The organism is Pseudomonas sp. GW821-FHT02A08, assembly GCF_059422045.1.
Window position 1 is genome coordinate 1 of sequence record NZ_JBWKWD010000031.1, and the last position, 54,513, is coordinate 54,513.

Consider the following 54,513-nt stretch of genomic DNA (forward strand, 5'->3'; position numbering starts at 1 on the left):
CGTCAGCTGGACTCACGACTGCTTCGCAGCCGAACGCAGCCTCGCGGGCTCGGCAGCTGCTACAAAGGGTGTCGCGGCTGAAATTGCTTGACGGACTGGCATTAGGCGGGTGAGGCCGGGTTTTCATTGAGCTCTACGGTAAAGCATTGCATTCAGACAGCGCGGCTTTCGATCAGACGGTCGGAACCGCCTTCGGCAACACGCTTTTCCAGCAGGCGATCCGAACCACCTTCAGCCACGCGATTCTCGATCAGGCGATCGGAACCACCCTCGGCCACACGGCTTTCAATCAGACGATCCGAGCCGCCTTCAGCGACCACGGGTTGAGCGGAGTTTGCGGCGAAAGCGTTAACTGCGAAAACCGAGAAAGCGATGCTGAGGAGGGTTTGGCGTTTCATGATGGTGTGCTCCGGGGTGCTTATGGGTTGGTATGGAGCAGATGTTACGCCGGGGATTTTTTAAGAGAACTTCATTGAGGTGATGGTGAACATCGACGGCAATGATAGGACCGACGCCACTCCCCCTGTGAGCGTGATGGTGCGATCGTCGGATGGCCGCTGTGTGGCGGGCGGCGGCTTCTACACTGGATAGCTGGCGCGCTCCTCTGCCGCGACGGTTGATGTGGCCCGGCAGAGGTCGCGGTATGCAAGGAGATGTTTATGTACCAGCTCTACGGCCATCAGAACTCCGGCGCAGCGGCCATCGAGGCTGCCCTTGAACTCTGTGATGTTCCTTATCGCTTCATCGATGTCGAGACGTCTGCGGAGGCGGCCCGGGCGCTGGAAAAGCTAAACCCGCTCAAACAGATTCCGACCTTGCAGCTACCCGATGGCAGTGTCCTGACCGAGAGCGCAGCGATCCTGATCCATCTCGGGTTGACCTTTCCCGTATCGGGGTTGTTGCCGCAGGATCCGGCCGAGCGAGGCCAGGCCATTCGCGGCATGGCTTACATCGTCAGCAATTGCTATGCGGCCATCGGCATCATCGATTACCCCGAACGCTGGCTGGCCGAGGCGGATGAGTCGTCCAGGCAAAACCTCATGGAAGGCGCCCGCCGGCGCCTGCACTGGAGTTGGGAGGTGTTTGCCGATCAGTTTTCGGGCGAGTTGTACCTGGGCAGCGAAAAGCCAGGGGCCCTGGATGTGCTGGCGGCGGTGATCTCGCGATGGGCGGGCAGCCGGGAGCATTTGCGCATAGCCCGGCCGGGTTTTTTCGCCTGGCTGGAACGCATCGACCGTCACTCGGCACTGGCACCGGTGTTCGCCCGGCATTGGCCGGCCTGAACACCAAAAAACCAATGTGGGAGCGGGCTTGCTCGCGAATGCGGTGGGTCAGGCAGCATTAATGTTGACTGACCCACCGCATTCGCGAGCAAGCCCGCTCCCACAAGGGACTTTCGGCCTGTCGATTTACTCCCCGCGAATGTACTGTTCCAACTGCTTGATCAGTTCAGCCTGTTCGGCAATGGCTTCCTTGACCAGGTCACCGATCGACAGCAGGCCGATCAATTTTCCGCCTTCGACCACCGGCAAGTGACGCAGGCGTTTATCGGACATGATGCCCAGGCAGGTGTCCACGGTTTGATGGGTGTCGACGGTAATCACCGGTGACACCATGATGTCGCGCACCGGCGTGCCCACCGAAGAGCGGCCGTGCAGCACCAGTTTGCGCGCATAGTCCCGTTCGCTGATGATGCCCAGCACTTCATCATTCTCCACCACCAGCAAGGCGCCGACGTTTTTCTCGGCCATCTTCATCAGTGCTTCGAGCACCATGTGGTCGGGTTTGATCTGGTGCACTTCCTGATTCTTCTGATCTTTGAGCTTGAGCAGTTGGGCGACGGTTTTCATGGTGGTTACTCGGGTGTTGTCGTTGTTCTTGAAGAATCGTAGACGCGAGCGTTCTGGGCAAGGGCGAATGCGGCAGATAACACGCAAAAAACGTCATTCGGCGGTTTTTCTTTGGTAAACCCCTCAATTCCGGCCAGCAGTTGACCTGTGTGAGCGGGCTTGCTCGCGAAGAGGCCAGCACATCCAACATCCTTGTTGGCTGCCAGACCGCTTTCGCGAGCAAGCCCGCTCCCACAGGTTCGGTGTCTGCCTGACAGGCCTGCGGCAAACGGGCTATCGCTGTCGATGACGGGTAGAATTCTCTTCTGAATCAACGTTGAGGTTTGCAGTGGTGGATCTACAGCAGGGCTTCGTCCTGACCCGGCATTGGCGCGACACCCCGGCCGGTACGGAAGTCGAATTCTGGCTGGCGACCGACAGCGGTCCCCGGCGTATCCGCCTGCCTCATCAACCATCGGTGGCGTTCATCCCCGCTGCGCAGCGTCAGGCGGCCGAAAGCGTTTTGCATGACGAGAAGAACGTCGAGCTCAGGCCCCTGGCCCTGCAGGACTTCGAACATCGCCCGGTCCTCGGACTTTACTGCCAGCAACATGGCCAGTTGATGCGCCTGGAAACCGCGCTGCGTCGGGCCGGTGTCGAGGTGTTCGAAGCCGACGTACGCCCGCCGGAACGCTACATGATGGAACGCTTCATCACCGCGCCGGTGCGTTTCAGTGGCACGCCGAATGTCGAAGGCCTGCTGCTCGACGCGCAGATGAAACCCGACCCCGATTACCGACCGAGCCTGAAACTGGTGTCCCTGGACATCGAGACCACCGCCCAGGGCGAGTTGTATTCCATCGCCCTGGAAGGTTGCGGCGAGCGTCAGGTGTACATGCTCGGTCCGCCCAATGGCGACGCCGGCCAGGTGGATTTCCAGCTCGAATACTGCGACTCGCGAACCCTGTTGCTGAAAAAGCTCAACGACTGGTTTGCCCGTTTCGACCCTGACGCGATCATCGGCTGGAACGTCGTGCAGTTTGACTTGCGGGTGCTCCACGAACACGCCCGGCGCCTGGCGGTGCCGTTGAAACTGGGGCGTGGCGGCGAGGAAATGCAGTGGCGTGAACACGGCAGCGGCAACCACTACTTCGCTTCAGCCGCTGGCCGCTTGATCATCGACGGTATCGAGGCCCTGCGTTCGGCGACCTGGAGTTTCCCCTCGTTCAGCCTGGAAAACGTCGCGCAAACCTTGCTCGGCGAGGGCAAGTCTATCGACAACCCGTACCAGCGCATGGACGAAATCAACCGCATGTTCGCCGAGGACAAACCGGCGCTGGCCAAGTACAACCTCAAGGACTGCGAGCTGGTCACGCGGATTTTCGCCAGGACCGAGCTACTCACTTTCCTGCTGGAGCGGGCCAGCGTCACCGGTTTGCCGGCCGATCGCATGGGCGGTTCGGTGGCGGCGTTCACGCACCTGTACATGCCGCTGATGCACCGTCAGGGTTTCGTGGCGCCGAACCTCGGTGGCAAGCCACCCGAAGCCAGCCCCGGCGGTTTTGTCATGGATTCGCAGCCGGGGCTGTACGAATCGGTGCTGGTGCTTGACTACAAAAGCCTCTACCCGTCGATCATCCGCACCTTCCTGATTGACCCCGTGGGGCTGATCGAAGGGCTCAAGCACCCGGACGACAGCGAGTCGGTGCCGGGTTTTCGTGGCGCGCGCTTTTCCCGCACCCGGCATTGCCTGCCGTCCATCGTCGCCCGGGTGGCCGAAGGTCGGGAAACCGCCAAGCGCGAACACAACGCACCGCTGTCCCAGGCGCTGAAAATCATCATGAACGCGTTCTACGGTGTGCTCGGCTCCAGCGGTTGTCGCTTCTTCGACACGCGCCTGGCATCGTCCATCACCTTGCGCGGGCACGAGATCATGCTGCGCACCCGCCAGTTGATCGAAGCCCAGGGGCATGCGGTGATTTACGGCGACACCGACTCGACGTTCGTCTGGCTGCGTCGCGCCCATGGTCAGCAGGAGGCGGCACAGATCGGCCATGCGCTGGTGGCGCACGTCAATCAGTGGTGGCGCGAGCACGTGCAGCAGGAATACGGCCTGCAGAGCGTTCTCGAATTGCAGTTCGAAACCCACTACAAGCGTTTTTTGATGCCGACCATTCGCGGTGCCGAAGAAGGCAGCAAGAAGCGCTACGCCGGGCTGGTCACCCGGGAGGACGGCAGCGACGAAATGGTCTACAAAGGCCTGGAAACCGTGCGCACCGACTGGTCGCTGCTGGCCCGGCAATTCCAGCAGGAGCTGTATTCGCGGATCTTCCTGCGCAAGCCCTATCAGGATTATGTGCGTGACTACGTGCGCAAGACCCTGGCCGGTGAATTCGATGACCGGCTGATCTACCGCAAACGCCTGCGCCGCACCCTCGATGACTATCAGCGCAACGTGCCGCCCCATGTGCGTGCGGCGCGCCTGGCCGACGAGTACAACGACCGGCAGGGTCGCCCGCGCCAGTACCAGAACGGCGGCTGGATCAGTTACGTGATCACCGTCGCCGGCCCTGAGCCGCTGGAAGTGCGCAGCGCGCCCATCGATTACGACCACTACATCACCCGGCAGCTGCAACCGGTGGCGGACGCGATACTGCCGTTTGTCGACGACGACTTCTCAACCCTGGTGGGTGGGCAACTGGGCCTGTTTTGAGTCCATCAGCGACAGGGTCCAGTCGTCCAGGATGCCGTGGAAGTATTGGTTCAAGGCTTGCTGGAAAAGGCTGTCGGCGTCGGCGACCTGGGCAAAGAGGGTCATCGAGGAATGAAACTTCAGGTCGTCGGGATGACCGAAAATCCCCGCTACCGAGCGCTCCCGGATGTTCAGTACTTCCTGGGTGCAGGTGCGTAAGCGGGCACCCAGCAACGGATGCTCAAGGTAGGCCTGGGCTTCCTCTCGCGAGCGGATGGCAAAGCGGCGCGACATCTCGCTGCCGCCGAGCCCGGCAAACTGCGGAAAAATGAACCACATCCAGTGACTGCGCTTGTGTCCGTTGTTCAGCTCGTTTTGAACCCGGTCGAATACCGGGTCCTGAGCCTGGAGAAAGCGTTGCAGATTGAACGGGTCCAGGTGGTCGGTGCTTCTCATGGCGAAGCTCTCTGACTGCGGTGGTTCAGACCATGGCCAGCCGCTGTTTACGTTGTGGCGCGTGAAACGCTTGGTCCAGCGCCTCCAGATCCCCCGGCTCAAGCTGCAACGTGGCGGCCTGGGCGTTGAGGCGTACATGTTCGAGTCGGACCGCCTTGGGGATGGCGATCACGCCTTCCTGACGCAGTATCCAGGCCAGTGCCACCTGTGCTGTTGTGGTGCTGTGCCGGGCGGCCACCTGCTTGAGCGTGGCGTCGAAGAGCATTTTACCGCCCTGGCCAATCGGGCAGTAAGCCATGACCGGCAACCGTCGCTGCTGGCTCCAGGGCAGTAAATCAAATTCTATGCCCCGTTGTTCCAGGTTGTAGAGCACCTGATTGGTGGCACAGGCCGGGGCGTCCAGTTCCAGCAGGTCGTCGAGGTCGAAGTTGGACACGCCCCAACGGCCGATCTTGCCGGCTTCGCGCAGGCGCTCGAAGGCGTCGACGGTTTCGTCCAGGGGATACTGGCCGCGCCAATGCAGCAGATACAGATCGATGTAATCGGTGCCAAGCCTGCGCAGGCTACGCTCGCAAGCCTGGGGAATGCCTTGGCGACCGGCGTTGTGCGGGTACACCTTGCTCACCAGAAAGACGCTGTCGCGCTGGCCGGCGATGGCATCGCGGACCACTTCCTCGGCGCCGCCTTCGGCGTACATTTCCGCGGTGTCGATCAGGGTCATACCCAGTTCGATACCCAGGCGCAATGCCGCGACTTCTTCAGTGTGCCGTGAACGGTCTTCGCCCATCTGCCAGGTCCCCTGGCCGATGACCGGGACCCTGGTGCCGGCCAGTTCAAGCGTGCGCATGCAAAACCTCCTGTGTGTATTCGGTGAAAAGTGTAGGAGTGTGTACCGTCCTCAGGATTTTCTGATCCGTTTTTTCTTTGAACATTCCCCTGCCAGTGATCGATTGGTGGCGCCCGATACTGCACTTTTTCGAAATGTCCGGCTCTATCCATGGCAGCCTGCGGCGATCCCCACCGCCGGCCCATGCCCAAGTCCAAGAACCCATGGCTCGAGTTTCACCCACGATCATCACGAAAATCCGCCGTCATTGCCTGCTGCTGGCAGGTCTGTCGATGTTCTTCGTCACCGGTTGCAGCCAGCAGCAGGGCGGCGACATCATCGACCAGATGCGCGAAGGCAAACCCCAGGAGTTCCTGCAGACCAGCGTCGACCGCATGGCCACCCTGACCATGCGTGACAACCTCGACAGCCTTTACCTGCTGATGAGCAAGCTCTACCTGCGTAACCCCGATGAGCTGAAAAAATCCGGTTTCCTCGATGCCCGCACCGCCGGCAAGCAAGTGCGCATGGCCATCGAGTTGCAGCAGCCATTACCGACCCTGGGTGGCAAAAAGGACCTCGCGGCCCTGCGTTTTGCCATGAACCCGGAATTTCTCGGTGACCGGGTCGGGGCGTTCATCTATGCCATCGGCAGCATGCTGGTAACCGCCCATGGCAATCGCCTCGAGTTCTACATGACCGATACGATCAACCCGGTATTCGTCAGCAATGCCGCGCGCAACATCGAGATCGCCACCTGGATTCTCAGCCAAAGACAGAACAAAGAGGGCCAGCCCCTACTGTTCTCCAATGAAATCTCGGAGGAGGGCAGCAACCTGAGCTTTGCCGTCGAGTTCGGCAAGATCGTTGCCCGGCTGGACCTGCTGACCCGGATGCTCGACGAACGCTACCGGCGCATCGGCCTGAACTATGCCCAGAGCCTTTTGTTCCTGAATTTCCTGCCGGTGCAGTGAGCACGACACATATTTCCTGTGGGAGCGGGCTTGCTCCGGGCGGCGTTCCGACGAAAGCGGTGGGTCAGTCAATATTAATGCTGCCTGACACTACGCCTTCGCGAGCAAGCCCGCTCCCACAGGGGAATTGAGTTCAGGGTATAAAGATAGATCGCTTCGATATAGCTGGTTATAAGAAATGCCGCTATGCTGCGGGCCGGATTTCCCCTGCGATCGTTGTGGACGTATTCATGGATTTACTGAACATCGGGTTGGTCGTTGCCGGGCTGGTCGTCGGCTTCATCGTCGGCATGACTGGCGTAGGTGGCGGGTCGCTCATGACCCCGATCCTGCTGTGGTTCGGCATCAACCCGGCGACGGCGGTCGGTACCGACCTGTTGTACGCCGCCATCACCAAGTCCAGCGGCGTACTGGTTCACCGCAAGAACAACAACATCGACTGGGCCATTACCGGCTGGCTGACCTTGGGCAGCGTGCCCGCGGTGGCGTTGACGCTGTGGTTCCTCAGTACCCTGCACAGCGCCCCCGAGGCGATGAACGCGATCATCAAGCAATCCCTCGGGTTTGTGCTGTTCGCCACGGCACTGGCGATCCTGTTCAAGAAGCGCCTGCTCGACTTCGCCCACAACCGTGCGGGCGGCAACTACAACCCCAGCGGACTGCGTTTGAACGTGATGACGGTCATCACCGGGCTGGTCCTTGGCGCCGTGGTCGCGCTGACGTCCATCGGCGCCGGTGCACTGGGCACCGTGGCACTGTTCATTCTCTATCCGATGCTGCCGACCCGCCGCCTGGTGGGGACTGAAATCGCCCACGCCGTGCCGCTGACCCTGGTCGCGGGCCTGGGCCATGCCAGCATGGGCAACATGGATTGGCATGTCCTGGGTTACTTGCTGGTGGGCTCGTTGCCGGGGATTTACCTGGGTAGCCACCTGACCGGGCGTATCTCCGACGAAGTACTGCGCCCTTGCCTGGCAACCATGCTGTTGATGATCGGCTACAAACTGGCGTTCTGATTCAAGCGCGCCACGAAAGCTTCATTCGCGGGTGAATATTTCCAGCAGATGCCCGTCCGGGTCATCGAAATACACCCGCCGTCCTCCCGCGTAATCATTGATCTCCCTCAGTCGCTGCTTGCCAGGGTCGGCCCACCATGGCTGACCGTTGGCTTGCAGGCGTGCGAAGGCCGCATCGAAACCCTGGTCGTCCATCAAGAATGCGTAATGCTGGGATGCTATCGGCGGGTCGTTATTGTAGAAATCCAGTGACACGCCGTTATCCAGTTTGACGATCAGCATGGGCCCGAAGGGTTGCGGGGCGGGCAGGCCAAGGAGGCTTGCCAGGAAGTTCGCCGAAACCTGCTTGTCCCGGCACCAGACGATGGTGTGGTTCAACTGAGTGCTCATGGGCCAGTCCTCGCGACGGATCAGGCGGGTTGTCATGAGTCTTCAGATTAGCCCAGCCTGTTGCGCAATGACCGCGCTGACCTAAGCTTGGGACAAGGCGAAAAATATTTGCGGTACGTCACCCGGAACGATCGCCGCGATGCGCAATCATTAGAGCGTGGATATCAAAAGGAGATGCGCATGCTCATCAGGTCACTGACCCTGGCTACCTTGCTGGCGATTGCCGGCACCTCGTTCGCCGCCGATGGCGACTCACCGCTGGACATGGACAAGGGCAGGGCTCGGCCACTGATCGTCATCGCTCCAAGCACCGTTGATCCGGCCTGGGTCAACCTGAAAAAGTCCCTGGATGAGCCGGCCAACCGCAAGGGTTTCACCGACCGCAACATGGTGCTCTACACCGTACTCAACCTGATGGGCCAGCGCGACGGCAAGGACCTGGGGCCACAGGACACGGCGGCGCTGATCCGCTCGCTCAAGCTGGGTGCCGGCGCCAAGACCAAGGTAATTCTGGTCGGCAAGGACGGCGAAAAGAAACTCGAGCAATCGGACACCTTCAAGCTGGACGAGATTTTCAGCGCTGTCGATCAGTTGCCGGCGGCCGAGAAAGAATTTACCGCGACCGTGGCCGCTCCCGTCGCTGAAGCGGAACCGGCGGTCAAAGGCGCCAAGCCCGGGAAAAACAGCAAACCGGCCAAGCCCGCCAAGCCGCCAGAAATGCCGGATGATTGAACCTCATTCTTGTGGCGATGGAGGGTTTTTCTGTGGGAGCGAACTCACTCCCACAGATGGACCAGCCACTATCGGGAAAGGGCACTCAAAATCCGATGAGCAATCCTGACCCGCTCCGCATTGGGATAATTCTTGTTGGCCAGCATCACAATGCCGATGTCCTTCGATGGCACGTACGCCACATAAGCCCCAAAACCACCGGTTGAACCTGTCTTGTTGATCAGCACGTTCTCTGGCTGTGCTTGTGGCGGGTTCAGCCACCGGACTTCATGGGCTTGCATGGCCATTGGCGTGGAGTTGCCGTCCAGCAAGCGATCCAGTGTGATCGGGTAGCGATACATCTCCCAGCCCAGGCCCTGAGTCATATCGCCAACGGTGTAGTAACCGCTATGGGTCAGGGCGATGGCTTGCTGCAACGGCTTTTCCAGAGACGCCGGTTTCATGTTTGCGCCGACGTAGGCCAGCAAGTCAGAGGCGCTGGTCTTCACCCCGTACGCCTCGGAATCCAGCGCACCCGGAGTGACCCGTATCGGTTTGTCGTCCTTGTTGTAGCCCTGGGCGTACAGCGCCATCTGATCCTGCGGCACATGCACATAGGTGTGCTTGAGGCCCAGTTTCGGCAACAGGGTTTTCTCCATTAGGTCGTCAAATGGCTGGCCCATGCCTTGGGCGGCGAGGTAGCCGAACAGGCCGAGGCTGGGGTTTGAATACAGTCGGTGACTGCCGGGGGCGTAGAGCGGTTTCCATTGTTTGTAGTAGCCGAGCATCTTGTCGGCCGAATCATATTCAGCGGGGAATTGCAGCGGCAGGCCGCCAGCGCTGTAGGTGCCCAGTTGCAGCACGCTGATGTGGTCGAACGCACTGCCGCGCAAGGCCGGCAGGATCTGGCTGGCCTTGTCCGACAGCGACAGCTTGCCCGTGGCCTGGGCGTAGGCGGCGAGGGTGGCGGTGAAGGTTTTGCTGACGGAGCCGATCTCGAACAGGGTGTCTTGGGTGACGGGGGTGCCGGTTTCTTTCGAGGCGACACCATAGTTGAAGTAATGCGCCTGGCCGTTGACGGTGACTGCCACGGCCATCCCGTGGATACCCTCGGCTTGCATCACCGGTTGTACAGCGGCGTTCACCACTGCCTCGATCTGATCCTGTGCCACGCACTGGCCCGCGGCGAATATCGCCATGCAAGCGGCGATGGTTTTCAGCCTGTCCATGTTGGTTTCATCCGTCGTTGATTCAGTTGCGCGTCATTTTAGGGCGTGAAGCGCCGTGCTCCGAGCGCTTTTTTAAAATGGGCGGCCAACAGGCGGCCACGCGCAACCGTTGATTCAACGCACTTGCCGATTCAACGCACCAGGCACGGACGCTTGTTATCGAACTTCCAGCCCGGAATCAAAAACTGCATCGCCACGCTGTCATCCCGAGCCCCCAGGCCCATGCCTTTGTACAGTTCGTGAGCTTTGGCGACCTGATCCATGTCCAGCTCCACCCCTAGCCCCGGTTTCTGCGGTACCTGCACGCAGCCATCGACGATTTGCAGTGGGGCCTTGGTCAGGCGCTGGCCGTCCTGCCAGATCCAGTGGGTGTCGATGGCGGTGATCTCGCCCGGCGCGGCTGCCGCGACATGGGTGAACATCGCCAGGGAGATGTCGAAGTGGTTGTTGGAGTGCGAACCCCAGGTCAGGCCCCATTCGTGGCACATCTGCGCCACGCGCACCGAGCCCTGCATGGTCCAGAAGTGCGGGTCGGCCAGGGGAATGTCGACCGACTGCAACTGGATCGCGTGGCCCATCTCCCGCCAGTCGGTGGCGATCATGTTGGTCGCGGTCTTCAGGCCCGTGGCGCGACGGAATTCGGCCATGACTTCGCGTCCCGAGTAACCGTTTTGCGCCCCGCACGGGTCTTCGGCATAGGCCAGCACGTGGTGCTGATCGCGGCACAGGCGGATGGCTTCTTTCAGTGACCAGGCGCCATTCGGGTCGAGGGTGATGCGCGCATCGGGGAAACGTTCGGCCAGGGCCGTGACCGCTTCGATTTCGGCGTCGCCGCTGAGCACGCCGCCCTTGAGCTTGAAGTCCTTGAAGCCATAACGCGCGTGGGCCGCCTCGGCCAGGCGCACCACCGAATCGGCGGTCATGGCTTTCTCGTGTCGCACGCGGAACCAGTCGTTGTCGGCGTCCGGTTCGCTGCGGTAGGCGAGGTCGGTTTCGTTGCGATCACCGACATAAAACAGATAACCGAGCATCTTCACTTCATCGCGCTGCTGGCCTTCGCCGAGCAGGGCGGCCACCGGCACGTCCAGGTGCTGGCCGAGCAAGTCGAGCAATGCGGCTTCCAGGCCGGTGACGGCGTGAATGGTGATGCGCAGGTCGAAGGTCTGCAAACCGCGACCACCGGCGTCGCGGTCGGCGAAGGTCTGGCGCACTTGATTGAGTATTTTCTGCCAAGTGCCGATCGGGCTACCAACCACCAGGCTGCGTGCGTCCTCGAGGGTCTGGCGAATGCGCTCGCCCCCCGGCACTTCGCCGACGCCGGTGTGACCGGCGTTGTCCTTGAGGATCACGATGTTGCGGGTGAAAAACGGGCCGTGGGCGCCGCTCAGGTTGAGCAGCATGCCATCATGACCGGCGACCGGAACCACTTGCATGCTGGTGATGACCGGGGCTTTTGCGGTGTCTTGTGCAGTCATTTTTTTATCCTTTCAGGCGTGACGTGGCGCAGCTTTGGCCGATTCGACGGCAGGCGCGGATTTGGGTTTGTTGCGGGCGGCAAACACGATGATGGCGGCAATGATCGAGGTCGCGGCCAGGCCGTACAGCCCGCCCTGAATGGAGCCGGTGCGTTCTTCCAGCAGGCCGAATGTGGTCGGCGCAACGAAGCCGCCGAGGTTGCCCACCGAGTTGATCAGCGCGATGACACCCGCAGCGATGCGCGCATCCAGGTAGGCCTGGGGAATTGGCCAGAACAGCGACGAGGCCGATTTGAAGCCCAGTGCTGCAAAGCAGATGGCGACAAAGGCGAACACCGGCCCGCCGGTGGTGGACATGAACATCCCGGCCGCGGCGATCAGCAGGGCGGCGGCGACCCAGGCTTGCTGGTGTTTCCATTTCGCCGACAGGGAAGCGAAGGCGTACATGCCGACAATCGACAGTAACCACGGAATCGAATTGAACAGCCCGACCTGGACATCGCTCAGGTCGCCCATCTTCTTGATGATGCTCGGCAGCCAGAAGGTCGCGGCATAGATGGTCAGCTGGATGAAGAAGTAGATCAGGCAGAACAGGATGATCTGGCGGTCCTTGAGCAATTTGCCCAGCGACGGCTTGATGGGCGTGGCGGCTTCCCGGGCCAGTTGTTCGTCGTCGATGGCCTTGACCAGCGCGTCCTGCTCCTCGCGGCTCAGCCATTTGGCGTCGTGGGGTCTGGAGTCCAGCCAGAACCAGACGAACACGCACAACCCCACCGAAAACATGCCCTCGATGAAGTACATCCACTGCCAGCCGTGCATGCCCAGGCCGCTGATTTGCAGGAGCAGTCCGGACAGTGGGCCGGAAATCAGCGAGGCAATCGCCGAGCCGCTGAGGAAAATCGCAATCGCCTTGCCGCGCTCCACACCCGGCAACCAGCGGGTGAAGTAGTAGATCACCCCAGGAAAGAACCCGGCTTCGGCCACCCCCAGCAGGAATCGAAGGATGTAGAAGTGGGTTTCGTTCTGGATGAACGCCATGCCCGCGGCGACCAGGCCCCAGGTCAGCATGATCCGCGTCAGCCAGATACGCGCGCCGACTTTCTGCAGAAGGATGTTGGAAGGCACTTCGAACAGCGCATAACCGATGAAAAACAGGCCGGCACCGAGGCCATAGGCGGCAGCGCCAATGCCCAGGTCGTGTTCCATGTGGGCGCGGACGAAGCCGATGTTCACGCGATCAATGTAATTGACGATGAACATGATGACGAACAGCGGCAAGACGTGACGTTTGACTTTGGCGATGGCGGACTTCAGCGCTGTATTGGCGTCGTCGTGCATCCCGGAGATGGATGTATTCACTGCGTTTTCTCCCACTCGTTATTTTTATGCGGGGTGAAGCCGGGCGTTGCGTTGTTGATAGACATCATACAACTAGATTTTTTGATCTTGCAACCATGTTTATCCAATAAAATGGCACTTTGTCAGAGGCTTGTTATTCTCTGGGTGGTGACGGATGGCCCTTTAAACGAACCAATATGGGCTGATTGTTGAGTGTTGTCATACAAGTTGAGCGAGATTTTTCAGGATTCCCGTCCGGCGCGGTGCTACGATTCGATTGCCCTGATTTCGGACACGCCCATGCAAGAAGACCTCGAAGTACCCGCCCGCAAGCGCAGCCACAACCTGGCCCATGACCTGGTGGAGAAACTGACCCAGCGCATCCTGCTCGGCCAGATGTTGCCCGGTGACAAGCTACCGTCGGAAAACACCATCGTTCAGGAACACGGGGTCAGTCGCACGGTGGTGCGTGAGGCAATCTCGAAGCTGCAGGCCTCGGGGCTGGTGGAAACCCGGCATGGCATCGGCACGTTCGTGATCGAGCGCGCGCCGGAGCAGGGGCTGCGGCTGAATGTCGATACCGCGTTGGGGGTGCGCAGCATTCTGGAGTTGCGCATGGGCCTGGAAACCCAGGCAGCGGCGCTGGCGGCAACGCGCCGCACCGATCTGCAACTGGCGCGGATGCGTGAAGCGCTGGATGACTATCAAAGCCTGCTGGCCAACAACGACAGCTGTGTCGAAGCGGACCGGCGTTTTCACCTGCTGATCGCCGAAGCCACCGGCAACCTGTGCTTCACCGAAATCATGCAGCACCTGGGCAGTGCCATGATCCCGCGCACCCGGGTCAATGCGGCCGAGCGTGGCGCAGCGGACTTGAGCAAGCTCGGCGAGTTGGCCAACCTCGAGCATGAGGCGATTCTCAACGCCATCAAACGCCAGGACCCGGACGCGGCGCGGGCGGCGATGTGGCTGCATCTGACTAACAGCCGTGACCGGTTTTCGCCCAGCTGATAGTCAGTGACACCGCGTCATCGTTCTTCGCGAGCAAGCCCGCTCCCACAGGATTTTATTTTTGCCGCAGCACTCGAGCACGACTCAAAACCTGTGGGAGCGGGCTTGCCCGCGAAGGCGCCAGTCAAGACAGCAAAAAACATGGATCAGGCCCGGGCAACCTGAACAACGACAGCCCGCCGCTCCAGATTCAACGCCAGCACACTCGCCAACACCACCAGCCCGCCGACCACGATCATCAACGTCGGTCGCTCGCCGAACGCATAAGACGCAATGACCATCGCCGTGGGCGGCGTCAAATACAGCGTCATCGTCGCCCGGCTCAAATCGACATGCGCCAGCACATAGGCCCAGGCCAGGTACGCCAGGGCACTGGGGAATATCCCCAAGGCAATCACCGCCCACTGCACGCGCATCGGCGCCAGGGCGACTTGATCCACAAGGCCGGGCAGAAAAATCAACAGCAGCACCGTACCGGACCACACCGTGTAGCACACCAGCGTCAACCCGTCGTAACGCCCGGTGTGGTGCTTTTGCAGGGCAAAGTAGAGGCTCCAGGACACCGCCGCCAGCAGGATCAGCAAGCCGTGGGCATCAATGCTGCCAAGGCCATGATCGCCCGCCACCACGATCACCACGCCAAACAATCCGAGCAGCACACACCCCCAGCGCCACAGGCTCACCTGGTCCTTGAACACGAAGCGCGCGATCAGCGTGCTGAACAGGGGCGTGGTCTGGGCCAGGACGCTCGAAGCGCCGGCGCTGACGCCTTGCTGCCCGAAGTTGATCGCCACGTGGTGCAGGCTCACGGCAAAGAAGCCCAGGCCGAACATCAGCGGCAAGTCTCGAAGGCTTGGCAGGCGAATGCCTTTGAATATCGCGACCACGGCCATGAACACGGAAGCCAGCAGGAAGCGCAGGAGCGCCAGGTGCACCGGGTCATAGGCCAGCAAGCCGATATGGATGCCGGTCGGGGAATAGCCCCAGCACGCCACGACAAACGTCATGGCCAGGATGATTTTCCAGGGTGAAACGGGGGAGGGTGTGAGCGGCGTCATGGTCGTGCACCTGTGGGCTGATGCACGGAGTATCAGAAAGCTTATCGTTCGCCACAACTGACTTATACTGCGCTAACCGTTCACTATGGGTGATGTATGGAGCTGGCACAGATTCGCATGTTCAAGACCGTCGCCGACGTCGGCAGCATCGCCCGCGCAGCCGAGCTGTTGCATTGCGTGCCGTCGAACATCACGGCACGGATCAAGGCCCTGGAGACCGAACTGGGTGTCGCGCTGTTTCTGCGCGAAGGCCGAGGGCTGCGCATCAGCCCGTCGGGGCAAACCTTCCTGGCCTACGCCTCGAAAATTCTCGCCCTGACCGCCGAGGCCAAGCGCGCGGTCGACCCTTCTGCCGAACCCTCGGGGCCATTGCGTATCGGGGCCATCGAGTCGTCGGCCACCGGGCGATTGCCGCGCCTGCTGGCGAAGTTTCACAAGCGTTTCCCGCAGGTGGCGCTGGAGCTGAGCACCGGCTCCTGGGGGCAGTTGCTCGATGACACGCTCAGTCACAAGCTCGACGGCGCCATCGTCGCGGTGGACGTCGAGCGTGCGCACCTCAAGCGCACGCCGATGTACCGCGAAGAGCTGCTGCTGATCGCCTCGACCTCCCTGGGGCCGCTGCGGGACGTCAGTGATTTGCAGGACCAGACCGTGTTCATGTGGCCCCAGGGCTGTCCGTATCGGGCGGCGCTGGAGCATTGGCTGTTGCGACAGGGGCAGGCGCTGCCGATTGTCAGCCTGGCCAGTTATGGTGCGATTGTCGGTTGTGTCAGCGCCGGTGCCGGCGTGGCGCTGGTGCCCAAAGGCGTGTTCGATCAATACGCCAAAGGCGCGGGGTGCGCGGGGTTTGAGTTCCCCGAACTGACCGCCGTCGACAACCTGTTTTACTGGCACGAAAACGCCGGGGTGCACCCGGCGCGTGAGGCGTTCGTGGCGATGTTGCGCGAGGAGTTTGCCTGACGCCGCTCCCACAGGGGTTACGGCATGTTGATATCCCGCATCAGCAAACCAAACTCCAGATCCACCGCATCCGGTATCGGCAAATACACCGTATGCCCATCCCCCGGTGCAACTTCGATCGCTTCACCCTTGGCGTTTTGCAATTGATGCAGATCGAAGTGGAAGTTGCCCTTGGGCGTCATCAGCTCCATGTGATCGCCCAGGCCGAAGCGGTTCTTCACCTTGACCTCGGCCAGGCGATCGCGGCGCAGGCCGGTCAACTCACCGACAAACTGCTGGCGCTCCGATACCGAGCTGCCGTTCTGGTAGTTCTGGTATTCGTCATGCACATGCCGGCGCAGAAAACCTTCGGTGTAGCCGCGCTGGGCGAGGGACTCCAGGTCGGTCATCAGGTCACGGTCGAAGGCCCGGCCCGCCACCGCGTCGTCGATGGCCTGGCGATAAACCTGGGTGGTGCGCGCGCAGTAAAAATGGGATTTGGTGCGGCCTTCGATTTTCAGCGAGTGCATGCCCATGTGCGTCAGGCGTTCGACGTGCTGCACGGCGCGCAGGTCCTTGGCGTTCATGATGTAGGTGCCGTGTTCGTCTTCGAAGGCCGGCATCTGTTCGCCGGGACGATTGGCTTCCTGCAACAGGAACACCTGTTCGGCAGGCGCGCCGATGCCCAGGGTGGGTTCCGGTTGATACTGTTGCACGATCTCGCCGAGCTGGTTTTCCGTGGCCGGTTGCGCTGAATATTTCCAGCGACAGGCATTGGTGCAACTGCCCTGATTGGCGTCACGCCTGTTCATGTAGCCCGACAGCAGGCAGCGCCCGGAATAGGCCATGCACAACGCGCCGTGCACGAACACCTCCAGTTCCATGGCCGGCACTTGCTCGCGGATCTCGGCGATTTCTTCCAGGGATAACTCCCGGGACAGGATGATCCGGCTCAAGCCTTGCTGCTGCCAGAACTCGACGCTCGCCCAGTTCACCGTATTGGCCTGCACCGAAAGGTGAATCGGCATCTGCGGGTAGTGCCGGCGCACCAGCATGATCAGGCCGGGGTCGGACATGATCAGTGCATCCGGGGCCATGGCGATCACCGGTTCAAGGTCCTTGAGGAAGGTCTTGAGCTTGGCGTTGTGCGGCGCGATGTTCACCACCACGTAAAAGCGCTTGCCCTGAGCCTGGGCCTCGCGAATGCCAAGGGCCAGGTTAGCGTGGTCGAATTCGTTGTTTCGCACCCGCAGGCTGTAGCGCGGCTGGCCGGCGTACACCGCATCGGCGCCGTAGGCGAAGGCGTAACGCATGTTTTTCAGGGTGCCGGCGGGGGCAAGCAGTTCGGGAGCAATCAGGTTCATGGCGGGTCGATCGCAAAAGCCGCGCAGGGTAAACGACTTGGCCCGAGGGTTTGTTGATCTGGATCTATGCTTTGTTCACGAACGAAGGGCACTCGCGCTGGCCGTGGCGACCTAAGCATCAGGACGTACCTTTGCGTCCGGGCAGACTGGCATGGATCCTACATGAACGACGAAACCCTGAAAGACAGATCGCTGACCGTCCTGCTGGCCCTGGTGAGCATCGCTTTCGTCTGGATTCTGCTGCCGTTCTACGGCGCCGTGTTCTGGGCGGTGATCCTCGGGATCCTCTTTGCTCCCCTGCAACGGCGACTGCAACTGAAGTTCGGCTGGGAGCGCAACCTCACGTCGCTGCTCACATTGAGCATCTGCCTGTTGAGCGCGATCCTGCCTGTGATAGTCCTCGGCGTCTTCCTGGTCCAGGAGGGAACCGCGCTCTACAAGAACATCGAAAGCGGCGAACTGGACATCGCCGGGTATGTGGCGCAGTTCAAGCACAGCCTGCCGTCATATTTCCAGCATTTGCTCGACCGCTTCGGCATCGGGGAGCTCAATGGGCTGAGGGAGAAAATCATCAAGAGCGCGATGACCGGCAACGAGTTCTTCGCCACTCAGGTCTTCAGTTTCGGCCAGGGCACGTTCGAGTTCATCGTCAGCTTTTTCATCATGCTGTACCTGCTGTTTTTCTTCCTGCGCGACGGTGCGGAACTGGCGCGCAAGGTGCGCCTGGCGGTGCCATTGCAGGAACAGCAGAAACGCCGTTTGCAGCTCAAGTTCAATCGTGTGGTGCGGGCCACGGTGAAGGGCAACCTGCTGGTGGCGATCACGCAAGGCGCGCTGGGCGGTCTGGTCTTCTGGTTTCTGGACATTCCCAGCGTATTGCTCTGGGCGGTGTTGATGGCGTTTCTGTCGCTGCTGCCGGCGGTGGGGGCGGGAATCGTCTGGGTGCCGGTGGCGGTGTTTTTCCTGCTCACCGGGGCGATCTGGCAGGGCGTGGTGCTGGGATTGTTCGGGGTCTTCGTGATCGGGCTGGTGGACAACCTGCTACGGCCGTTACTGGTGGGCAAGGACACCAAAATGCCGGACTACATGATCCTGATCTCGACCCTCGGCGGCCTGGCGATTTTCGGACTGAACGGCTTTGTCATCGGCCCGTTGATCGCGGCCCTGTTCATGTCGAGCTGGGCCATTTTCGTTGAAACCAAACCGCGGGTGCAGCTGCCTTAGGCGCTGAGCCTGCCGGACTGGCCAGTGCCGATGCGTTGCGACAGTTCCTGGGCGGCGGGTAGCGAAGTGAGCGGGCCGCTGATCTGTACCCCGTCCTGCACCAGATACCAGCAGGCGAGCATGCCCAGTTCCCTGAGCTGTGCGGGGACGGCGCTGCCGATAACGGACATGATCTGAACCTTGGACATGACAAGTACCTCCATCAATCTGTGGAGCTACTTTAAGGTCCGGGTGTCTTGAGGAGTAATCAACGCTTTCGATAGTGGTCATTGATGCCAGAGGGGGTAAACGACCGTTGGCGGGTCAGCTGACCACCTGATCGAGCATATGAACCACTTCCTGCTCGTTGAGCAGGCCCTTGCGCACCAGGCTTTGCGTCAACAGCGAGAGAAACTTGGCGCTGCGATGACCTTCCAGGTGCTTGAGTTCGGTCAGTGCGTTGTACACCTTGCTGGAGGTGCACAGACCGACGATGCGGTGCGGGTTTTGCGTTGGCATGTGGTCGTCCTTGTTGTTATCAATCTGTTTTAGACGGACAGCCCCGAGCTTGAGGAACTGTCATGACAAAAATATGACCGTTTTTTGCCGCGCGGCAGAAATCGGCTCGAGTCCATCTTGCCCGTTTCTGCCACGGGCACTGTCCCGATAGCGACCTTGGCGAGATTTTTCCAGACCTGCACCGACAATCGGGCACAAAAAAGCCCCGCTGTTTCAGCGGGGCTGGATGAGTTCGTTACCAGTGACCTCGGCCGTAGTAGCCCCGTGGCGGGCCGTAATAACCACGGGCCGGGCCGTAGTAACCACGGGGTGGGCCGTAGTAAACCGGGGCCGGGCGGTAGTAGATCGGTTGTTGCACGTAGACCGGGGCCGGCTGGTAGTAAACCGGAGGCGGTGGTGCGTAATAAACCGGCGCGGGCTGGTAGTAGACCGGTTGCGGTGCGACATAAACCGGGCGGTTGGCGTTGATCAGAGCCGAGCCGACGATGGCAGTACCGACGATCGCTCCGAATACCGCCGCGTCATTACCACCACCATGGGCTTGCGCCTGTCCTGCGATAGCGAGGGCGCCGATCAGCAAGGCTACTGTGGGGACTTTACGGATCATGATAGTTCCTCGGTTCTTCGCCCCGGCGCTTGTGTCTGCAATAGACCCAAGGATTGTCGCGGGGATACTTCTAAGACAGCGTTTTTCTGAAAAACAGCACGGCCGCGAGGTAAATTTTGTGTAAGGTCTGTACCGACTTTCCTACCGACCCGTGTAAGGCCGCGTTAACACACTTACATGATCGATCAGAACCCGATGGAGGGCTAATCCCGTCCATCCGAAAAGTGCATTTGAAGGAGCTTTCCCATGCAGATGAACCCCAACAAAGACACCCAGCTGTGCATGTCCCTTTCAGGACGCCCCGGGAACTTTGGTCTGCGTTTTCACAATCATCTGTATGAACAGCTGGGCCTGAATTTCTACTACAAGGCCTTTGCCAGCCAGGACCTGCCGGGTTCCGTTGCCGGCATTCGCGCCCTGCGGATTCGTGGCTGCGGCGTGTCGATGCCGTTCAAGGAAGCCTGCATTGCCCTGGTGGATGAACTCGACGCGTCTGCAGCAGCCATTCAATCGATCAACACCATCGTCAACACCGACGGTCATCTCAAGGCCTACAACACTGACTACATCGCCGTTGCCCAGTTGCTGGAAAAACACCAGGTGCCCAAGGACTCGACCTTTGCCTTGCGCGGCAGCGGCGGCATGGCCAAGGCCGTGGCGAGCGCCTTGCGTGATGGCGGCTATGAAAACGGCCTGATCGTGGCCCGCAACGAGCGTGCCGGGCAGACGCTGGCGCAGTCGTTGGGGTATGAGTGGCAGGCCGAGTTGGGGAATCGTCGCCCGCAAATGCTGGTCAACGTCACCCCGATCGGCATGACGGGAGGACCGGAGGCCGAGCAACTGGCCTTTGAGCCTGAGGTGATCGAAAAAGCGGACACTGTCTTCGATGTGGTGGCGATTCCCTCGGAAACCCCGCTGATCGTGCGTGCTCGTGCCGAAGGCAAGCGGGTCATCACCGGGCTGGAAGTGATCGCGATCCAGGCGCTGGAGCAATTCGTGCTCTATACCGGCGTACGTCCCACGGATGAGCAATTCCAGAAGGCCGTGGCGTTTGCCCGCAGTTAGGAGGTGTCCATGCATCCCCCCATTCTCAACCTGAATTCAGTCGAACTTGAACCGCTGCCCGAAGCGTTTGCGCCGAGCGGTGAAACCGCCGGTCGCTATCAACAGCGCCTGGCCCGTGTTGGTCAGCAACTGGGGGCGCAAAAGCTGGGTTATCGCCTGTATGTGCTGGAGCCAGGCATGCGCGGCAGCCCGTTTCACAGTCATCGGGTCAATGAGGAAATGTTCTACGTCGTGGCCGGGGAAGGGGAGGTCCGCCTGGGGACCGAACGTTTTCCGATCCGCGCCGGTGATGTGATTGCCTGTCCATCGGGTGGGCCTGAAAAGGCGCATCAGATCATCAATACCAGCAACGGCGAATTGCGGTACCTGGCCGTCAGCACCCAGCAATCACCGGAGATCTGTGAATACCCGGATTCCGGCAAATACGCCGTGATGGATGACTTCAAGGTGGATGCCGAGGGTAATGCTTCGGGTTTTGTCGCGGTGGCCAGGCAGGCCGATGGGGTTGACTACTGGGACGGCGAGTAAGCGCAGACACCCTCAAACTACTGTGGGAGCGGGCTTGCTCGCGAAGACGATGGTCGACTCAGCATTGATGTGACTGACAGATCGCATTCGCGAGCAAGCCCGCTCCCACATTGGATCTCTGTAGCCTGATTATTCGAGCCGAGCCAGCCTTTCTTCCAGCGCTGCAATCCGCGCTTCCAGTTCTTCAATGCGCTCAACCGAAACCCCGCTGCTGCCCCGTTCGGCCGGGTTTTGCCGTGCCGCCATGATCGCTTCGATATCCGCCGGGTCGCCCAGGGCGTGGGTGTAACGGTCTTCGCGCTGGCCGGCCTGGCGCGGAATCAGTACGGCCAGGCCCCGGGCAATCAGGCGTTCGAGTTGATGCACCACCTGTTCGGCATCTTCGAACTCATGCATGCGCCCGCTGCGGGTCAGCAGTTCATTGACGGTCTGCGGGCCGCGCAGAAACATCAGCCCGCTCAGGATGACCTGCGCCGGCACCAGTTCCAGGGCCTTGTCGACCTTGTGCTCCCAGCGGTCGGCGCGGCTGCCCATCACCAGTCTGGTGAAGCCGCGTCCTTCGAGGGCGCGCAGGCTCTGGCCGACCTGGCCCGGTGTCAGGTTCATCACCGGCTCGCGGCTGGTTTTCTGGTTGCAGGCAATCACCAGGGCATTGAGGGTCAGGGGATAGGTTTCCGGGCTGGTGGCCTGCTTCTCGATCAACGAGCCCAGAATGCGGATTTCCGTGCTGTTGAGTCGTGGCTCATCGAAAGTCGTCTCTTGCTCAGTGCTCATGGTTCTGCGTCCTTACCCGATTCATGTTTTTCACTCGCGTGGGTGCACTTTAGATGGGCAGGCGCCAATGGCAATCGAATTCGTTGTGTTATCAGGGGAATGATGACAAAAAGTGTATGAAATATTGACGTCATTTTTACAAATGGCCGGGCACCGTATGCGGGGTCGCGCGAGTGCGTCCACGGGACGGAGCACTGTTGGCGTCATCGCCCTGATATAGCTCAGTTCTGCATCGAGTCGGCCGGTGTACTACACCTTGATTCGCCACTGATAAAAGAAATCCAATAAAGGCGAGAGTGACTCCATGAGCCAAGACATTTTTGTATCCGTACTGATTCCCGCCAAGAACGAAGCGAACAACCTCAAGCCACTGCTTGAGGAAATCCGCGTGGCACTGGCCGATGAGGCTTACGAAATCATCGTGGTCGACGACGGCAGCACCGATTCGACCCTGCAGGAACTGCGGCAGATTCGCCAAAACGGCTTGAACACCCTGCGCATCCTGCATCACGAGCGGTCGCTGGGACAGAGCACCTCGCTGTACCACGCCGCCCGTGAGGCCCGCGGTATGTGGCTGGCGACCCTCGATGGCGACGGCCAGAACGACCCGGCGGACATCCCCGGCATGCTCGCGCTGGTGCGCGGCGAACCGGGAAAGGTCGATGTGCAGCTGGTGGCCGGGCACCGGGTCAATCGCCGCGACACCGCGAGCAAACGCTACGCCTCGCGGTTCGCCAACAACCTGCGCCGGCGCCTGCTCAAGGACGCTACCCCGGACACCGGGTGCGGCCTGAAGCTGATCGAGCGCGCGGCGTTCTTGCGCCTGCCATACTTCGACCACATGCATCGCTATATTCCGGCGCTGATCCAGCGTCATAACGGGCGCATGATCGTGCACCCGGTCAACCACCGGCCGCGCACGGCCGGGGTCTCGAAATACGGCAACCTCGACCGCGCACTGGTCGGCATTTTCGATTTGTTCGGTGTCTGGTGGCTGATCAAGCGCACGCGCCTGAACACCATCCCCCAGGAGATCAAAGGATGAATCTCTCCCGCGAAGCCCTTTGGCTGATCGTCGGCTTTGCCGGGCAGGTTGCCTTTACCGGGCGGTTTGTCCTGCAGTGGCTGTACAGCGAATACAAGAAACGCAGCGTGATCCCGGTGAGCTTCTGGTACCTGAGCATCGTCGGCAGCACCTTGTTGCTCGCCTATGCCATTTACCGTGAAGACCCGGTGTTCATCGTCGGGCAGGCCTTTGGCTCCCTCGTCTATTTTCGCAACCTGCAATTGATCTCAAAAAGCAAACACCTGAAGGAGTAGGGAATGCGCGGATCGTTATCGACCCGGAATATTACGTTGCTCGTGGCCGTCGCGTTGGCGTTGCTGTTTTTCTGGGGGCTGGGCAGCGTGCCGTTCCTCAGTGTCAACGAGGCCCGCCGTGCGGTAACCGTGCGCGAAATGCGTGAAGCGGGAAGTTGGCTGCTGCCTTATATGAACGGCGACTTGTACCTCTCCAAGCCGCCGTTTTTCTATTGGGCCGGTCTGGTTTCGACGGCGGTGCTGGGCAGTTTGTCCGAGTGGAGCGTGCGCCTGCCTTCGGCCCTGGCCGCCGCCTTGTGCTGTTTTGGCACCTATCTGTACGGCGTTCGGCAGGCGGGGCGGCAGGTCGGTCTGTTCGCCGTGGTGTTCCTGGCCGCGAACGGTGCCTTCAGCCTGTTCGCACGACGCTCGGAAATCGAGATGCTGCTGACCCTGCTGTGCTTCGGCGCACTGCTGGCGGCCTGGCAGTTCATCTTCCTGCAGGGGCGGGCCATGTGGAGTCGACTCAGCTACGTGCTGCTGGGTTGCGCACTGCTGACCAAGGGGCCGGTTTGCCTGTTGTGGGTGACGGCGCCGATCCTGGCCTATGCCTTGATCTACCGAGATGCCCGGGCCAAGGCTTATCTGTGCGACGGTTGGGGCTGGCTGATTGCCCTGGGGCTGGGCAGTTCCTGGTACGTGGCGGTGTCTGTGAACCAGGGCTGGGGGATCTGGGCCTCGATCATCAGCGAAGACATCGTGAAGAAGATCGACGGGCAGGGCGCCGAGGCCTGGTATGCGTACCTGTTGTACCTGGCCGGTGATTTCTTCCCGTTCTGGCTGATCGCATTCGTGCAGCCGCGCAAGTTCTGGGCAATGATCCGCTCGCGCCGCGAGGCGGGCATGTTGCTGATTTGCAGCCTGTTGCCGCTGCTGGTGTTTTCCCTGTTCACCGAAAAGCATGGCAAGTACCTGTTGCCGGTCTATCCGTCCATGGCGTTGCTGCTGGCGATGCACTGGTCGGCACTGCTCGATGACCTGAAAGGTCGCTGGCGCACGGTCCTGGCCGTTGTGCCCTACGTGATGCTGACCGGGTTCGTGGTGTTCTACATGTTCGTCGAAGCGCGGGTGCTGTCGCACCGGGTCGGTGGCCTTGAGCAAGTTGCCACGCTGGCCAATGGGCAGCCGGGTCAGAAGGCCTACACCCTCGGTGAGCCGGATATCCGTCTGGTCTATTACATGGGCCGGCCGGTGGCGCCGCTGACAGTGGCGCAGTTGCAGTCCGAGTCGCGTCCGGCGGGGCTGTTGTTTGTGCAAGAGCCCCTCACACCGGAACTGCAGAACCTGGCGTCGTGCCAGGTCGGTGAAGTCAACCCGTACCTCAAACCGCACCGTGCGGCGCTGTTGGTACGCATGGGCGGAGATTGCCGCTGATCGGCTTCCCGGCCGAACAAGCTCGCCACCACATCACCCGTTCGGACTAGGCAAGGCTAACGATTCTGCCGAGTCCGGGCGGCGCCAAACTTCATGCTCAAAGGGGTGTTGCGCCACGCGCGCCCCGCCAAACGAGCAGAAGGCGCCGCGATGGAGTTTGCATTCAGCGACGAACAGGAAATGATCCGCGCATCGGCCGAGGGTTTCCTCGCCGATGTCTCGGATTCTGCCGCCGTGCGCGCGGCAATGGTCAGCGAACGGGGTTTCGACGAAGCCCTCTGGCAGCGTCTGTGCCAGGAAATGTACTGGCCGGCGATTCACATCCCCGAAACCTATGGCGGCCTGGGCCTCGGCTTTGTCGAGCTGACGATCCTGCTGGAACAGATGGGCCGGCGCTTGCTGTGCTCGCCGTTTTTCGCCACCGCCTGCATGGCCACGCCTGCGCTGTTGCTGGCGGCCAATGATGAACAGAAGCAGCGTTGGTTGCCGTCGATTGCCGACGGCAGCATGACCGCGACCCTGGCGTTCAGCAGTGCCAACGGCTGGTCTGCCGATGATGTCCAGGCAACGGTGGTGGCCGAAGGCGACGGGTTTGTCCTCGACGGCACCCTCAAGCATGTACTCGACGGCCATGGCGCCGATCTGTTGATCGTTGCCGCCCGTCAACCCGGAACCACCGGCGAAACGGGCATCAGCCTGTTTGCCGTGAGCGCCGTGCGCGCAGGCATCGAACGACAGATGCTGCCGACCATGGACCAGACTCGGCGCCAGGCGCGGATCCAGCTCAAGGGCCTGTACCTTGAAGCCGACTGCCTGCTGGGTGAGTTCGGCAATGGCTGGTCGCACCTTGAGCGCGTCCTGCAACTGGCCTGCATCGGCCTGGCCGCCGAGCAAACCGGTGGCGCACAGCAAGTGCTCGACCTCAGCGTGGCCTACATGCAGGAGCGCCAACAGTTCGGTCGCCCCATCGCCAGTTTCCAGGCCCTCAAACACCGCGCCGCCGACATGATGCTGCAAGTCGAATGCGCGCGTTCGGCCAGTTACTACGCCGCGTGCGTGGCCCAGGAAGTCCTCGACCCGCAGGGTGATTCGCAGGTCGCGGCCGAACTGCCGCTGGCGGCGGCGCTGGCCAAGGCGCAGTGCTCGGAAACCTACTTCCATTGCGCGTCCGAATCGATCCAGTTGCACGGTGGCGTCGGTTTCACCTGGGAATACGACCCGCACCTCTACTTCAAGCGCGCCCGTGCCAGCGAGAGTTTCCTTGGGTTACCGGCCTGGCATCGCGAGCGCATTGCTTCGGTGATTCTGGGAGAGCAGCCATGAAAATCAGTTTCAGCGAACAGGACGAACGCTTCCGTCGGGAAGTCGCCGACTGGATGAGCGCCAACCTCTGCGGTGAATTCGAAGCCTTGCGTTTTCGCGGCGGCCCGGGCGACGAGCACATGTTTCCCGAGGAGCGCAAAGCCTGGGAGCGCAAGCTTGCCGAGGGCGGCTGGACCTGCGTCGGCTGGGCGCCGGAGCATGGCGGGCGCGGCCTGTCGATCACCCAACAGGTGATCTTCAACGAGGAGTACGCCCGCGCTGGCGGCCCCGGCCGCATGGGCCATATCGGCGAAGGCCTGGCCGGGCCGACCATCGCCGCGTTCGGCACGGTCGAACAGCAACAGCGCTTTTTGCCGGGGATCGTCAGCGGTACGTCGTTCTGGTGCCAGGGCTATTCGGAGCCGGGCGCAGGTTCCGACCTGGCCAACGTCAAGACCCGTGCAACGCTGGATGAAGCGACCGGCCAATGGCTGATCAACGGGCAAAAAGTCTGGACGTCCCTGGCCCATGAGTCGGACTGGTGTTTCGTGATTGCCCGCACCGAACCGGGCAGCGTCGGCCATCGTGGACTGTCGTTCCTGCTGGTGCCCATGGCCCAGACAGAAATTACCGTACGGCCTATCGAGCAACTGACCGGCACCTCGGAATTCAACGAAGTGTTCTTCGACGATGCCCGCACCGACGCCACCAACATCATCGGTGAGCCGGGCGAAGGCTGGAAGATCGCCATGGCGCTGCTCGGCTTTGAGCGGGGTGTGTCGACCCTCGGCCAGCAGATGCAGTTCCAGAACGAACTCAACGAAATCATCGCCATCGCCAAGTCCAACGGTGCCGACCGCGACCCGATCCTGCGTCAGCGCCTGGCCGAGGCCTGGAGCGGGTTGCGGATCATGCGCTACAACTCGCTGCGCATGCTCTCGGGTAGCCAGGACGGTTCGCTGCGCAAGGAGGCAACCATCTACAAGCTGTTCTGGTCGACCTGGCACGCCAGCCTCGGCAAGTTGGCGATGGACGTTCTCGGCGCCGAGGCGGAATTGCTCGAAGCCGCACCCTACCAGTTGACCCGTTTGCAGTCGCTGTACCTGTTCAGCCGTGCCGACACCCTCTACGGCGGCAGCAACGAAATCCAGCGCAACATCATCGCCGAGCGTGCCTTGGGCATGCCCAAAGAGCCGCGTCCGCGCGCCTGAAAGGAGAGAGTTCATGTCTGTACCTCAATATGTTGAAGGTCGCGGCCTGCTGCGCGGCAAGTCGGTACTGATCACCGCCGCCGCCGGTGCCGGTATCGGTTTTTCCGCCGCCGTGCGCGCTGCCGAAGAAGGCTGTCGCGCGCTGATGATCAGCGATATCCATGAAGGCCGGTTGGCCGAAGCGGTGCTGAAGATTCGCGAAACCACCGAGCTGCAGCAGGTCTTCGGCCAGGTCTGCAACGTCGCCGACGAAGCCCAGGTGCAGCAGCTGATCGCCTGCGCCGAGCGTGACCTGCAGGGCGTCGATGTGCTGATCAACAACGCCGGGCTTGGCGGCTCGCGCTTGCTGGTGAACATGGCCGATGAAGAATGGAATCGGGTCATCGACGTGACGCTCACCGGCACCATGCGCATGACCCGCGCCATGCTGCCGAAAATGATGGAGCGGCGTGCCGGGGTCATCGTCAACAACGCCTCGGTACTGGGTTGGCGGGCGCAGAAAGAACAGGCGCACTACGCCGCCGCCAAGGCTGGCGTGATGGCGCTGACCCGCTGCGCAGCGGTCGAGGCCGCCGACTACGGCATCCGCATCAACGCGGTCAGCCCGAGCATTGCCCTGCACGATTTCCTGCGCAAATCCGCACCCCAGGCGGTGCTCGATCAACTGGCCGCCAACGAAGCCTTCGGCCGTGCCGCCGAAGTCTGGGAAGTGGCCAACGTGATGATGTTCCTGGCCAGCGACTACAGCTCCTACATGACCGGCGAAGTGTTGTCGGTGTCCAGCCAGAGGGCGTGACCATGCCACGTATTTTCGACACGCCGATGGCCTTGTTCGACGCCGTGGGCCAATCACTCGGCGCCAGCGACTGGCTATTGCTGGAACAGGGCCGCATCGACTGCTTCGCCGACGCCACCGGCGATCACCAATGGATTCACGTCGATCCGCTCAAGGCCGCCAGCGGCCCGTTTGGTGCCTGCATTGCCCATGGCTACCTGAGTCTGTCGCTGGTCAACCTGTTCCTGCCGCAGATCGTCGAAGTCCGTGGCCTGGCCATGGGGGTCAATTACGGCTGTGAGCGGGTGCGTTTCCCTTCGGTGGTGCGCGTCGGTTCGCGGGTGCGCGGCAGTGCGCAATTGATCGCGGTCGAGGAAGTGAAGGGCGGCGTACAGGCGACCATCCGCGTCAGCGTCGACATCGACGGCGAGGAACGCCCCGGCTGCGTGGTCGACACCATCAGTCGCTATTACCCGGCCTGACCATCAACAGCATTTTCGAGGAATCCAGCATGAAAGAAGCCGTCATCGTTTCCACCGCCCGTACTCCGATCGGCAAAGCCTTTCGCGGTGCGTTCAATGACACCGAGGCGCCGCAACTGGGCGGCCACGTGGTGCGCGAAGCCGTGCGCCGTGCCGGCATCGAGCCGGGCGAAGTGGACGACGTGATCATCGGCGCCGCGGCGCAGCAGGGCACCCAGTCCTACAACCTGGGACGCCTGTGCGCGATTGCTGGCGGCTTGCCGGCATCGGTTGCCGGGATGGCCGTCGAGCGCCAGTGCTCGTCGGGGCTGATGAGTCTCGCCATGGCCGCCAAAGGCATCATGTGCGACGAAATCGACATCGCCGTGGCCGGTGGCCTGGAGTCGATTTCCCTGGTGCAGAACAAGCACAAGAACCTGTATCGCAATCAGTCGGCTTCTGTGATCGAGCTGGACCCGCACGCCTATATCCCGATGATCGAAACCGCCGAGATCGTCTCCGCGCGCTACGGCATCTCCCGCGACGAGCAGGACGAATACAGCTACCAGAGCCAGCTGCGTACCGCACAGGCCCAGAGCGCCGGGCGATTCGACCGGGAACTGGCGCCGCTGACCAGCCGCAAGGCACTGTTCGACAAGGCCACCGGCGAAACCTGCTATGAAACCGTCACCTTGCTGCGTGACGAATGCAACCGCATCGACACCTCTCGCGAAAGCCTGAGCGCCCTGGAACCGGTATGGCCCGGCGGTCAGTGGAGCGACAAAGGTAGATTCATCACCGCCGGCAACGCCTCGCAGCTGTCCGACGGCGCATCGGCTTCGGTGCTGATGAGCGCAAAAATGGCCGAGAAACGTGGCCTGGAACCCCTGGGGATCTATCGCGGCATGGCTGTCGCCGGTTGTAATTCCGACGAGATGGGCATCGGCCCGGTGTACGCCATTCCCAAGCTGCTCAAGCGCCATGGCTTGACCATGGACCACATCGGCCTGTGGGAGTTGAATGAGGCGTTCGCCTGTCAGGTCCTGTATTGCCGCGATACGTTGGGCATTCCGGCCGAGCGTTTGAACGTCAATGGCGGGGCGATTTCCATCGGTCATCCGTTCGGCATGTCTGGTGCGCGGATGGTCGGCCATGCGTTGATCGAAGGTCAGCGCCGTGGTTTGCGTTACGTGGTTGTGAGCATGTGCATCGGTGGCGGCATGGGCGCTGCCGCTCTGTTCGAGGTGGTCTGAATGATCAGCGCAGAGCAGATTCAGGCGACCATGGCCCGCTACGTGGAACTGGTGGATGCCGGCGACATCGACGGCATTCTTGCGCTCTACGCCAATAACGCCACCGTTGAAGACCCGGTCGGCCACGCGCCGTTGCAGGGCATCGACGCCATCTCGCGCTTTTACCGTGAGGGACTGGGGGCGATGAAAGTCTCGGCGACCCGGACCGGCCCGGTGCGCGCGACGCTCAACGGTTGCGGCGCGATGCCGTTCCGGGTCGACATGGAGTGGGGCGGGCAACCGTGCTCGCTGCATGTGATCGACGTGATGGAGTTCGACGCCGACGGCAAGATCCGTTCGATGAAAGCCTTCTGGAGTGAGGTCAACGTGACAGCGCGAGGTGCAGCATGAATCTGGAGCAGCGGATCGCCCGCCTGGAAGCGCTGGAGGACATCCGCCGGCTCAAGCATCGCTACCTCAACGCCTGCGATCTCAAGCAGGTCGAGGTGATTGCCGACTGCTTTGCCGACGGTGAGGTGCTGATCGATTACGGTCCGCTGGGGATCTTTCGTGAGCGCGACAGTTTTGTCGCGCTGTACCGCGAACTGGCCTGCCATGAGCGGGTGATCGACCTGCATCACGGCGCCAACCCGGAAATCGAGGTGCTGAATGAGGATCAGGCCCAGGGCCGTTGGGCCCTGTGGTACTTCAACCTGGATGGCGAGAGCGGGGCGACGCGGCAGTTGGGTGGGTTCTATCAGGACCGTTACCAGCGTATCGCCGGGCAATGGAAGATTGTCGCCACCCGTTTTACCGCTCACTCGGAAGTGGCGCGCCCTTGAACACTGGCGACAATTGTGGCGAGGGGGCTTGCTCCCGCTGGCGGTGTGTCAGGCAATATTGATGTTGGATGTTCCGGCCCCTTCGCGGGCAAGCCCGCTCCCACAGGGGATTGGGGATACTCGCAATGTCGGCGTCACCACAAAAACCTGTGGGAGCGGGCTTGCCCGCGAAGGCGGCGTGTCAGGCAACATCAATGTTGGATGTGTTCAAAGCCATATCGGAATTCTGCGTGCGGCCGGTTTCGTAGTAGGCCTTGAGGTTCTCGGCAATCTGCCTCACGACCTTGTTGAAGGCCTTGGCCAGCAACCTTTCAAACAGCCTGCCACCGCGCAGGCTGTAACGCATTTGCAGGGTGATGTGGGTCGTGTCGCCTTCGCCTTGCAAGGCATAACTGAAACTTGCCTGGCGAAACGGAAAGGGCGAGTCATTGCCGCCCTTGTGCAGCCGCAGCACGAACCCCGTGCCTTCCTGCCACTGCGCCACGGTTTCATCCAGATATTGACCGCCCTTGCGCAACACCCGGCGACTGGCGCCCAAGCCTTCGATTGCGCCAGGATGAAACTGGCTGCCAGTGAGGCCCGGCACATAGTGCGGGGCCAGGCTCAGGTCGCGCAGTTTGGCCCAGGCGGCTTGTGGCGTGAGGTTCAGCACAACGCTGTGGCTGGCTACGGGCATGTCGAAAGTCCTCTTATGAACGGGATTGGGCCGCGTCGAGAAACGCCGGGCGTTCGCCCGCGCCATGCACCGCGATGTCCGCGCCGCTGACGTAACGGGCCAGCTTCGAGGCCAGGTAAAGGCAGGTGTCGCCAATGTCCTCCGGGGTCGCCAGACGTTGTAGCGGAATGGTCGCCGCCACCCGGGCAATGCCCGCTTCGTCACCATAATGCATGGCCGCCTGTTCGGTGAGAATCAGCCCGGCGGTGACGGCGTTGACCCGCACCTTCGGCGCCCATTCCACCGCCAGTGAAGTGGTCAGGTTCAGCAGACCGGCCTTTGCCGCGCCATAAGCGGCGGTGCCGGGGGAAGGGCGGGTGGCGCTGACGCTGCAGATGTTGATGATCGTGCCGCCGTCGGCCTGGGCCTGCATCACCTGGTTGGCCTGCTGGCACAGGTTCAGTGGTGCGATCAGGTTCAAACGAATGATTGCCTCGCTGAAACGCGGCGAGGCGCTGGCTGCGTCGGCATTCGGTGAGCCACCGGCGTTGTTGACCAGCACATCGAGGCGGCCGAAGCGCTCGACGATTTGCGCGATCAAGTGCCCGGATTGCTCGACATCCCGCAGGTCGCAGGGCACGAACAGCGCCTCGCGCCCGTCGCTGGCGGGCACGGATTGCGGGGCTTCGCGACCGCAAATCACCACCTCGGCGCCGCAGTCGAGAAAGCGCTGGCTGATGCCGCGCCCCACACCTTTTCCACCGCCAGTGACCAGTACCACTTTGCCGCGAAAGTCCATCGGATCAAGCATGGGAATTCTCTTTTTGTCGCTCGGGAATGCTGTCGATGCTAGGTCCGCAGCCTTGCGCAGGCCAACGTCCAAAGGGACTAGGTAGTCTTGTCGGACGATGTTGCGCACCCGGCCCCTCGGAATAATCCGACTACAACAACAGGCCGGGAGGACACCTTATGGGCGCTTCAGCGCAAGGGCACTTCGTTACGCTGCCGGATGGTTTGCAGCTGCGCTATGTGGATATAAGCGGGAAGGATGGCGGCAGCGGCGAGCCGGTGATTTTCATTCATGGCAGCGGGCCGGGTGCCAGCGGTCACAGCAATTTCAAGCAGAACTACCCGGTGTTCGCCGAGGCCGGTTACCGGGTGATTGTCCCGGATTTGCCGGGCTACGGCGCTTCGGACAAACCCGACACCCTCTACACCCTGGACTTCTTTGTCACAGCGCTAAGCAGTTTGCTCAATGCCCTCGACATCCAGCGCTGCGTGCTGGTCGGCAACTCCCTGGGCGGCGCGATCGCGATCAAACTGGCCCTCGACCAACCGCAGCGTGTCAGCCGTCTGGTGCTGATGGCCCCCGGTGGCCTGATGGAAAAGGAACAGTATTACCTGCAAATGGAAGGCATCCAGAAAATGGGTGCGGCCTTCGCCAAGGGTGAGCTGAACGACGCGGCGGGCATGCGTCGCCTGCTGGCCCTGCAACTGTTCGATGAAAGCCTGATCAGCGACGAAACGGTCAACGAGCGCGTGGCCGTGGTGCAACAGCAACCGGTGTGTGTGCTGTCGACCATGCAGGTGCCGAACATGACGTCGCGCCTGGGTGAGTTGCAGTGCCCGATCCTCGGTTTCTGGGGCATGAACGACAAGTTCTGCCCGTCCTCCGGTGCCCAGACCCTGCTTGAACACTGCAGCAACATCCGTTTCGTGATGCTCAGCGAGTGCGGGCATTGGGTCCAGGTCGAGTACCGTGACTTTTTCAACCGCCAGTGCCTGGCGTTTCTTCAGGAGGCCCGCGGATGAGCGTGCAATTGCGCCGTGAGTTCGGCGAAGAGCTTTATCAGGCGCTACTCAGCGGCTCCACCCTGGCGCCGCTGACCGAGCGCTGGCCGTCGATCAGCATCGAAGACGCCTATCACATTTCCCTGTACGCCATTGAGCGTCGGGTGGCGGCCGGTGACCAGATCGTCGGCAAGAAAATCGGCGTGACCTCGGCGGCGGTGCAGCAGATGCTCAACGTGCATCAACCGGATTTCGGTTTCATCACGCGGCAGATGTCGTTCGATGACGATGCGCAAATTTCCCTGTCCGCCAACAAACTGATCCAGCCCCGTGCCGAGGGCGAGATCGCCTTCAAGCTCAAGCATGATCTGGTCGGCCCCGGCATCACCGAAGCCGACGTGCTGGCCGCCACCGACTACGTGATGCCGTGCTTCGAGATCGTCGACTCGCGGATTCACGACTGGCGCATTCGAATCCAGGACACCGTCGCAGACAACGCCTCTTGCGGCGTGTTCGTGCTGGGCGACAGCAAGGTCGACCCCCGTGAGCTGGACTTGCCGAACTTGCGCATGCGTGTGTTCAAGAATGGTTTACCCCTGAGTGAAGGGCTGGGCTCGGCGGTGCAGGGCAATCCGCTGACCGCCGTGGCCTGGCTGGCCAACACCCTGGGCGCCTTCGGCATTCCGTTCAAGGCCGGGGAAATCATCCTGTCCGGCTCCCTGGTACCGCTGGAACCGGCCCGTGTCGGCGACCGATTTGAATTGACCATTGATGGCCTGGGCAGTGCCCGGGTGTCTTTCTGCGCCTGACTTTTGGAGTTTTAAACCAATGAGCAAAAAACTCAGAGCGGCCATTATCGGCCCGGGCAACATCGGCACCGATCTGCTGATGAAAATGTGCCGATCGCAATGGATCGAACCGGTGTGGATGGTCGGCGTCGATCCTGAATCCGAAGGCCTGAAGCGTGCCCGGGAAATGGGCATCAAAACCACCGCCGGCGGCGTCGACGGTTTGCTGCCCCACGTGCTCGACGATGACATTCGTATTGCCTTCGATGCCACCTCGGCCTACGTGCATGCGCAAAACAGCCGCAAGCTCAACGAACTGGGGGTGATCATGATCGACCTCACTCCGGCGGCTATCGGCCCGTTCTGCGTGCCGCCGGTCAACCTCAAGGAGCACGCGTCGAGCCTGGCGATGAACGTCAACATGGTCACCTGCGGTGGCCAGGCGACCATCCCGATGGTGGCGGCGGTGTCGCGGGTGCAGCCGGTGAGCTACGGCGAAATCGTTGCGACGGTCTCTTCCGGTTCGGTTGGCCCGGGCACCCGGCAGAACATCGATGAATTCACTCGTACCACGGCCGGTGCGGTGGAGAAGATCGGCGGTGCCCGACGCGGCAAGGCGATCATCGTGATCAACCCGGCCGAGCCGCCGTTGATGATGCGCGATACCATCCACTGCCTGACCGATGACGAGCCGAACCAGGATGCGATCCGCACCTCGGTGCTGGAGATGGTCCGCGAGGTGCAGCGCTATGTGCCCGGCTACAAGCTGATCAACGGGCCGGTGTTCGATGGGCGCAAAGTGTCGATTTTCATCGAGGTCGAAGGCCTCGGCGATTTCCTGCCAAAGTCCGCCGGCAACCTCGACATCATGACCGCCGCAGGTTTGCGTACCGCCGAGATGTTCGCCGAAGAAGCCCACAAGGGCACCCTGCATTTGCCTGCCCGTTGAGTGGAGAATCACTATGAATTTGCAAGGTAAGAGCGTCCGTCTGCATGACATGAGCCTGCGCGACGGCATGCACGCCAAACAGCACCAGATCAGTATCGAACAAATGGTTTCGGTGGCCACCGGCCTCGATGCGGCCGGTGTGCCGCTGATCGAAATCACCCACGGCGATGGCCTGGGCGGTGCGTCGCTGAACTACGGCTTCCCTGCCCACAGTGACGAGGAATACTTCGCAGCCGTGATCCCGAAGATGAAGCAAGCCAGGGTTTCGGCCCTGTTGTTGCCGGGGATCGGCACCCTCGACCACCTGAAGATGGCCCATGAACACGGCGTGTCGACCATTCGTGTGGCGACCCACTGCACCGAGGCAGACGTGTCCGGCCAGCACATCGGCATGTCGGCGAAGATGGGCCTGGACACCGTCGGCTTCCTGATGATGGCGCACATGGTCAGCCCGGAGAAACTGCTGGAACAGGCGCGCCTGATGGAGAGCTACGGCGCCAATTGCATCTACTGCACCGACTCGGCCGGCTACATGCTGCCCGATGAAGTGACGCAAAAAATCGGTGCCCTGCGCGCCGGGTTGAACGCCGGGACCGAAGTCGGTTTTCACGGCCACCACAACATGGGCATGGCCATCGCCAACTCCCTGGCCGCCATCGAGGCCGGTGCTGCACGGATCGATGGCTCCGTTGCGGGCCTTGGCGCGGGGGCGGGCAATACGCCGCTGGAGGTGTTTGTCGCGGTGCTGGAGCGGATGGGCGTCAACAGTGGTGTCGATTTGTACCGGATCATGGATGTCGCCGAGGACCTGGTGGTGCCGATGATGGACCAGCCGATCCGCCTCGATCGTGATGCGTTGACGCTGGGTTATGCCGGGGTCTACAGCTCGTTCCTGTTGTTCGCCAAGCGTGCCGAGCAGAAGTACGGTATTGCTGCTCGCGAGCTGCTGGTGGAACTGGGCCGACGCGGAACCGTGGGTGGCCAGGAAGACATGATCGAAGACCTTGCGCTGACCCTGTCGCGGGCCAGGGGTGTACTGCCGACCTGATTATTGCGGCCATAAAAAAACCACCGATGATCCGGTGGTTTTTTTATGGCCGGAGGAAACCGTGCTCAAGGCAGCAGGTTGCGCACCACGGGCGGATAGCAATTGATCGCCGCGCTCGAACAGCTGAAGTAGGCAGTGGTCGGTCGGAAGGCTTCGTTCTTGAACAGCTGGCACAGACTGGTGGAAGTACCCGCACAGAGGATGATGAACAGAGCACAAGTCGTTTTGCGCATGATGAGTCTCGACACGGTTTTATTGTTGTAGAGACAGGGTATGGCGACGGTTCGCCAGTGGCTTCGTCCGAATGGACTAGATGATTGATTTGAAGCTGTCCCTTCACTTGTGGGTGCTCCCGGGATCTGCAGCCTGGCTGCAATCCCCTGTGGGAGCGGGCTTGCTCGCGAAGGCGGCGGGTCAGGAGACATGGATGCTGGATTTACCGGCCCCTTCGCGAGCAAGCCCGCTCCCACAGGTTCAGTGGCTGTACGCAAAATCTGCGAACTACTCAAATCACTGTGGGAGCGGGCTTGCTCGCGAAAGCGGAGTGTCAGGCGACGTGGATGCTGGATGTGCCGACCTGAGCGCGAGCAAGCTCGCTCCCACAGGTACTGATGGGTGTCAGGTTCGTTGGGCGAGGGCGCCTATTGCCATGAACAGCGCCGCAATCGCCCGGGCCTCATGCAATTCACCACGGGCCACCAGTTCGGGGATCTGCGCCAGGGGTACTCGAAGGCATTCAAGTGGCTCGGGTTCGTCGCCTTCAAGTTGGCAGGGGCTCAGTTGTTCGGCCAGTACCACCCGGTAGCGATGGCACAAATGCCCTGGTGCCAGCGTCAGTTCGCCCAGCTCGGTGAGGCGGGCGGCGCGCATGCCGACTTCTTCGCTCAGCTCGCGCTGTGCCGCCTGCAAATAGTCTTCATCGGGCTCGGCACCGCCCTTGGGCAGGCCGAGAATGGTTTTTTCCACACCGACCGCGTATTCGCGCACCAGCAGCACATGCGCAGGATCAGGCATCGCCACCAGCATCACCGAGCGATAACCGGTGCCGCGCAGGCGTTCGTAGACCCGTTGCTGGCCGTTGCTGAATTGCAGGTGCAGGGCTTCGATCTGAAAGTGGCCGCTTTGCGCCAGCAGTTCAGTCTTGAGGATGGTTGGGCAGTTGCGCATGGGGCAGTCCCCTGTTTGGGATAAGGACACTGTGCGCTGTACAACGGGAGCCGCCATCGTCCGAGCGGACGAGGGCGGCAATGAGGGTCAGCCGAGGGTCGCCACGCTGCGCAGGATCAGGCGCACCAGCATGGTCTGGCGGGTCACGCCGGTCTTGGAGAAGGTCGAGCGCAGGTGTGCCCGCGAGGTATTGCGGCTGATGCCCAGCTCTTCCGACGCTTCGTCGAGGGTCAAGCCGTTGGCCAGCAGCATCGCCAGCTGGGTTTCCGCCGGGGTGAAGTCAAACAGTGCGCGAACGATTTCCTGCGGTGCGGTGGACTGTTGTTCCGGGTCGCTGATGAAAATCACCACGGTCGGGCACTGCTTGCCTTCGCTCCAGTCGGTCAATGGCACCGAGCGCACGATGATCCCCAGATCCGCTTTTCCGGACGGCCTCTGCACGCGCAGGGCTTCGACCACCGACGGGTTGCTGCTCTTTTGCGACAGCAGCGACTGCTTGACCAGTCGGCGGAACTCCTGGGTGTCCCGGGCCGTACCGACCTGCAGGCCATCGTTGACCAGTTTGATGCCGTCCTTTTCCTGGATCAGCCGGTCGGCGACCTGGTTGGTCTGCAGCACCTTGCCGGACTCGTCGAGGATGATGGTGCCGACCGCCATCTGGTTCACCGCGCCGGCGTACAGGTTGCGCTCGGCTTCGATGCGGTTGAGCTGCATGTGGATCTTGATCGAGCGCTCCAGGTGCGCAATGAAATGCGTGAGCATGGCCTTTTCTTCGTTGCCGAAAGGCTTGTCGTCACGTCCGCGGCTGATGCGAATGCGGCACTGGGCACCGTCGACGGTGTTGATGTCGGCACCGAGGATGTGGAACACGTCCACCGGTTCAAGGAAGTTCTTGTAGAACTCGGAGTTCTGCCAGTCGTCGTTGGAGACGAACTCGGCGAGGGTCACGACCTGGCGGTTGGGCAGGTCGACGAACGGGTCGAGGCTGAAAAAGTGTTTGTTGTACGACGCGGTCGCCTCCGTCGAGGTGCCGGTGGTGTTGACCATCAGGCCGTCCACGTGGGCGCTGGGCGGACGCAGGATGAAGGTCACGTACTTGCTGTTCAGATGCACATTGAGCTGATTGAGAAAAGTCGCCCAGGGAATGGTTTCCAGCGGACCCTGATAGAGGTTGCCGATCAAATCACTGAACGTATCGAGGCTGAGGCTCTGCTGCATAGGGAAAACCGTTTTTATTATTAGCGTTGGCGGTGGCCGAGAATAAGCGCCGGTATCGACTCCTTGCAACGCTCGGGCTCCGGGCCTGACAGGCGGCTGCCGGTCAGGCCCGGGGCGGGCGAAAAGCCGCTGGCGTCAGACCCGTTCGCTGGCCCGCACGACAAACTTCTTGTGTTCGGCCACGTCCGCCGACAGCGCCTGGACATCGGTGTAGAACTGCTCGTACCAACGGCGCAACTGATAGACCGGGCCGTCGCCATCACACAGCAGCGGGTTGTCGACGCGGGTCTTGCTGTGCCAGATGGCCACGTCTTCGTAGAAGGCTGCCTGCGCCTGCGCTACGTAGGCCTTGGCCATCGCCTGGTTCTGCTCTTCGCTTAGCCCCGGGATCTTCTTCACCAGCACGCCATAGCGCAGGGTGAAACTGTCCAGGTCGATCGGCACGTGACAGTTGAGCAGGATCGAGTGGATCGGCTGGCCGTTCATGGCGCCGTTCATTTCGGTGATCTGATAGGCCGGGCCGAAGTAGGTGGCTTCGGTGGTCAGCACGCTGTCGCCGGACAGGCGCTCACTGCGGGCGCGCATGATCTGGGTGGCCAGGTGGCCCTGGAAAATATTGATGAACTCGTCGACCGGCGCGCCGTGCACGGTGCCGAAGTGTGCCATGTCGGCGATATTGTCGATCAGTTCACGGCAGTTGGTGCCAATCTGTAGCTCGGCGACTTCCCACGCCGCCCATTCGTCGTTGTAGCAGGCGTCGATGCGCGGAATGCGTTGTTCCGGCAGCGGCGGGTTGCCTTCGGGGTCGTTCCAGACGAACAGCAGCTGGTTTTCTTCCATGATCGGCCAGCTTTTGATTTTGGCCCGTGGCGGAATGCGTTTGGCGTAAGGAATGTCATCGCAGACGCCGTCCGCGCCCCAGCGCCAGGCGTGGAACGGACAGCGGATCGAGTTGCCTTCGACGCAACCGGTGCTCAGGTCCGCGCCCATGTGCGGGCAGTAGCCATCCAGAATATGCAGCTCGCCGTCTTCACCCTGGAACGCCACCAGGCGGGTGCCGAACACCTCCAGGCGGTGGGCCTTGCCGTCGCGGTATTGCGCGGCCAGGCCCAGGCAATGCCAGCCGCGGGCGTAGCGGTCTTCCAGCAGTTTGGCTTCGATGCGGTGCAGGGTACTCATCTTATTATTCTCCCAAGGGATCACGGGTTTGGCGCATGTAACGGATTCTGCCGCCCCTGTAAAAGCGGGCATCGTCTGAATGGACGATGGCTGCTTTAAGCAGGCCCGCTCTACTGGCGCCATTGGACCCATGGCAGGAGTTGGCGATGAGTAATGAACAAGGGCCGGTAGCGGTGATTACCGGGGCCGCCAGTGGTATTGGCCGTGGCCTGGCCGAACACGCGGCGACGCTGGGCATGCGCCTGGTGCTGGCGGATCGGGATGCAGCGGGCCTGCAAGCCCTGTGCGACGAATTGAAGGCGCGCGGTGTGCAAGCGATTGACTGCGTCACCGATGTCGGTGATATGAAGCAGGTCGAGCGCTTGCGTGACCAGGCTGTCGATCACTTTGGCGGGGTCGACCTGCTGTTCAACAATGCCGGCGTGATGCAAACCGGCTTCAGCTGGGAAGTCACCGAGGCGCAGTGGCAGCGCATGCTGGACGTCAACCTCAACGGCGTGATCAACGGCATTCGCAGCTTTGTGCCGCTGTTGCTTCGTCAGGGCCGGGCCGCCCATGTGATCAACACGGCATCCCTTGCCGGACTGGTCAGCAGCCCGCTGGTGGCGCCGTACAACGTGACCAAGCAGGCGGTGGTCGCGCTCTCGGAAACCCTGCATTACGAACTCGCCATGCTCGGTGCGCCGGTGTCGGTTTCGGTGCTGTGCCCGGGGCCGGTGGCCAGTGAAATCATGGCGTCGAACCAGGTGGTGGACAGCGCCGGATCCGACTTCAGCCAACTGCTCGACAGCACCATTCGCCAAGGCATGACCCCGGCGGAACTGGCCGCGCAAGTGTTCGCCGCCGTCGCGCAAAAACGCTTCTGGATCCTGCCTCACAAGGGTTTCAAACCGGCTCTTGAACGCCGGGTACAAAGCATCCTGGGCGAGACCAATCCGCAGTTTCAAATGGCCGACGTAGAGGACGATGCCCATGCCGCTCGATAAGCAGATCGCTGGGGTTCTCCAGCAGTTTCGCGACATCCCGGAGCCCGATTTCAGCCAGGTCGATGCCGCTCAGTACCGGCAGTTCTCCGACAACCTGCTGCCGGCCATCCCCGGCGATCCGATGAGCGAGGTGCGCGACCTGCGGGTGGCCGGTGCGGACGGTGATCTGGACGCACGGCTGTACCGGCCATCGCAAGCACCCGACTTGCCATTGCTGGTGTTTTTCCATGGCGGCGGATTCGTCATGGGCAATCTCGATACCCACGACAATCTCTGCCGTTCGCTGGCCCGTCAGACCGAGGCGGTGGTGGTGTCCGTGGCTTATCGATTGGCCCCGGAACACCCGTTCCCGGCGGCGCCCCTCGATTGCTATGCGGCCACCTGCTGGCTGGTTGAGCACGCGGCTGAACTGCGCGTCGATGGCAGCCGACTGGCCGTGGCCGGGGACAGTGCGGGTGGCAATCTGGCACTGGCGGTCAGCCAATTGGCGGCGCAACGCAAGGGACCGAAGATCAGCTATCAATGCCTGTTCTACCCGGTCACCGATGCCGGATGTGACAGTCAGTCCTTCGAGGAATTCGCCGAAAGTTACCTGCTTTGCGCCAAGGCGATGCGCTGGTTCTGGCAGCAATACCTGCAAGAGGATGGACAGGCGGATGATCCGTTGGCCTCGCCATTGCGAGCCGAAAGCCTGGCAAACTTGCCGCCGACCACATTGTTCACCGCCGGGTTCGATCCGCTGCGGGACGAGGGCGAGGCATTGGCCGAGTGCCTGCGCGAAGCCGGTGTGCCGGTGCGCGCGCAGCGTTACGAAGGCATGATTCACGGCTTTATCAGCATGACACCTTTTGTTGAAGCCGCAGCCCAAGCGTTGTCAGAGGCTTGCGCTGATCTGCGTGGAGCACTCCAATGAGCAGCCTGGCGTTCAACACGGTGCCGCAACTGATCGAGGCCATTGGCGCCGGTCACATGGTGGTGATCACCGACGACGAACACAACGGCGAAGGCTCGTTGCTGATGGCCGCCGAACAGGCCGGGGCCGAGGCCGTCACCTTCATGGCGGTGCAGGCGCGCGGGCTGATTTGCCTGGCCCTGACCGAGCAGCGCTGCCGCGCGCTGGGCCTGGACTTGATGGTGCCCAACTCCCGGGCGCAGCATGGCGTGGGTTTTACCCGCTCGATCGAAGCCGCCACCGGGGTGTCCACGGGTATCTCGGCGGCGGACCGGGCGCGATCGATCCAGGTGGCGGTCGACCCGGCCAGCGTTCCGACGGACCTGGTGCAACCGGGGCATATCTTCCCGGTGCAAGCCTTGCCCGGTGGCGTAATGCAGCGGGCCGGACATGTCGAGGCCGCTTGCGACCTGACGCGACTGGCGGGGCTGCAACCGGCGGCAACCCTGGTGGGCATTCTCAACGAAGACGGCGAACTGGCCCGTGGCGCCGAGTTGCATGAATTCGCCCAGCGCCATGGCTTGCGGATCGGCACCATTGCCGACCTGATTCACTACCGCATCCTGCATGAAGGCACGATCGAACGCGGCGGCGAATATCCGTTGCAAACCCGCCACGGCGAGTTCCAGGTGACCACTTATCAGGATACCTACCAGGGTTCGCTGCACCTGGCGCTGGTCAAGGGCCGGATCGACAGCACGCAACCGGCGCTGGTGCGGGTGCAAAGCATCGAGACGTTGCGCGACGTTCTTGGCTGTGAAAGCGAAGGCGGATCGCAGCAGTGGACCCTCGAACGCTCGCTGGCGAGCATCGCCGCCGCCGGTAACGGCGTACTGGTGTTGCTGGCTCAAAAGGAAACCGCCGACGGCGTGCTCGAACAACTGCGTCAGCGCACCGGAGGCAAGCTGCGTACGCCGCAGTTTCCGCAACGGACCCTGGGCATCGGCGCGCAGATCCTGCGCGATCAGAACGTGCGCAAAATGCGCCTGATGAGCTCGCCGGTGCCCTACAAGGCCGTGTCCGGGTTTGATCTGGAGGTGATCGAGTTTGTGCCGTTTCAACCGGCAGGCTAGAGCAAACCCATGACCCAGTGGGAGAGGGCATGCTCCGGGCGGTGCTCCGATGAAGACGGAGTGACATTCGACAGGCGTCGTCTGTCAGGCCGTCCTTTTCATCATCCTTGACCTCGGAGTGGCAGTGGAGGGTTACCAACTGCCGTAGGGGATGCCGTGGCGTTCGATGTAGCGCCGAACTTTCTCGTCGAGTGTGTAGGCGTAGCGACCATCATTCTTGCCTTGGCTCGGCCCCAAGGGCTCGACCTCGGCTTGAGCCCGGGCGACCTTGATCGCGTCATGACAGCTATCGAGCACCCATACCTGCACCACACCACCCGGGGCCAGGCCCAGAATCAGCGAAGCCCGGTACGGGGATCGAAGGGTGTCCGGGCAGCGTCGACTGATGGATGTGCGCATGATTTCGCGTGCTTGCTCGGGGATGTCGACCCAGACCTTGTAGGTTTGGGGTTCGACGATTGATTGCCAGCGGACGTAGATGCGCTTAGGCAGTGCAGCACCGGTTACGGGCCTGACATTCCCGCCGACCCGGTGCCAGCCACGAGCAGCCTCCGTGCCATCCGGCGCGGTGTCAGTCCCGATCACCCCTCCCATGTGGTTGTTGAAGAATTTCCCGTTTATATCTTCTGCAGTACTGTTTTCGACCCAGCCGAGCATGTACGACGGCCCTTGAAAATCAATGCTCCACCAAGGCGAGTGAGGGTCGTGCTCGGCTGACAACGGGTCGGCGGCCTGACAGCCACCCAGGAGTAAAAGGCCCATGAGGGCCATCAATCTTTTCATCATCCTTGACCTCGGAGTGGCAGTGGAGGGTTTACCAACTGCCGTAGGGGATGCCGTAGCGTTCGATGTAGCGCCGAACTTTCTCGTCGAGTGTGTAGGCGTAGCGACCATCATTCTTGCCTTGGCTCGGCCCCAGGGGTTCGACCTCGGCTTGAGCCCGGGCGACCTTGATCGCGTCATGACAGCTATCGCGCACCCATACCTGCACCACGCCGCCAGGGGCCAGGCCCAGAATCAATGAGGCTCCGTAGCGATATCGAAGGGTGTCCGGACAGCGTTGACTGGTCGAGATTCGCATGATTTCACGGGCTTGCTCAGGGATGTCGACCCAGCCCTTGTAGGTTTGGGCTTCGACAACCGATTGCCAGCGGACGAAGATGCGCTTGGGCAGTGCAGCGCCGGTCACGGGCATGATTGCCCCGCCGATATGGGGGGGCCAGCCGCGAGCGGATTCAACACCACTTTCCGGGGTGTCAGTCCCGATAGGCCCACCGCTATGGATGTTGAACAGCCGCTTATCCACATCTTCTACGACGGTGTGTTCGACCAAACCGACCATGAATGATGGTCCCTGAAAGTCGATGCTCCACCAAAGCGGTTGTGGGTTCTCGCCTTCCACCAACTGACAGCTACTGATCAACAAGAAGCTCATCAAGGCCAGCAATAATTTCATTATCCTTGGCCTCAGCGGGGTACGTGGGGATGTAATACCCGCACGGCATCGGCCGTGGGGGCGTTGATATAGAGAAGCCTGGCTTCACGTTGCCCGGTTTTATCCAGTGGATGATTCCAGTTTGCCGATGTGTGGATGTAACGCTGCTTGAGCAGCGTTTCTTCGGCAGCCGTGAGACGGTAGTCTCCGGCAACAAACCGGTCGCAAAGCGTTTGAAGTTCCGACGGTATGTGATAGTCCGGTGTATCGGGAAAGTCCTTGAAACGCACCCCCGAATTTTTGGCTAACGCATGCATCAATCGTAAATACACCTGAGACAATTCACCCCGGACCAAGCGCTTGAGTTGCAAGCCCGCGTAAACCCGTTGCTCCCGCCCGCTTGCCCGGTCCTGCAGGTCGGGAGACAGCAGCCTAGGCTCGGGGGTGACAATCTCCAGCATGTCGGCCGGCCAGCCCTGGGCAATCATGTTGGCCCTGTGCTGCCGCGCAGCACGGTAGATCGACGTGCTCCTTACATCCGTGCCCCGGGCCACGGTCAAGCCCAGCATCGGGCCAACGAGTACGCGTTCCGCTGCTTCGGCCAGATAGCCGCCACCAATGTCCGAGTGCACCCCGGGCAAGGCAATTTCTGGATGGTCGGGTGCGACCCGGCTCAAGGGGAAATTGGCGCGATGTTCATCGCGAGCCACCAAATGCACCACGTTGGAAAACAGCGAACGAGGCAGATGCAGGAGCAACCCCGGAGCGACTGAACTCTGGACGTTGCCGAGGTTGCTGATACCGGCAATGGAGGCGACGGTGTCGAACAGGCCGATAAAGCCCATATGGATGTCGCGGTGATACTGACCCAGGAACTGGCGGCTGAAGCCCTGTGCGTTGTTGATCAGCACCCTTTGAAGCAGTCCCTGGCTGCCCTGCGTCACCTCATTGGCGAAGTGACGGGCGGCGGCCGCGCCACGACTGAAGCCAAAAGTGTCGAAGGTCAGAGAGGTGATTTCGCCGTCCGGGTTTTCCCTGAGAACTTCATCGATAAAGTTACTCATAAAGCTAAACACTTGTTGAGTTCGGCCAATTACGCCAGTGTCGCCTCGCCCGGTTCCGGAACCCAACAAACTGTCTTTTTCACCGGACTGGGTACCGATGCCCTCAACATAGAGCTTGCGTTGTGACAACTTGCTCCGTCCGTGGACTTCCAAATCGTCTGACTGAAGATAGTGCTGGAAGAGTTTTGCCACATTCGTCACATCATTCCCATAACTACTCCCCGGATCACTCATATACGGCTTGCAACTGGCCTCCAGATCTTCAGGCTCGATGGCATGGTGGGCCCCGCAGGCCAGACCGAGTGCGGTGTTGTCGGCATTGTTTCCAGTCCCGTCGAAAAACACGCCAATGCGCAGCGCAATGCCGATTTTGTTGGGTGTCGGTTGTTTCTCCACCCATCCCGATGGCGGTGGTGGGGAGGCTGGTGCCCGTGCGGTCTTTGAAAAATGGGCAGGAGGGTAAGTTGGCGGTTGAGCGACAGCTCTGCAAGTCAGTGCCTCAGCGTCATCGCTGGACTCGTAAGTGGTGTCGAGTATCGATGGGATCAGTCTGGCGCTGCAGGGGCAACTGCTGAAGCTGTCCAGGGTGCCGGCCACCAGCCTTCCGTCGCTTTCAATGCTCGAGACACCGCCGAGGATCACGTAAATTTTGTTGTCCGCGCCACAGGAAACCGGATCGCCCTCGCAAGCAAGGGCCATGTCGAACATCGCGACGTCTGCCTTGGCGTCCAGCACCTTGCCACCGCAGGTGGTCCAGTCGCCCAGACAAATAAAATATCCCTCAGCCATGAATTGAACTCCGTGTCCTTGGCGCCCCCGGTGAGGGAGGCGCTGCTGCTTGATGGATTGCACTGACTCGGGTGTGAGCCGGGCTAGCGCAACGTAACGGGACAGCGACGGAATTCAAGGTGTCCGGGAACGAACAGGAAATGTCCTACGAGTCATTCAGAAAAAAGAGGCGTCGAGGCAACGATTCTGGTCGTTCCGCGCTGGCTTAAGGCTTGATACCACGCAAGATCTCCTTCGCCTGATCCTGCGTCGCCTGCGGTGCGGTCATGTTGCCGTCGATCACGGTGATCACCGCATGGCCTTGCCACAGTTGATAGGCATCGGCCTTTTGCTGGGATTCGGTCGGTGTCGACGGCGGGGCCAGGTTGACGTGGACCACGCCATCGGCGCCGCGCTGTGAGGTGAAGTTCACGCGGTCCCAGTTGCCGATCGGCGCAAAGCTCACGCCTTTGACTTCAGCGGGTTTCAGGGGCGGGTAGTTGATGTTCAGACCGCTGACACCCGGTAGGCCGAGCACGTTCAAATCACAATGCTGTTTGTTTTTCGCGCAAACCTGTTTGGCTTCTGTGCCGACCAGGCTCGCCTGCTCGATGACCTTCACGGCAAAGCGCGCCGTGTCGTCCATGGCGCCGAGGGTCTTGCGATAGCCCGCCTGCTGGTCGCGGATGATCAGGTCCATGTCGATACCCGTGGACACCGCCACCGCCGCGATCCCCTTGAACATTGCGCGCACGGCGGCGTTGAGGGTGCCGGACATCTGCGTCAGCGGGCCGACGTTTTCGCCAAAGTTGCTGCCGGACACCACCAGGTCCGGCGGCGAATCCTTGAGGATCACGTCGAGGCCGACATTCACCGCATCCACTGGTGTGCCGATGGCAGAGGTCTTGCCGGCCGGCGGGGTGTAGCCCTCTGGCGGTCCGACGCAAAATTTGCCCGGCGCCAGTTCGGTCACCGCCAGGGCCTGCCCAGGTACGACCACGCTGGCGGCGCTGATGCCGCTGCTGTCGTTCAACGGGCCGACCAGGGTGACCTTGTGCCCTGCAGCAGTCAGGGCGCGGTACATCGCGTCGATGCCGGGCGCGCGGCAGCCATCGTCATTGGTCAGCAGGATGTTCAGGGCGTTTGCTTGCATCGACAGGCCAGCGCTGGCCATGGTGATGATGACGGCGAGGAGTTTGTTCATGGAGGAGTCTTCCGTGGAAGGAGCGGATTTTACAAAGCACAACGCCCCGACCGAATGAATCGGTCGGGGCGCAGAGGTTTTAGCGAGTGCCGAGTTTGCGCAGGTTGCCAGGGGTGAATTCGTCTTCGGTGAAGGCGGTGGCGTTGAGCTTGGCCGGTTTCTGATCGATCAGCATCCGGTCAACCAGATACGAGCCGGCGATCAGGTCGTGATAGATCCCGAGGCGAGCGTGGTAGCGCTGCATCTCGTAGGCGTAGATCGAAGTCTGCATGTTGGTGCGCCAGAGTTGACCGCGACTGTCGTAGTTGTCGGCCAGGGTCGCGGCCCAGGTGTCCTCGTCCAGGTACATCACACGCTTGGCGTACACGTGGCGGGCACCCTCTTTGAGGGTAGCTTGCAGCACCCAGACGCGGTGTTTTTCATAGCGCATGTACTGCGGATCGATATGGCCGGTGGTGGCCAGAATCTGATCGGTACTCACGCTCGGGTCATCGATCTTGTAGTTGTGATAAGGAATGTAGATTTCCTTTTTGCCCACGATGGTCCAGTTGTAGCGATCCGGTGCACCGTTGAACAAACGGTCTTCGTCGTACACGCGAAAACCTCCCGCGCCGGTCGGCGAGTCGTAGCCCACGGTCGGCGCGCGACGTACCCGGCGTTGACCGGGGCTGTACTGCCAGGCCTGGCGCGGGGAGGCGGTCGGGTTGATGAACTCGTGGCCGACGACGATTTCGCCTTTCTTGCGCACCGGTTCCAGCGTGGTGATCAGGAAGTTGGTGAGGATGCCGTTGGATGTCTCCAGGGTTCTGTCCGGGTTGGACCAGATCGAGAAGATCTTGTAGTTGACCTCTTCGAGCACTCGCTCCTTGTTGGAATACACCACGGCCTGCCGGTAGTTGGCCTCTTCGGCGGCGGCACGGCCGGCGAGGGTGTGGTTGAACATCAACTCGCTGCCGTTCTTTGGAATCGGGAACGGCGAACCGGCCCAGGCGTTCTTCGTGTCGTTGTTGTCGTTGGCCAGCTCGGCGTTGACTGCGTTGTGCTTGACCGCCTCGACCAGTTTCGGATCAACGCGGAAGTCGCGGTGACTCGGGTACACCGGGATCTTGAAGGTGTCAGGGTAGCGTTTGAGCAACGCCTTCTGACCATCGGTGAGGTTGGCGGCGTACTTGTCCATGTTCTTCGAGTCGATCACGAACAACGGTTTTTCCGCTGCATAGGGGTCCGGGTATGGCGTGCCGGGGCCGTCAAACTTGAGGCCTGGCGGCAGGCCGAGCCATTTGCCGGACCAGGCCGGGATGCTGCCGTCGGCGTTGCCGGCTTTTTCGGCGCCCATCGGGGTCAGGTCCTGGCCCAGGCGTGCGGCTTCTTCGGGGCTGACCTTGGCGTAGGCCAGGCCACTGCCGAGCAGGCCGACGGTCAGCGCGGTGCTCAATAATGTTTGGGTGAATCTGGACATGCTGTGCTCCTCCGATCGGGGAATCAGAACCGGTACTTGAAGTTGAGCGCGACGTTGTCGCGATCGGCCAACGGGCTGTTGTTGGCGCTGCCGAGGTAGGCGTTGTAGCGGGCCTCGACGGTGAAGTTGCCCAGGTAGCGCCACGAACTGCCGATGCTGGCGCGGTTGTCGTTCTGGCCGGCGTTGATCGAGCCGACCATCGAGCTGTCGCCGTGGGCGGCGGCGCTGAAAGTGACAGGCACCGACATGTCCCATCCGCTGAACACGTTGTTGTAGTCAAAGTTCGCCTGCACCGTGTAGCCCCAGGCATCGCGGTCATAGACCAGGCTGTCGGTTCCCGGCAGCGCGAAGCCCGGCGCCAGGGTCACCGGTTGCGACTTGTCGTTGCTGACCACGGTGTTGTAGACCACCTCGCCGGTCAGGGTGGTGTTGTCGGCGAAGGCGGTCGGGCCGAGCACGTAGATCATCGACGTTTGCGCTTGCACGGTCTTGCCACGCACGGGGCTGGAGAAACCGTTGTCGACCATCACCGGCGTGCCGTCGCGGTAGCTGACTTCACCGGCCCAACTGACGTCGCCCAGCACGGTGGCGAAGCTCGCGCCGAACAGGTCGATGTTGTCGAAGTAGCGCACCTGGTAGCGGCCCAGGGTCGTCGCGAAGTCCAGCGACGGCGTCTTGTCGTGATAGCGCGAGTAGAAGAGGCCGAACTCGGTGTTGTTCAACGACTCGGCGGCGTAGGTGAAGGCCACACCGTACTGGCCGCTGTCGCTCGGCTTGTCGTCCTTCAGACGGGTGACGAAACCGGAGGCGTCGTTGAAGCCGCCCTCGTCGATGAAGTCGGTGGTGGAGAAGTAGCTACCCACGCCGAACAGCTCGGTCTTTTCCCATTTGTACTGGTAGTAGGCCTGGATGCCCAGGCTTTCGGTCAGGGCGAACTGGGTGAACAGCTGGCCGACCGGCAGCAGGATTTCCTTGACCTCGACACCCGGGGTGGTCGCCTTGGTTGCGTCCACCGGGCTCTGGGCCGCGGAAATACCCGGATAGAACAGGCTTTCACCCCAGCTCACCACCTGGTTACCCAGGCGGGCGTTGAGGGCATGGCCGCTCAGGTCCCAGGTGCCATAGGCGTAGTAATCGAGCATGCGCAGTTCATTGCGGTGTTGGTCGATGGTGTCCTGGGAGAAACGGTCAGGCTTGCTGCAATGGCCGCCGGCGAAGCAGTTGGACGTGCCGGTGGTGTTGTCGTTGTCCTGATCGTAGACGTTGTCGTAGAAGCCCGTCGCCCGGACGAACACGCCGTAGTCGTCTTGCCATTTGATGTTGGCTTCGGTGAGAAAGCCGCTGCGGTTGTTGATCAGGCTGCCTTTATCGAAGGCGTTGTCGCCGTCGTTGCCGTTGGCATTGGCGGTCAGTTTGTGATCGCGAGACTCGGTCCGCCAGGCGAGGCTGTACGTCAGTGTGGTGTCCCAGTCGATGCTCAAGTCTTCGCTTGGCTGAAAGCTCATGGCGTTAACGTGAGCGCTAAGTCCGCCAGCCAGCATCAATAGAACAAGCTGTGTGCGAGGGTGCTGTGTTGGTGGGGCGATTATTGTTTTTATCATGTCGTCCTCATGGTCCAGGTCAGACCTGCCCGACCTGCATTTCAGGGGGGTGATTGGTGCTGTGGGCGACTATGGAGTCACGACTTGCGCGCAACATCGTCCAAGCGGACTAAGCGATTTGTACGGGGCGGCAGCAGGCCTGGCATTAGTCTTATCGGACGATGAACACCCGGCGCGCGCGGCGAACAATCCCGAGACCGACTGCACCGGGCGAAGATCCGGCGGTGGCGGTTTCTGCCTGATGGGCGCTGAACAAGGGTGATCGCATGAACGCTGCCGGGATGAAATGGGACGAGTGCTGTGATGTGTTGGTGATTGGCTCTGGCGCCGGGGGCATGACCGCTGCGCTGCGCGCCCACGACCTGGGCCTCAATGCGCTGCTGATCGAAAAGAGCGGCGAGTACGGCGGTACCTCGGCGGTGTCCGGCGGCGGTATCTGGATCCCCGACAACCACCGGATCGCTGCCATCGGCGGCAGTGATTCGGCGGCCGAAGCGATTGCCTACATCCGCGCCGTGACCCATGGCGAGATCGACGACGGGCGCATCGAAGCCTATGTCGAGCACGGCCGGGAGATGGTCGAGTACCTGGAACGACACACCCGCGTGCGCTTCGAGGCACAACCGCGCTACGCCGATTACTACCCGGAAGTCGAGGGCGGCAAACCGGGCTATCGCTCGATGGATCCGCAACCGTTCGATGCCGCCGAACTCGGTGAAGAATTCTTGCGCATGCGCGCACCGTCCCCCGGTACCCTGATGATGGGGCGCATGGCGATGACCATGAAAGAGGCGCAGGTGCTGCTGTGCCGCGGCCCCGGCTGGTTGCGCCTGACCTTGCGGGTGATGTGGCGCTACTGGCGTGATCGCGAGGGGCGGCGTTTGTCCCGCCGCGACCGTTTCCTGACCCTGGGCAATGCCTTGATCGGCGCCTTGCGCTGTTCGTTGCAGGATCGCGGCAAGTCGCTGTGGCTCAACTGTGCGCTGGAAGAATTAATGCTGGTCGGCGACCGGGTCGGCGGGGCGCGGGTCAATCGCAACGGCCAGCTGCTCAACGTCAAGGCGCGCTACGGGGTGATCATCGCCGCCGGTGGTTTCGAGCGTAACCAGGCGATGCGCGAGCAGTACCTGCCGCAGCCGTCCCAGGCTAACTGGAGTGCCACGCCACCGAACAATACCGGCGACGGCATCCGCGCCGGCCAGGCCCTTGGCGCACGCACCGCGTTGATGGAACACAGCTGGTGGGCGCCGACTACTTTCGTCAAGGGCGAAGAAAAGCAGCGTGCGCTGTTCGTTGAACGCACCTTGCCGGGGTGCGTGATGGTCAACGCCGCGGGCGAACGTTTCGTCAACGAAGCCGCGCCCTATACCGATATTGTTTATGCGATGTACGCCAACAACCGTGAAGGCGCCGCGAGCGTGCCGTGCTGGATGGTGTTCGACGCTGAGTTTCGCCGTAAATACCCGTGCGGCGCCTTGCTGCCGGGCTATGCCCAGCGCGATTGGCAATTGCCCGAGCATTTGCGTGATTACTTCCAGAAGGCGTCGAGCCTGGAAGAACTGGCGACGAAAATCGGCGTCGACGCCGGCGGGCTGGTGCGCACCGTGCAGCGCTTCAACGGCATGGCCGTGCAGGGCGTCGACCTGGATTTCCACAAGGGCGAGTCGCTGTTCGACCGCTACTACGGCGACCCGAACGTGCAACCCAATCCGTGCCTGGCGCCGTTGCTCAAAGGGCCGTTCTACGCCGTGCGCATCGACGCCGGCGACATCGGCACCAAGGGCGGCCTGCTGACCGACGTGCACGCCCGCGTGTTGCACGAAGACGGCGAACCGATCAACGGCCTGTACGCCATCGGCAACAGCGCCGCCTCGATGATGGGGCGCACCTATCCGGGTGCCGGTTCGACCATCGGCCCGGCCATGACCTTCGGTTATCTGGCCGCCAATCACATCAAGCGCCAGAGCGAAACCGCTTCGGCGAAAACCTTGTTCGGGAGTGTCGAATGAACAGTCAGCATCCACAGATCGCCGTAGTGACCGGTGCCAGTCGCGGAGTGGGGCAGGGCATTGCCCTGGCCCTGGGGGCGGCGGGCATGACGGTGTATGTCACCGGTCGCGCGCCGACGCAGGGTGGGTCGAATTTGTACGGGCACGCCTTGAGCGGGTCGCTGGAGGACAGCGCCGCCGCGATCACCGCCGCCGGTGGGCGCGGTATCGCGGTGGTCTGTGACCACGCCGATGACGCGCAGGTTCAGGCGCTGTTTGCCCGAGTAGAAGCCGAGTGCGGGCATCTGGATCTGCTGGTGAACAACGCTGCGTTCATCCATGACCGGTTGATCGAGCCGGGGCCGTTCTGGGCCAAGCCGCTGGACCTGGTGCGCATTCTCGACGTCGGACTGCGCTCGGCCTACATCGCCAGCTTCTACGCCGCGCCGCTGTTGCTCAAGAGTGCCCAAGGGCTGATTTGTTTTACCTCGTCGTTCGGCGCCGGCTGCTACATGCATGGCCCGGCGTATGGCGCGCAAAAGGCCGGCGTCGACAAGCTGGCGGCGGACATGGCGATCGATTTCGAAGGGCAGGGCGTGGCGGCGTTGTCGCTGTGGCTCGGTCCGCAACTGACCGAACGCACCAGGATTGCCGGCGAGCAGCATGGCGAGCAGTACCAGGCGTTCCTGGCCCACGCCGAAACCCCGCAGTTCAACGGGCGGGTGATTCATGCCTTGCTCAATGATCCGCAGTTGATGGCGCTGTCCGGGCAGACCCTGATCACCGCCGAAATCGCCCTTGGCTACGGCATCAGCGAAGCCGAAGGTCGCCAGCCACCGTCCCATCGCGCCATGCTCGGCGACCCGCGCCAACAGCATCCGGCGCGGGTGGTCTGATCCACGATGATCGTTCCCCGTAGCAGCTGGCGAAGCCTGCGTTCGGCTGCGCAGCAGTCGTGAAATCAGGCACTGCGGTGTATCAGTTAAACCGCGTGCACTGTATTCACGACTGCTGCGCAGCCGAACGCAGGCTTCGCCAGCTGCTACAGGGAAATTGTGCGTTTCGGACTTAATACACGGGCTGAAGCGCCCACTCCCTCAACACATTCTTGGTCACTTTGCCCGCCGCATTGATCGGCATGCTCTGCAGCACCTGCACCCGGCGCGGCACCTTGTAGTTGGCCATCTGCTCGCGGCACCAGGCGAGGAATCGGGCCTGCTCGATCTCGATGCCCGGCGCGGGCAACAGGAATGCCATCGCCACTTCACCCATACGCTCATCGGGAATACCGATCACCGCTGCCTGGGCCACGCCCGGATAGGTCAGCAAACACTGTTCGATCTCCGCCGGGTACACATTGAAGCCGCCGGTGATGAACATGTCCTTGAGGCGGTCGGTGATGCGCAGGTAACCCCGTTCGTCGAGCATGCCGATGTCGCCGGTGTGCAGCCAGCCGTCGGCGTCGAGAATCTCCTGGCTGGCGTCGGGGTTGTTGAGGTAACCCTGCATCAGGTTGTAGCCGCGAATCTGCACCTCACCGGGAATGTTCGCCGGTTGGCTGCGACCGTTGTTGCCGACACACCGTACTTCCACCCCCGGCATCGCCCGGCCACTGGTGTTGGCGACCAGTTCCGCGGAGTCGCCGGCGCGGCAGATCGTGGCGAAACCGCAGACTTCCGTCAGGCCATAGGCGGTGACGATGGTGGCGAAGCCGAGTTCGTCGCGCATGCGGTGGATCATCTCCACCGGGATCGCCGCCGCCCCGGTCACCGCCACGCGCAAGGAGCTCAGGTCGAACTCACTGCGTTGTGGATGGGCCAGCAGCGATTGATACAGCGTCGGTGGCCCGGGCAATACGGTGATGCGTTCCCGTTGCACGCATTCGAGCACGGCCTGCACGTCGAACACTTGCTGCGGCAGGAGGGTGCAGCCTCGCATCAAGGCGGCCAGCCAACCGGCCTTGTAGCCGAAGGAGTGGAAGAACGGATTGACGATCAGGTAGCGATCGCTCTCACGCAAACCGACGATATCGCTCCAGTCCCGCACGATGCGCAGGTTCTGGCCGTGGCTGGTCATTACGCCCTTGGGTTTTCCGGTGGTGCCCGAGGTGAAGAGCACGTCGGACAAGGCTTGTGGGCCAACGCTCTGTTCGCGGGTGCGCAAGGCCAGGTGCGGTACGTCGACCCCCAGGTCCATAAACCGTTCCCAGGCCAGTGTTCCCGAGTTGGCACCGCGCAGGCTGACGATGTGGCGCAGCTCAGGCAGGTCTTCCGACGCCAGCATGCCGGGGTAGTCCGCGCCCAGGAATTCGCCGATGGCAAACAGCACACAGGTGCCGCTTTCGCGCAGGATGTAGCCGGCCTCGCTGCCCTTCATCCGGGTATTGAGCGGCACCAGGGCGGCGCCGACACTTTGCAGGGCTCCGGCGGCGACAATCCACTCCCACAGGTTGGGCGCCCAGATCCCCACGCGGTCCCCGACCTGTACGTCGAGGGCCAGCAGGGCGCGGGCAGCCTGGCGGCGCAGTTGGTCCAGTTGTCGGTAGCTGATGACGTGGCCCGCGTCCTCGATGGCCGGGCGGTCGCCGTAGGCCTGGGCAGCGTTGGCGAACAGTTGAGCGATGGTCAG

At 61.7% G+C, this 54,513-nt stretch carries 55 protein-coding genes and 1 pseudogene (1 of these 56 only partly in view); 29 read left to right on the plus strand and 27 right to left on the minus strand.

What is annotated here, in order from left to right:
• Window positions 1-161: 161 nt before the first annotated feature.
• Window positions 162-398, minus strand: a pseudogene (locus AC07W4_RS20340) (hypothetical protein); the annotation flags it as partial.
• A 261-nt stretch (window positions 399-659) separates the two neighbouring features.
• On the opposite strand from AC07W4_RS20340, the gene AC07W4_RS20345 reads away from it, so the two are divergent.
• Complete coding sequence (locus tag AC07W4_RS20345) at window positions 660-1,283, plus strand: glutathione S-transferase family protein (protein ID WP_495033725.1); 624 nt, start codon at window positions 660-662, stop codon at window positions 1,281-1,283.
• 126 nt (window positions 1,284-1,409) lie between these two features.
• On the opposite strand, the gene AC07W4_RS20350 is transcribed toward AC07W4_RS20345, so the two are convergent.
• Window positions 1,410-1,850: a CBS domain-containing protein gene (locus AC07W4_RS20350; RefSeq protein WP_008051296.1), complete on the minus strand. Its 441-nt coding sequence runs from the start codon at window positions 1,848-1,850 to the stop codon at window positions 1,410-1,412.
• Window positions 1,851-2,181: 331 nt separating this feature from the next.
• Between AC07W4_RS20350 and AC07W4_RS20355 the strand changes: the two genes are divergently transcribed.
• Window positions 2,182-4,542 carry a DNA polymerase II gene (locus tag AC07W4_RS20355; protein ID WP_495033726.1) on the plus strand — a complete coding sequence of 787 codons (2,361 nt, stop codon included), beginning with the start codon at window positions 2,182-2,184 and terminating at the stop codon, window positions 4,540-4,542.
• Here the strand turns inward: AC07W4_RS20355 and AC07W4_RS20360 are convergent.
• Together AC07W4_RS20360 and AC07W4_RS20365 are read right to left on the minus strand one after the other, a co-directional pair.
• Window positions 4,507-4,977, minus strand: a complete 471-nt coding sequence (locus AC07W4_RS20360) for a DUF1810 domain-containing protein (protein ID WP_008051292.1) — start codon at window positions 4,975-4,977, stop codon at window positions 4,507-4,509. The two genes, AC07W4_RS20355 and AC07W4_RS20360, sit on opposite strands and share 36 nt — an antisense overlap.
• A 25-nt stretch (window positions 4,978-5,002) precedes the next feature.
• The gene (locus AC07W4_RS20365) at window positions 5,003-5,824 is read right to left on the minus strand and encodes an aldo/keto reductase (protein ID WP_495033727.1); all 822 of its coding nucleotides are present in this window, start codon (window positions 5,822-5,824) and stop codon (window positions 5,003-5,005) included.
• 203 nt (window positions 5,825-6,027) lie between these two features.
• Between AC07W4_RS20365 and AC07W4_RS20370 the strand changes: the two genes are divergently transcribed.
• Window positions 6,028-6,777, plus strand: coding sequence for a hypothetical protein (locus AC07W4_RS20370; protein ID WP_495033728.1), 750 nt, complete (start codon window positions 6,028-6,030; stop codon window positions 6,775-6,777).
• A gap of 230 nt (window positions 6,778-7,007) precedes the next feature.
• Window positions 7,008-7,793, plus strand: a complete 786-nt coding sequence (locus AC07W4_RS20375; protein ID WP_008051288.1) for a sulfite exporter TauE/SafE family protein — start codon at window positions 7,008-7,010, stop codon at window positions 7,791-7,793.
• Between the two features lie 21 nt (window positions 7,794-7,814).
• Here the strand turns inward: AC07W4_RS20375 and AC07W4_RS20380 are convergent, their stop codons facing one another.
• Window positions 7,815-8,183 carry a VOC family protein gene (locus tag AC07W4_RS20380; RefSeq protein WP_008051287.1) on the minus strand — a complete coding sequence of 123 codons (369 nt, stop codon included), beginning with the start codon at window positions 8,181-8,183 and terminating at the stop codon, window positions 7,815-7,817.
• Window positions 8,184-8,363: 180 nt separating this feature from the next.
• Here AC07W4_RS20380 and AC07W4_RS20385 point away from each other — a divergent pair, with 180 nt between their 5' ends.
• Window positions 8,364-8,915 (plus strand): DUF4174 domain-containing protein, encoded by a 552-nt coding sequence (locus AC07W4_RS20385; RefSeq protein WP_495033729.1) that lies wholly within the window; start codon window positions 8,364-8,366, stop codon window positions 8,913-8,915.
• A gap of 68 nt (window positions 8,916-8,983) precedes the next feature.
• Here the strand turns inward: AC07W4_RS20385 and ampC are convergent, their stop codons facing one another.
• The 3 genes from ampC to AC07W4_RS20400 form a co-directional block, all read right to left on the minus strand.
• Window positions 8,984-10,093 (minus strand): class C beta-lactamase, encoded by a 1,110-nt coding sequence (ampC, locus tag AC07W4_RS20390; protein ID WP_495033780.1) that lies wholly within the window; start codon window positions 10,091-10,093, stop codon window positions 8,984-8,986.
• Window positions 10,094-10,254: 161 nt separating this feature from the next.
• Window positions 10,255-11,598, minus strand: a complete 1,344-nt coding sequence (gene gudD / locus AC07W4_RS20395; RefSeq protein ID WP_495033730.1) for a glucarate dehydratase — start codon at window positions 11,596-11,598, stop codon at window positions 10,255-10,257.
• 12 nt (window positions 11,599-11,610) lie between these two features.
• Window positions 11,611-12,957 carry an MFS transporter gene (locus AC07W4_RS20400; RefSeq protein ID WP_495033731.1) on the minus strand — a complete coding sequence of 449 codons (1,347 nt, stop codon included), beginning with the start codon at window positions 12,955-12,957 and terminating at the stop codon, window positions 11,611-11,613.
• 279 nt (window positions 12,958-13,236) lie between these two features.
• Here AC07W4_RS20400 and AC07W4_RS20405 point away from each other — a divergent pair, with 279 nt between their 5' ends.
• Window positions 13,237-13,947 (plus strand): FadR/GntR family transcriptional regulator, encoded by a 711-nt coding sequence (locus tag AC07W4_RS20405; RefSeq protein WP_495033732.1) that lies wholly within the window; start codon window positions 13,237-13,239, stop codon window positions 13,945-13,947.
• A gap of 146 nt (window positions 13,948-14,093) precedes the next feature.
• On the opposite strand, the gene AC07W4_RS20410 is transcribed toward AC07W4_RS20405, so the two are convergent.
• Entirely contained in the window at window positions 14,094-15,005 is a 912-nt protein-coding gene (locus AC07W4_RS20410; RefSeq protein WP_495033733.1) for a DMT family transporter, read from the minus strand.
• 96 nt (window positions 15,006-15,101) lie between these two features.
• Here AC07W4_RS20410 and AC07W4_RS20415 point away from each other — a divergent pair, with 96 nt between their 5' ends.
• Entirely contained in the window at window positions 15,102-15,965 is an 864-nt protein-coding gene (locus tag AC07W4_RS20415) for a LysR substrate-binding domain-containing protein (protein ID WP_495033734.1), read from the plus strand.
• A gap of 17 nt (window positions 15,966-15,982) precedes the next feature.
• On the opposite strand, the gene trhP is transcribed toward AC07W4_RS20415, so the two are convergent.
• The gene (gene trhP, locus AC07W4_RS20420; protein WP_495033735.1) at window positions 15,983-17,308 is read right to left on the minus strand and encodes a prephenate-dependent tRNA uridine(34) hydroxylase TrhP; all 1,326 of its coding nucleotides are present in this window, start codon (window positions 17,306-17,308) and stop codon (window positions 15,983-15,985) included.
• Between the two features lie 162 nt (window positions 17,309-17,470).
• Between trhP and AC07W4_RS20425 the strand changes: the two genes are divergently transcribed.
• Window positions 17,471-18,532, plus strand: coding sequence for an AI-2E family transporter (locus AC07W4_RS20425; protein WP_008052999.1), 1,062 nt, complete (start codon window positions 17,471-17,473; stop codon window positions 18,530-18,532).
• Here AC07W4_RS20425 and AC07W4_RS20430 read toward each other — a convergent pair.
• The 3 genes from AC07W4_RS20430 to AC07W4_RS20440 all read right to left on the minus strand — a co-directional run bounded on the left by AC07W4_RS20430 (window position 18,529) and on the right by AC07W4_RS20440 (window position 19,637).
• Window positions 18,529-18,720: a hypothetical protein gene (locus tag AC07W4_RS20430; protein WP_008052998.1), complete on the minus strand. Its 192-nt coding sequence runs from the start codon at window positions 18,718-18,720 to the stop codon at window positions 18,529-18,531. The two genes, AC07W4_RS20425 and AC07W4_RS20430, sit on opposite strands and share 4 nt — an antisense overlap.
• Before the next feature lie 115 nt (window positions 18,721-18,835).
• Window positions 18,836-19,030, minus strand: a complete 195-nt coding sequence (locus tag AC07W4_RS20435; protein WP_008052996.1) for a hypothetical protein — start codon at window positions 19,028-19,030, stop codon at window positions 18,836-18,838.
• 235 nt (window positions 19,031-19,265) lie between these two features.
• The gene (locus AC07W4_RS20440) at window positions 19,266-19,637 is read right to left on the minus strand and encodes a hypothetical protein (RefSeq protein WP_495033736.1); all 372 of its coding nucleotides are present in this window, start codon (window positions 19,635-19,637) and stop codon (window positions 19,266-19,268) included.
• Between the two features lie 246 nt (window positions 19,638-19,883).
• Here AC07W4_RS20440 and AC07W4_RS20445 point away from each other — a divergent pair, with 246 nt between their 5' ends.
• Window positions 19,884-20,702, plus strand: coding sequence for a shikimate 5-dehydrogenase (locus AC07W4_RS20445; RefSeq protein WP_495033737.1), 819 nt, complete (start codon window positions 19,884-19,886; stop codon window positions 20,700-20,702).
• 9 nt (window positions 20,703-20,711) lie between these two features.
• A complete protein-coding gene (locus AC07W4_RS20450; RefSeq protein ID WP_495033738.1) occupies window positions 20,712-21,230 on the plus strand; it encodes a cupin domain-containing protein in 519 nt (172 codons plus the stop codon).
• Between the two features lie 129 nt (window positions 21,231-21,359).
• Here the strand turns inward: AC07W4_RS20450 and AC07W4_RS20455 are convergent, their stop codons facing one another.
• Window positions 21,360-22,004 (minus strand): YceH family protein, encoded by a 645-nt coding sequence (locus tag AC07W4_RS20455; protein ID WP_008052992.1) that lies wholly within the window; start codon window positions 22,002-22,004, stop codon window positions 21,360-21,362.
• A gap of 304 nt (window positions 22,005-22,308) precedes the next feature.
• Here AC07W4_RS20455 and AC07W4_RS20460 point away from each other — a divergent pair, with 304 nt between their 5' ends.
• From AC07W4_RS20460 to AC07W4_RS20505, 10 genes are all read left to right on the plus strand, one after another.
• The gene (locus tag AC07W4_RS20460; protein ID WP_495033739.1) at window positions 22,309-23,049 is read left to right on the plus strand and encodes a glycosyltransferase family 2 protein; all 741 of its coding nucleotides are present in this window, start codon (window positions 22,309-22,311) and stop codon (window positions 23,047-23,049) included.
• Window positions 23,046-23,324, plus strand: a complete 279-nt coding sequence (locus AC07W4_RS20465; RefSeq protein ID WP_495033740.1) for a lipid-A-disaccharide synthase N-terminal domain-containing protein — start codon at window positions 23,046-23,048, stop codon at window positions 23,322-23,324. The genes AC07W4_RS20460 and AC07W4_RS20465 overlap by 4 nt, the downstream gene beginning before the upstream one ends.
• A gap of 3 nt (window positions 23,325-23,327) precedes the next feature.
• Complete coding sequence (locus AC07W4_RS20470; RefSeq protein ID WP_495033741.1) at window positions 23,328-24,737, plus strand: ArnT family glycosyltransferase; 1,410 nt, start codon at window positions 23,328-23,330, stop codon at window positions 24,735-24,737.
• A gap of 150 nt (window positions 24,738-24,887) precedes the next feature.
• Window positions 24,888-26,060 carry an acyl-CoA dehydrogenase family protein gene (locus AC07W4_RS20475; protein ID WP_495033742.1) on the plus strand — a complete coding sequence of 391 codons (1,173 nt, stop codon included), beginning with the start codon at window positions 24,888-24,890 and terminating at the stop codon, window positions 26,058-26,060.
• The gene (locus AC07W4_RS20480; RefSeq protein WP_495033743.1) at window positions 26,057-27,250 is read left to right on the plus strand and encodes an acyl-CoA dehydrogenase family protein; all 1,194 of its coding nucleotides are present in this window, start codon (window positions 26,057-26,059) and stop codon (window positions 27,248-27,250) included. Before AC07W4_RS20475 ends, AC07W4_RS20480 begins: the two co-directional genes overlap by 4 nt.
• A 13-nt stretch (window positions 27,251-27,263) precedes the next feature.
• Entirely contained in the window at window positions 27,264-28,046 is a 783-nt protein-coding gene (locus AC07W4_RS20485) for an SDR family oxidoreductase (RefSeq protein WP_495033744.1), read from the plus strand.
• A gap of 2 nt (window positions 28,047-28,048) precedes the next feature.
• Window positions 28,049-28,507, plus strand: a complete 459-nt coding sequence (locus tag AC07W4_RS20490) for a MaoC family dehydratase (protein ID WP_495033745.1) — start codon at window positions 28,049-28,051, stop codon at window positions 28,505-28,507.
• Between the two features lie 29 nt (window positions 28,508-28,536).
• On the plus strand, window positions 28,537-29,739 hold the full coding sequence (locus AC07W4_RS20495; RefSeq protein ID WP_495033746.1) for an acetyl-CoA C-acyltransferase: 1,203 nt from the start codon (window positions 28,537-28,539) through the stop codon (window positions 29,737-29,739).
• On the plus strand, window positions 29,740-30,129 hold the full coding sequence (locus AC07W4_RS20500; RefSeq protein ID WP_495033747.1) for a nuclear transport factor 2 family protein: 390 nt from the start codon (window positions 29,740-29,742) through the stop codon (window positions 30,127-30,129).
• Complete coding sequence (locus tag AC07W4_RS20505) at window positions 30,126-30,560, plus strand: nuclear transport factor 2 family protein (RefSeq protein ID WP_495033748.1); 435 nt, start codon at window positions 30,126-30,128, stop codon at window positions 30,558-30,560. The genes AC07W4_RS20500 and AC07W4_RS20505 overlap by 4 nt, the downstream gene beginning before the upstream one ends.
• A 181-nt stretch (window positions 30,561-30,741) precedes the next feature.
• Here the strand turns inward: AC07W4_RS20505 and AC07W4_RS20510 are convergent, their stop codons facing one another.
• On the minus strand, window positions 30,742-31,236 hold the full coding sequence (locus AC07W4_RS20510) for an SRPBCC family protein (RefSeq protein ID WP_495033749.1): 495 nt from the start codon (window positions 31,234-31,236) through the stop codon (window positions 30,742-30,744).
• Between the two features lie 13 nt (window positions 31,237-31,249).
• Window positions 31,250-32,026, minus strand: coding sequence for an SDR family oxidoreductase (locus AC07W4_RS20515; RefSeq protein ID WP_495033750.1), 777 nt, complete (start codon window positions 32,024-32,026; stop codon window positions 31,250-31,252).
• Between the two features lie 158 nt (window positions 32,027-32,184).
• Here AC07W4_RS20515 and AC07W4_RS20520 point away from each other — a divergent pair, with 158 nt between their 5' ends.
• Genes AC07W4_RS20520 through dmpG form a run of 4 tightly spaced genes read left to right on the plus strand, consistent with a single transcriptional unit; the run spans window position 32,185 to window position 35,791 of the window.
• The gene (locus AC07W4_RS20520; protein WP_495033751.1) at window positions 32,185-33,027 is read left to right on the plus strand and encodes an alpha/beta fold hydrolase; all 843 of its coding nucleotides are present in this window, start codon (window positions 32,185-32,187) and stop codon (window positions 33,025-33,027) included.
• Entirely contained in the window at window positions 33,024-33,815 is a 792-nt protein-coding gene (locus AC07W4_RS20525) for a fumarylacetoacetate hydrolase family protein (RefSeq protein ID WP_495033752.1), read from the plus strand. The genes AC07W4_RS20520 and AC07W4_RS20525 overlap by 4 nt, the downstream gene beginning before the upstream one ends.
• Before the next feature lie 19 nt (window positions 33,816-33,834).
• Window positions 33,835-34,743: an acetaldehyde dehydrogenase (acetylating) gene (locus AC07W4_RS20530; RefSeq protein WP_008048782.1), complete on the plus strand. Its 909-nt coding sequence runs from the start codon at window positions 33,835-33,837 to the stop codon at window positions 34,741-34,743.
• Between the two features lie 13 nt (window positions 34,744-34,756).
• The gene (dmpG, locus tag AC07W4_RS20535) at window positions 34,757-35,791 is read left to right on the plus strand and encodes a 4-hydroxy-2-oxovalerate aldolase (protein WP_495033753.1); all 1,035 of its coding nucleotides are present in this window, start codon (window positions 34,757-34,759) and stop codon (window positions 35,789-35,791) included.
• Window positions 35,792-35,856: 65 nt separating this feature from the next.
• Here dmpG and AC07W4_RS20540 read toward each other — a convergent pair whose 3' ends face one another.
• The 4 genes from AC07W4_RS20540 to AC07W4_RS20555 all read right to left on the minus strand — a co-directional run bounded on the left by AC07W4_RS20540 (window position 35,857) and on the right by AC07W4_RS20555 (window position 39,355).
• The gene (locus AC07W4_RS20540) at window positions 35,857-36,024 is read right to left on the minus strand and encodes a hypothetical protein (protein ID WP_495033754.1); all 168 of its coding nucleotides are present in this window, start codon (window positions 36,022-36,024) and stop codon (window positions 35,857-35,859) included.
• Between the two features lie 385 nt (window positions 36,025-36,409).
• Window positions 36,410-36,958, minus strand: a complete 549-nt coding sequence (nudE, locus tag AC07W4_RS20545) for an ADP compounds hydrolase NudE (RefSeq protein ID WP_008048785.1) — start codon at window positions 36,956-36,958, stop codon at window positions 36,410-36,412.
• Window positions 36,959-37,045: 87 nt separating this feature from the next.
• On the minus strand, window positions 37,046-38,176 hold the full coding sequence (locus AC07W4_RS20550) for a helix-turn-helix transcriptional regulator (protein WP_008048786.1): 1,131 nt from the start codon (window positions 38,174-38,176) through the stop codon (window positions 37,046-37,048).
• Window positions 38,177-38,311: 135 nt separating this feature from the next.
• Window positions 38,312-39,355, minus strand: coding sequence for a 3-ketosteroid-9-alpha-monooxygenase, oxygenase component (locus AC07W4_RS20555; protein WP_495033755.1), 1,044 nt, complete (start codon window positions 39,353-39,355; stop codon window positions 38,312-38,314).
• Between the two features lie 146 nt (window positions 39,356-39,501).
• Between AC07W4_RS20555 and AC07W4_RS20560 the strand changes: the two genes are divergently transcribed.
• From AC07W4_RS20560 to AC07W4_RS20570, 3 genes are read left to right on the plus strand one after another with little or no spacing between them, the layout of a single operon-like run.
• Window positions 39,502-40,341, plus strand: coding sequence for an SDR family NAD(P)-dependent oxidoreductase (locus tag AC07W4_RS20560; RefSeq protein ID WP_495033756.1), 840 nt, complete (start codon window positions 39,502-39,504; stop codon window positions 40,339-40,341).
• Window positions 40,328-41,254 (plus strand): LipP1 family hormone-sensitive lipase, encoded by a 927-nt coding sequence (gene lipP1 / locus AC07W4_RS20565; RefSeq protein ID WP_495033757.1) that lies wholly within the window; start codon window positions 40,328-40,330, stop codon window positions 41,252-41,254. Before AC07W4_RS20560 ends, lipP1 begins: the two co-directional genes overlap by 14 nt.
• Window positions 41,251-42,366 carry a 3,4-dihydroxy-2-butanone-4-phosphate synthase gene (locus AC07W4_RS20570; protein WP_495033758.1) on the plus strand — a complete coding sequence of 372 codons (1,116 nt, stop codon included), beginning with the start codon at window positions 41,251-41,253 and terminating at the stop codon, window positions 42,364-42,366. Before lipP1 ends, AC07W4_RS20570 begins: the two co-directional genes overlap by 4 nt.
• Window positions 42,367-42,498: 132 nt before the next feature.
• On the opposite strand, the gene AC07W4_RS20575 is transcribed toward AC07W4_RS20570, so the two are convergent.
• From AC07W4_RS20575 to AC07W4_RS20600, 6 genes are all read right to left on the minus strand, one after another.
• Window positions 42,499-43,149: a DUF2931 family protein gene (locus AC07W4_RS20575; RefSeq protein WP_495033759.1), complete on the minus strand. Its 651-nt coding sequence runs from the start codon at window positions 43,147-43,149 to the stop codon at window positions 42,499-42,501.
• A gap of 31 nt (window positions 43,150-43,180) precedes the next feature.
• The gene (locus AC07W4_RS20580) at window positions 43,181-43,822 is read right to left on the minus strand and encodes a DUF2931 family protein (RefSeq protein ID WP_495033760.1); all 642 of its coding nucleotides are present in this window, start codon (window positions 43,820-43,822) and stop codon (window positions 43,181-43,183) included.
• Window positions 43,823-43,833: 11 nt separating this feature from the next.
• Window positions 43,834-45,654 carry a type VI secretion system family protein gene (locus AC07W4_RS20585; protein WP_495033761.1) on the minus strand — a complete coding sequence of 607 codons (1,821 nt, stop codon included), beginning with the start codon at window positions 45,652-45,654 and terminating at the stop codon, window positions 43,834-43,836.
• Between the two features lie 205 nt (window positions 45,655-45,859).
• A complete protein-coding gene (gene surE / locus AC07W4_RS20590; protein WP_495033762.1) occupies window positions 45,860-46,837 on the minus strand; it encodes a 5'/3'-nucleotidase SurE in 978 nt (325 codons plus the stop codon).
• 79 nt (window positions 46,838-46,916) lie between these two features.
• A complete protein-coding gene (locus AC07W4_RS20595) occupies window positions 46,917-48,296 on the minus strand; it encodes a DUF1329 domain-containing protein (RefSeq protein ID WP_008048795.1) in 1,380 nt (459 codons plus the stop codon).
• Between the two features lie 23 nt (window positions 48,297-48,319).
• Window positions 48,320-49,897 carry a DUF1302 domain-containing protein gene (locus AC07W4_RS20600; protein ID WP_495033763.1) on the minus strand — a complete coding sequence of 526 codons (1,578 nt, stop codon included), beginning with the start codon at window positions 49,895-49,897 and terminating at the stop codon, window positions 48,320-48,322.
• A 266-nt stretch (window positions 49,898-50,163) separates the two neighbouring features.
• Between AC07W4_RS20600 and AC07W4_RS20605 the strand changes: the two genes are divergently transcribed.
• Window positions 50,164-51,906 (plus strand): FAD-binding protein, encoded by a 1,743-nt coding sequence (locus AC07W4_RS20605; RefSeq protein WP_495033764.1) that lies wholly within the window; start codon window positions 50,164-50,166, stop codon window positions 51,904-51,906.
• A complete protein-coding gene (locus tag AC07W4_RS20610) occupies window positions 51,903-52,781 on the plus strand; it encodes an SDR family NAD(P)-dependent oxidoreductase (protein ID WP_495033765.1) in 879 nt (292 codons plus the stop codon). Before AC07W4_RS20605 ends, AC07W4_RS20610 begins: the two co-directional genes overlap by 4 nt.
• Before the next feature lie 172 nt (window positions 52,782-52,953).
• On the opposite strand, the gene AC07W4_RS20615 is transcribed toward AC07W4_RS20610, so the two are convergent.
• Window positions 52,954-54,513: the 3' portion of a FadD3 family acyl-CoA ligase gene (locus AC07W4_RS20615; protein WP_495033766.1), read on the minus strand. The gene runs 21 nt beyond the window's last position; the window shows 1,560 of its 1,581 coding nt (coding positions 22-1,581); the start codon falls outside the window, past its right edge; its stop codon occupies window positions 52,954-52,956.

What these genes read in the sequence shown, in the direction of transcription:
- AC07W4_RS20345 (WP_495033725.1), top strand. Translation starts at nt 660, where the DNA reads ATGTACCAGCTCTACGGCCATCAGAACTCCGGCGCAGCGGCCATCGAG.
- AC07W4_RS20350 (WP_008051296.1), bottom strand. Translation starts at nt 1,850, where the DNA reads ATGAAAACCGTCGCCCAACTGCTCAAGCTCAAAGATCAGAAGAATCAG.
- AC07W4_RS20360 (WP_008051292.1), bottom strand. Translation starts at nt 4,977, where the DNA reads ATGAGAAGCACCGACCACCTGGACCCGTTCAATCTGCAACGCTTTCTC.
- AC07W4_RS20365 (WP_495033727.1), bottom strand. Translation starts at nt 5,824, where the DNA reads ATGCGCACGCTTGAACTGGCCGGCACCAGGGTCCCGGTCATCGGCCAG.
- AC07W4_RS20370 (WP_495033728.1), top strand. Translation starts at nt 6,028, where the DNA reads ATGGCTCGAGTTTCACCCACGATCATCACGAAAATCCGCCGTCATTGC.
- AC07W4_RS20375 (WP_008051288.1), top strand. Translation starts at nt 7,008, where the DNA reads ATGGATTTACTGAACATCGGGTTGGTCGTTGCCGGGCTGGTCGTCGGC.
- AC07W4_RS20380 (WP_008051287.1), bottom strand. Translation starts at nt 8,183, where the DNA reads ATGAGCACTCAGTTGAACCACACCATCGTCTGGTGCCGGGACAAGCAG.
- AC07W4_RS20385 (WP_495033729.1), top strand. Translation starts at nt 8,364, where the DNA reads ATGCTCATCAGGTCACTGACCCTGGCTACCTTGCTGGCGATTGCCGGC.
- ampC (WP_495033780.1), bottom strand. Translation starts at nt 10,093, where the DNA reads ATGGCGATATTCGCCGCGGGCCAGTGCGTGGCACAGGATCAGATCGAG.
- gudD (WP_495033730.1), bottom strand. Translation starts at nt 11,598, where the DNA reads ATGACTGCACAAGACACCGCAAAAGCCCCGGTCATCACCAGCATGCAA.
- AC07W4_RS20405 (WP_495033732.1), top strand. Translation starts at nt 13,237, where the DNA reads ATGCAAGAAGACCTCGAAGTACCCGCCCGCAAGCGCAGCCACAACCTG.
- AC07W4_RS20410 (WP_495033733.1), bottom strand. Translation starts at nt 15,005, where the DNA reads ATGACGCCGCTCACACCCTCCCCCGTTTCACCCTGGAAAATCATCCTG.
- AC07W4_RS20415 (WP_495033734.1), top strand. Translation starts at nt 15,102, where the DNA reads ATGGAGCTGGCACAGATTCGCATGTTCAAGACCGTCGCCGACGTCGGC.
- trhP (WP_495033735.1), bottom strand. Translation starts at nt 17,308, where the DNA reads ATGAACCTGATTGCTCCCGAACTGCTTGCCCCCGCCGGCACCCTGAAA.
- AC07W4_RS20425 (WP_008052999.1), top strand. Translation starts at nt 17,471, where the DNA reads ATGAACGACGAAACCCTGAAAGACAGATCGCTGACCGTCCTGCTGGCC.
- AC07W4_RS20430 (WP_008052998.1), bottom strand. Translation starts at nt 18,720, where the DNA reads ATGTCCAAGGTTCAGATCATGTCCGTTATCGGCAGCGCCGTCCCCGCA.
- AC07W4_RS20435 (WP_008052996.1), bottom strand. Translation starts at nt 19,030, where the DNA reads ATGCCAACGCAAAACCCGCACCGCATCGTCGGTCTGTGCACCTCCAGC.
- AC07W4_RS20440 (WP_495033736.1), bottom strand. Translation starts at nt 19,637, where the DNA reads ATGATCCGTAAAGTCCCCACAGTAGCCTTGCTGATCGGCGCCCTCGCT.
- AC07W4_RS20445 (WP_495033737.1), top strand. Translation starts at nt 19,884, where the DNA reads ATGCAGATGAACCCCAACAAAGACACCCAGCTGTGCATGTCCCTTTCA.
- AC07W4_RS20450 (WP_495033738.1), top strand. Translation starts at nt 20,712, where the DNA reads ATGCATCCCCCCATTCTCAACCTGAATTCAGTCGAACTTGAACCGCTG.
- AC07W4_RS20455 (WP_008052992.1), bottom strand. Translation starts at nt 22,004, where the DNA reads ATGAGCACTGAGCAAGAGACGACTTTCGATGAGCCACGACTCAACAGC.
- AC07W4_RS20460 (WP_495033739.1), top strand. Translation starts at nt 22,309, where the DNA reads ATGAGCCAAGACATTTTTGTATCCGTACTGATTCCCGCCAAGAACGAA.
- AC07W4_RS20465 (WP_495033740.1), top strand. Translation starts at nt 23,046, where the DNA reads ATGAATCTCTCCCGCGAAGCCCTTTGGCTGATCGTCGGCTTTGCCGGG.
- AC07W4_RS20470 (WP_495033741.1), top strand. Translation starts at nt 23,328, where the DNA reads ATGCGCGGATCGTTATCGACCCGGAATATTACGTTGCTCGTGGCCGTC.
- AC07W4_RS20475 (WP_495033742.1), top strand. Translation starts at nt 24,888, where the DNA reads ATGGAGTTTGCATTCAGCGACGAACAGGAAATGATCCGCGCATCGGCC.
- AC07W4_RS20480 (WP_495033743.1), top strand. Translation starts at nt 26,057, where the DNA reads ATGAAAATCAGTTTCAGCGAACAGGACGAACGCTTCCGTCGGGAAGTC.
- AC07W4_RS20485 (WP_495033744.1), top strand. Translation starts at nt 27,264, where the DNA reads ATGTCTGTACCTCAATATGTTGAAGGTCGCGGCCTGCTGCGCGGCAAG.
- AC07W4_RS20490 (WP_495033745.1), top strand. Translation starts at nt 28,049, where the DNA reads ATGCCACGTATTTTCGACACGCCGATGGCCTTGTTCGACGCCGTGGGC.
- AC07W4_RS20495 (WP_495033746.1), top strand. Translation starts at nt 28,537, where the DNA reads ATGAAAGAAGCCGTCATCGTTTCCACCGCCCGTACTCCGATCGGCAAA.
- AC07W4_RS20500 (WP_495033747.1), top strand. Translation starts at nt 29,740, where the DNA reads ATGATCAGCGCAGAGCAGATTCAGGCGACCATGGCCCGCTACGTGGAA.
- AC07W4_RS20505 (WP_495033748.1), top strand. Translation starts at nt 30,126, where the DNA reads ATGAATCTGGAGCAGCGGATCGCCCGCCTGGAAGCGCTGGAGGACATC.
- AC07W4_RS20510 (WP_495033749.1), bottom strand. Translation starts at nt 31,236, where the DNA reads ATGCCCGTAGCCAGCCACAGCGTTGTGCTGAACCTCACGCCACAAGCC.
- AC07W4_RS20515 (WP_495033750.1), bottom strand. Translation starts at nt 32,026, where the DNA reads ATGCTTGATCCGATGGACTTTCGCGGCAAAGTGGTACTGGTCACTGGC.
- AC07W4_RS20520 (WP_495033751.1), top strand. Translation starts at nt 32,185, where the DNA reads ATGGGCGCTTCAGCGCAAGGGCACTTCGTTACGCTGCCGGATGGTTTG.
- AC07W4_RS20525 (WP_495033752.1), top strand. Translation starts at nt 33,024, where the DNA reads ATGAGCGTGCAATTGCGCCGTGAGTTCGGCGAAGAGCTTTATCAGGCG.
- AC07W4_RS20530 (WP_008048782.1), top strand. Translation starts at nt 33,835, where the DNA reads ATGAGCAAAAAACTCAGAGCGGCCATTATCGGCCCGGGCAACATCGGC.
- dmpG (WP_495033753.1), top strand. Translation starts at nt 34,757, where the DNA reads ATGAATTTGCAAGGTAAGAGCGTCCGTCTGCATGACATGAGCCTGCGC.
- AC07W4_RS20540 (WP_495033754.1), bottom strand. Translation starts at nt 36,024, where the DNA reads ATGCGCAAAACGACTTGTGCTCTGTTCATCATCCTCTGTGCGGGTACT.
- nudE (WP_008048785.1), bottom strand. Translation starts at nt 36,958, where the DNA reads ATGCGCAACTGCCCAACCATCCTCAAGACTGAACTGCTGGCGCAAAGC.
- AC07W4_RS20550 (WP_008048786.1), bottom strand. Translation starts at nt 38,176, where the DNA reads ATGCAGCAGAGCCTCAGCCTCGATACGTTCAGTGATTTGATCGGCAAC.
- AC07W4_RS20555 (WP_495033755.1), bottom strand. Translation starts at nt 39,355, where the DNA reads ATGAGTACCCTGCACCGCATCGAAGCCAAACTGCTGGAAGACCGCTAC.
- AC07W4_RS20560 (WP_495033756.1), top strand. Translation starts at nt 39,502, where the DNA reads ATGAGTAATGAACAAGGGCCGGTAGCGGTGATTACCGGGGCCGCCAGT.
- lipP1 (WP_495033757.1), top strand. Translation starts at nt 40,328, where the DNA reads ATGCCGCTCGATAAGCAGATCGCTGGGGTTCTCCAGCAGTTTCGCGAC.
- AC07W4_RS20570 (WP_495033758.1), top strand. Translation starts at nt 41,251, where the DNA reads ATGAGCAGCCTGGCGTTCAACACGGTGCCGCAACTGATCGAGGCCATT.
- AC07W4_RS20575 (WP_495033759.1), bottom strand. Translation starts at nt 43,149, where the DNA reads ATGAAAAGATTGATGGCCCTCATGGGCCTTTTACTCCTGGGTGGCTGT.
- AC07W4_RS20580 (WP_495033760.1), bottom strand. Translation starts at nt 43,822, where the DNA reads ATGAAATTATTGCTGGCCTTGATGAGCTTCTTGTTGATCAGTAGCTGT.
- AC07W4_RS20585 (WP_495033761.1), bottom strand. Translation starts at nt 45,654, where the DNA reads ATGGCTGAGGGATATTTTATTTGTCTGGGCGACTGGACCACCTGCGGT.
- surE (WP_495033762.1), bottom strand. Translation starts at nt 46,837, where the DNA reads ATGAACAAACTCCTCGCCGTCATCATCACCATGGCCAGCGCTGGCCTG.
- AC07W4_RS20595 (WP_008048795.1), bottom strand. Translation starts at nt 48,296, where the DNA reads ATGTCCAGATTCACCCAAACATTATTGAGCACCGCGCTGACCGTCGGC.
- AC07W4_RS20600 (WP_495033763.1), bottom strand. Translation starts at nt 49,897, where the DNA reads ATGATAAAAACAATAATCGCCCCACCAACACAGCACCCTCGCACACAG.
- AC07W4_RS20605 (WP_495033764.1), top strand. Translation starts at nt 50,164, where the DNA reads ATGAACGCTGCCGGGATGAAATGGGACGAGTGCTGTGATGTGTTGGTG.
- AC07W4_RS20610 (WP_495033765.1), top strand. Translation starts at nt 51,903, where the DNA reads ATGAACAGTCAGCATCCACAGATCGCCGTAGTGACCGGTGCCAGTCGC.